Annotated in this window: 59 protein-coding genes (1 of these 59 running past the window's edge); 39 read left to right on the forward strand and 20 right to left on the reverse strand. The window is 43.5% G+C overall.

What is annotated here, in order from left to right; genetic code table 11:
* Positions 1-477: 477 nt before the first annotated feature.
* The 6 genes from ABES02_RS18150 to ABES02_RS18175 all read left to right on the forward strand — a co-directional run bounded on the left by ABES02_RS18150 (position 478) and on the right by ABES02_RS18175 (position 8,088).
* Positions 478-2,343: a GAF domain-containing sensor histidine kinase gene (locus ABES02_RS18150; RefSeq protein WP_430137889.1), complete on the forward strand. Its 1,866-nt coding sequence runs from the start codon at positions 478-480 to the stop codon at positions 2,341-2,343.
* Positions 2,318-2,968 (forward strand): response regulator, encoded by a 651-nt coding sequence (locus ABES02_RS18155; RefSeq protein WP_430137892.1) that lies wholly within the window; start codon positions 2,318-2,320, stop codon positions 2,966-2,968. Before ABES02_RS18150 ends, ABES02_RS18155 begins: the two co-directional genes overlap by 26 nt.
* 195 nt (positions 2,969-3,163) lie before the next feature.
* Positions 3,164-5,626, forward strand: a complete 2,463-nt coding sequence (locus ABES02_RS18160; protein WP_430137895.1) for a S8 family serine peptidase — start codon at positions 3,164-3,166, stop codon at positions 5,624-5,626.
* A gap of 88 nt (positions 5,627-5,714) precedes the next feature.
* Complete coding sequence (gene ybaK, locus ABES02_RS18165) at positions 5,715-6,191, forward strand: Cys-tRNA(Pro) deacylase (protein ID WP_430137897.1); 477 nt, start codon at positions 5,715-5,717, stop codon at positions 6,189-6,191.
* An 89-nt stretch (positions 6,192-6,280) separates the two neighbouring features.
* Positions 6,281-7,384, forward strand: coding sequence for a PRK06851 family protein (locus tag ABES02_RS18170; RefSeq protein WP_430137900.1), 1,104 nt, complete (start codon positions 6,281-6,283; stop codon positions 7,382-7,384).
* Positions 7,385-7,455: 71 nt separating this feature from the next.
* The gene (locus ABES02_RS18175) at positions 7,456-8,088 is read left to right on the forward strand and encodes a proline-rich domain-containing protein (protein WP_430137903.1); all 633 of its coding nucleotides are present in this window, start codon (positions 7,456-7,458) and stop codon (positions 8,086-8,088) included.
* 47 nt (positions 8,089-8,135) lie between these two features.
* Here ABES02_RS18175 and ABES02_RS18180 read toward each other — a convergent pair whose 3' ends face one another.
* The gene (locus ABES02_RS18180) at positions 8,136-8,291 is read right to left on the reverse strand and encodes a hypothetical protein (protein WP_430137906.1); all 156 of its coding nucleotides are present in this window, start codon (positions 8,289-8,291) and stop codon (positions 8,136-8,138) included.
* A 127-nt stretch (positions 8,292-8,418) separates the two neighbouring features.
* On the opposite strand from ABES02_RS18180, the gene ABES02_RS18185 reads away from it, so the two are divergent.
* On the forward strand, positions 8,419-9,081 hold the full coding sequence (locus ABES02_RS18185; RefSeq protein WP_430138352.1) for a DNA alkylation repair protein: 663 nt from the start codon (positions 8,419-8,421) through the stop codon (positions 9,079-9,081).
* 69 nt (positions 9,082-9,150) lie between these two features.
* Positions 9,151-10,005 (forward strand): Cof-type HAD-IIB family hydrolase, encoded by an 855-nt coding sequence (locus tag ABES02_RS18190; RefSeq protein ID WP_430137908.1) that lies wholly within the window; start codon positions 9,151-9,153, stop codon positions 10,003-10,005.
* Positions 10,006-10,231: 226 nt separating this feature from the next.
* Here ABES02_RS18190 and ABES02_RS18195 read toward each other — a convergent pair whose 3' ends face one another.
* The 7 genes from ABES02_RS18195 to ABES02_RS18225 form a co-directional block, all read right to left on the reverse strand.
* A complete protein-coding gene (locus ABES02_RS18195; protein WP_430137910.1) occupies positions 10,232-11,134 on the reverse strand; it encodes a FixH family protein in 903 nt (300 codons plus the stop codon).
* Positions 11,131-11,808 (reverse strand): ABC transporter ATP-binding protein, encoded by a 678-nt coding sequence (locus ABES02_RS18200; protein WP_430137913.1) that lies wholly within the window; start codon positions 11,806-11,808, stop codon positions 11,131-11,133. Before ABES02_RS18200 ends, ABES02_RS18195 begins: the two co-directional genes overlap by 4 nt.
* Entirely contained in the window at positions 11,805-12,602 is a 798-nt protein-coding gene (locus ABES02_RS18205) for an ABC transporter permease (protein WP_430137915.1), read from the reverse strand. The genes ABES02_RS18200 and ABES02_RS18205 overlap by 4 nt, the downstream gene beginning before the upstream one ends.
* Positions 12,566-13,906, reverse strand: a complete 1,341-nt coding sequence (nosD, locus tag ABES02_RS18210; protein WP_430137918.1) for a nitrous oxide reductase family maturation protein NosD — start codon at positions 13,904-13,906, stop codon at positions 12,566-12,568. The genes ABES02_RS18205 and nosD overlap by 37 nt, the downstream gene beginning before the upstream one ends.
* Position 13,907: 1 nt before the next feature.
* Positions 13,908-14,477, reverse strand: coding sequence for a hypothetical protein (locus ABES02_RS18215; RefSeq protein ID WP_430137921.1), 570 nt, complete (start codon positions 14,475-14,477; stop codon positions 13,908-13,910).
* Positions 14,478-14,685: 208 nt separating this feature from the next.
* Positions 14,686-16,554, reverse strand: a complete 1,869-nt coding sequence (gene nosZ, locus ABES02_RS18220; protein WP_430137924.1) for a Sec-dependent nitrous-oxide reductase — start codon at positions 16,552-16,554, stop codon at positions 14,686-14,688.
* A 14-nt stretch (positions 16,555-16,568) separates the two neighbouring features.
* The gene (locus ABES02_RS18225; RefSeq protein WP_430137927.1) at positions 16,569-17,009 is read right to left on the reverse strand and encodes a cytochrome C; all 441 of its coding nucleotides are present in this window, start codon (positions 17,007-17,009) and stop codon (positions 16,569-16,571) included.
* Positions 17,010-17,251: 242 nt separating this feature from the next.
* Between ABES02_RS18225 and ABES02_RS18230 the strand changes: the two genes are divergently transcribed.
* The 4 genes from ABES02_RS18230 to ABES02_RS18245 all read left to right on the forward strand — a co-directional run bounded on the left by ABES02_RS18230 (position 17,252) and on the right by ABES02_RS18245 (position 20,952).
* Positions 17,252-17,668, forward strand: a complete 417-nt coding sequence (locus tag ABES02_RS18230; RefSeq protein WP_430137929.1) for a Crp/Fnr family transcriptional regulator — start codon at positions 17,252-17,254, stop codon at positions 17,666-17,668.
* Between the two features lie 25 nt (positions 17,669-17,693).
* Positions 17,694-17,918: a helix-turn-helix domain-containing protein gene (locus ABES02_RS18235; protein WP_430137931.1), complete on the forward strand. Its 225-nt coding sequence runs from the start codon at positions 17,694-17,696 to the stop codon at positions 17,916-17,918.
* 510 nt (positions 17,919-18,428) lie between these two features.
* Positions 18,429-19,409, forward strand: a complete 981-nt coding sequence (locus ABES02_RS18240) for an L-threonine 3-dehydrogenase (protein WP_430137932.1) — start codon at positions 18,429-18,431, stop codon at positions 19,407-19,409.
* 145 nt (positions 19,410-19,554) lie between these two features.
* Positions 19,555-20,952: an amino acid permease gene (locus ABES02_RS18245; protein ID WP_430137934.1), complete on the forward strand. Its 1,398-nt coding sequence runs from the start codon at positions 19,555-19,557 to the stop codon at positions 20,950-20,952.
* A gap of 52 nt (positions 20,953-21,004) precedes the next feature.
* Here ABES02_RS18245 and bshB2 read toward each other — a convergent pair whose 3' ends face one another.
* The 3 genes from bshB2 to pdxK all read right to left on the reverse strand — a co-directional run bounded on the left by bshB2 (position 21,005) and on the right by pdxK (position 23,028).
* Entirely contained in the window at positions 21,005-21,676 is a 672-nt protein-coding gene (gene bshB2, locus ABES02_RS18250) for a bacillithiol biosynthesis deacetylase BshB2 (RefSeq protein ID WP_430138354.1), read from the reverse strand.
* Positions 21,677-21,699: 23 nt separating this feature from the next.
* Positions 21,700-22,047, reverse strand: coding sequence for a YojF family protein (locus ABES02_RS18255; protein WP_430137936.1), 348 nt, complete (start codon positions 22,045-22,047; stop codon positions 21,700-21,702).
* A gap of 135 nt (positions 22,048-22,182) precedes the next feature.
* Positions 22,183-23,028, reverse strand: coding sequence for a pyridoxine/pyridoxal/pyridoxamine kinase (gene pdxK / locus ABES02_RS18260; RefSeq protein ID WP_430137939.1), 846 nt, complete (start codon positions 23,026-23,028; stop codon positions 22,183-22,185).
* 271 nt (positions 23,029-23,299) lie between these two features.
* Between pdxK and fdhD the strand changes: the two genes are divergently transcribed.
* The 11 genes from fdhD to ABES02_RS18315 all read left to right on the forward strand — a co-directional run bounded on the left by fdhD (position 23,300) and on the right by ABES02_RS18315 (position 35,287).
* Positions 23,300-24,058, forward strand: a complete 759-nt coding sequence (gene fdhD, locus ABES02_RS18265; protein WP_430137942.1) for a formate dehydrogenase accessory sulfurtransferase FdhD — start codon at positions 23,300-23,302, stop codon at positions 24,056-24,058.
* A 91-nt stretch (positions 24,059-24,149) separates the two neighbouring features.
* A complete protein-coding gene (fdnG, locus tag ABES02_RS18270) occupies positions 24,150-27,128 on the forward strand; it encodes a formate dehydrogenase-N subunit alpha (protein ID WP_430138357.1) in 2,979 nt (992 codons plus the stop codon).
* Positions 27,128-27,955 carry a 4Fe-4S dicluster domain-containing protein gene (locus ABES02_RS18275; RefSeq protein WP_430137944.1) on the forward strand — a complete coding sequence of 276 codons (828 nt, stop codon included), beginning with the start codon at positions 27,128-27,130 and terminating at the stop codon, positions 27,953-27,955. The genes fdnG and ABES02_RS18275 overlap by 1 nt, the downstream gene beginning before the upstream one ends.
* On the forward strand, positions 27,948-28,661 hold the full coding sequence (locus ABES02_RS18280; RefSeq protein ID WP_430137946.1) for a formate dehydrogenase subunit gamma: 714 nt from the start codon (positions 27,948-27,950) through the stop codon (positions 28,659-28,661). Before ABES02_RS18275 ends, ABES02_RS18280 begins: the two co-directional genes overlap by 8 nt.
* A gap of 76 nt (positions 28,662-28,737) precedes the next feature.
* Positions 28,738-29,547, forward strand: a complete 810-nt coding sequence (locus ABES02_RS18285) for a formate dehydrogenase accessory protein FdhE (RefSeq protein WP_430137948.1) — start codon at positions 28,738-28,740, stop codon at positions 29,545-29,547.
* Positions 29,548-29,563: 16 nt separating this feature from the next.
* The gene (gene mobA, locus ABES02_RS18290; RefSeq protein WP_430137951.1) at positions 29,564-30,163 is read left to right on the forward strand and encodes a molybdenum cofactor guanylyltransferase; all 600 of its coding nucleotides are present in this window, start codon (positions 29,564-29,566) and stop codon (positions 30,161-30,163) included.
* 17 nt (positions 30,164-30,180) lie between these two features.
* Positions 30,181-31,413 carry a molybdopterin molybdotransferase MoeA gene (locus ABES02_RS18295; RefSeq protein WP_430137954.1) on the forward strand — a complete coding sequence of 411 codons (1,233 nt, stop codon included), beginning with the start codon at positions 30,181-30,183 and terminating at the stop codon, positions 31,411-31,413.
* Positions 31,414-31,426: 13 nt separating this feature from the next.
* The gene (locus ABES02_RS18300; RefSeq protein WP_430137957.1) at positions 31,427-33,352 is read left to right on the forward strand and encodes a molybdopterin biosynthesis protein; all 1,926 of its coding nucleotides are present in this window, start codon (positions 31,427-31,429) and stop codon (positions 33,350-33,352) included.
* A complete protein-coding gene (locus tag ABES02_RS18305; protein WP_430137960.1) occupies positions 33,349-33,816 on the forward strand; it encodes a molybdenum cofactor biosynthesis protein MoaE in 468 nt (155 codons plus the stop codon). Before ABES02_RS18300 ends, ABES02_RS18305 begins: the two co-directional genes overlap by 4 nt.
* Positions 33,809-34,042, forward strand: a complete 234-nt coding sequence (gene moaD, locus ABES02_RS18310; RefSeq protein ID WP_430137962.1) for a molybdopterin converting factor subunit 1 — start codon at positions 33,809-33,811, stop codon at positions 34,040-34,042. Before ABES02_RS18305 ends, moaD begins: the two co-directional genes overlap by 8 nt.
* Positions 34,043-34,267: 225 nt before the next feature.
* The gene (locus tag ABES02_RS18315; RefSeq protein WP_430137965.1) at positions 34,268-35,287 is read left to right on the forward strand and encodes a thiazole biosynthesis adenylyltransferase ThiF; all 1,020 of its coding nucleotides are present in this window, start codon (positions 34,268-34,270) and stop codon (positions 35,285-35,287) included.
* Between the two features lie 38 nt (positions 35,288-35,325).
* Here the strand turns inward: ABES02_RS18315 and modB are convergent, their stop codons facing one another.
* Together modB and modA are read right to left on the reverse strand one after the other, a co-directional pair.
* Entirely contained in the window at positions 35,326-35,988 is a 663-nt protein-coding gene (gene modB, locus ABES02_RS18320) for a molybdate ABC transporter permease subunit (protein WP_430137968.1), read from the reverse strand.
* A gap of 9 nt (positions 35,989-35,997) precedes the next feature.
* Positions 35,998-36,795 carry a molybdate ABC transporter substrate-binding protein gene (gene modA, locus ABES02_RS18325; protein ID WP_430137971.1) on the reverse strand — a complete coding sequence of 266 codons (798 nt, stop codon included), beginning with the start codon at positions 36,793-36,795 and terminating at the stop codon, positions 35,998-36,000.
* A gap of 145 nt (positions 36,796-36,940) precedes the next feature.
* Between modA and ABES02_RS18330 the strand changes: the two genes are divergently transcribed.
* From ABES02_RS18330 to ABES02_RS18340, 3 genes are all read left to right on the forward strand, one after another.
* On the forward strand, positions 36,941-37,876 hold the full coding sequence (locus tag ABES02_RS18330) for a substrate-binding domain-containing protein (protein WP_430137974.1): 936 nt from the start codon (positions 36,941-36,943) through the stop codon (positions 37,874-37,876).
* A 74-nt stretch (positions 37,877-37,950) separates the two neighbouring features.
* Positions 37,951-38,238, forward strand: a complete 288-nt coding sequence (locus ABES02_RS18335) for a YwdI family protein (RefSeq protein WP_430137976.1) — start codon at positions 37,951-37,953, stop codon at positions 38,236-38,238.
* A gap of 56 nt (positions 38,239-38,294) precedes the next feature.
* Positions 38,295-38,666: a DUF423 domain-containing protein gene (locus tag ABES02_RS18340; protein ID WP_430137978.1), complete on the forward strand. Its 372-nt coding sequence runs from the start codon at positions 38,295-38,297 to the stop codon at positions 38,664-38,666.
* A 191-nt stretch (positions 38,667-38,857) separates the two neighbouring features.
* On the opposite strand, the gene gerQ is transcribed toward ABES02_RS18340, so the two are convergent.
* Both gerQ and hemQ read right to left on the reverse strand, forming a co-directional pair.
* Positions 38,858-39,316: a spore coat protein GerQ gene (gerQ, locus tag ABES02_RS18345; protein WP_430137981.1), complete on the reverse strand. Its 459-nt coding sequence runs from the start codon at positions 39,314-39,316 to the stop codon at positions 38,858-38,860.
* 183 nt (positions 39,317-39,499) lie between these two features.
* The gene (hemQ, locus tag ABES02_RS18350) at positions 39,500-40,243 is read right to left on the reverse strand and encodes a hydrogen peroxide-dependent heme synthase (protein WP_430137983.1); all 744 of its coding nucleotides are present in this window, start codon (positions 40,241-40,243) and stop codon (positions 39,500-39,502) included.
* A gap of 236 nt (positions 40,244-40,479) precedes the next feature.
* Here hemQ and pta point away from each other — a divergent pair, with 236 nt between their 5' ends.
* Together pta and ABES02_RS18360 are read left to right on the forward strand one after the other, a co-directional pair.
* On the forward strand, positions 40,480-41,451 hold the full coding sequence (pta, locus tag ABES02_RS18355) for a phosphate acetyltransferase (RefSeq protein WP_430137986.1): 972 nt from the start codon (positions 40,480-40,482) through the stop codon (positions 41,449-41,451).
* Positions 41,452-41,695: 244 nt separating this feature from the next.
* Positions 41,696-42,526 (forward strand): lipoate--protein ligase family protein, encoded by an 831-nt coding sequence (locus ABES02_RS18360; RefSeq protein ID WP_430137989.1) that lies wholly within the window; start codon positions 41,696-41,698, stop codon positions 42,524-42,526.
* A gap of 219 nt (positions 42,527-42,745) precedes the next feature.
* Here the strand turns inward: ABES02_RS18360 and ABES02_RS18365 are convergent, their stop codons facing one another.
* A complete protein-coding gene (locus tag ABES02_RS18365; protein WP_430137992.1) occupies positions 42,746-43,486 on the reverse strand; it encodes an RsfA family transcriptional regulator in 741 nt (246 codons plus the stop codon).
* 282 nt (positions 43,487-43,768) lie between these two features.
* On the opposite strand from ABES02_RS18365, the gene ABES02_RS18370 reads away from it, so the two are divergent.
* From ABES02_RS18370 to ABES02_RS18380, 3 genes are all read left to right on the forward strand, one after another.
* Positions 43,769-43,990, forward strand: a complete 222-nt coding sequence (locus ABES02_RS18370; protein ID WP_430137995.1) for a DUF1450 domain-containing protein — start codon at positions 43,769-43,771, stop codon at positions 43,988-43,990.
* 133 nt (positions 43,991-44,123) lie between these two features.
* Positions 44,124-45,422 carry an HD domain-containing protein gene (locus ABES02_RS18375; protein WP_430137998.1) on the forward strand — a complete coding sequence of 433 codons (1,299 nt, stop codon included), beginning with the start codon at positions 44,124-44,126 and terminating at the stop codon, positions 45,420-45,422.
* A 48-nt stretch (positions 45,423-45,470) separates the two neighbouring features.
* Complete coding sequence (locus ABES02_RS18380; RefSeq protein ID WP_430138000.1) at positions 45,471-45,974, forward strand: YwgA family protein; 504 nt, start codon at positions 45,471-45,473, stop codon at positions 45,972-45,974.
* 108 nt (positions 45,975-46,082) lie between these two features.
* Here ABES02_RS18380 and ABES02_RS18385 read toward each other — a convergent pair whose 3' ends face one another.
* Complete coding sequence (locus tag ABES02_RS18385) at positions 46,083-46,268, reverse strand: 2-hydroxymuconate tautomerase (RefSeq protein ID WP_430138002.1); 186 nt, start codon at positions 46,266-46,268, stop codon at positions 46,083-46,085.
* A 320-nt stretch (positions 46,269-46,588) separates the two neighbouring features.
* Between ABES02_RS18385 and ABES02_RS18390 the strand changes: the two genes are divergently transcribed.
* Both ABES02_RS18390 and ABES02_RS18395 read left to right on the forward strand, forming a co-directional pair.
* Positions 46,589-47,239, forward strand: coding sequence for a site-2 protease family protein (locus tag ABES02_RS18390; protein WP_430138004.1), 651 nt, complete (start codon positions 46,589-46,591; stop codon positions 47,237-47,239).
* A 15-nt stretch (positions 47,240-47,254) separates the two neighbouring features.
* The gene (locus ABES02_RS18395; RefSeq protein WP_430138006.1) at positions 47,255-47,764 is read left to right on the forward strand and encodes a YwhD family protein; all 510 of its coding nucleotides are present in this window, start codon (positions 47,255-47,257) and stop codon (positions 47,762-47,764) included.
* 104 nt (positions 47,765-47,868) lie between these two features.
* Here the strand turns inward: ABES02_RS18395 and ABES02_RS18400 are convergent, their stop codons facing one another.
* Positions 47,869-49,926 (reverse strand): transglycosylase domain-containing protein, encoded by a 2,058-nt coding sequence (locus ABES02_RS18400; RefSeq protein WP_430138009.1) that lies wholly within the window; start codon positions 49,924-49,926, stop codon positions 47,869-47,871.
* Positions 49,927-50,250: 324 nt separating this feature from the next.
* Here ABES02_RS18400 and speE point away from each other — a divergent pair, with 324 nt between their 5' ends.
* From speE to ABES02_RS18425, 5 genes are all read left to right on the forward strand, one after another.
* Positions 50,251-51,078 carry a spermidine synthase gene (gene speE / locus ABES02_RS18405; protein WP_430138360.1) on the forward strand — a complete coding sequence of 276 codons (828 nt, stop codon included), beginning with the start codon at positions 50,251-50,253 and terminating at the stop codon, positions 51,076-51,078.
* A gap of 287 nt (positions 51,079-51,365) precedes the next feature.
* On the forward strand, positions 51,366-52,238 hold the full coding sequence (gene speB / locus ABES02_RS18410; protein WP_430138012.1) for an agmatinase: 873 nt from the start codon (positions 51,366-51,368) through the stop codon (positions 52,236-52,238).
* A gap of 221 nt (positions 52,239-52,459) precedes the next feature.
* Positions 52,460-52,867 (forward strand): DUF1934 domain-containing protein, encoded by a 408-nt coding sequence (locus tag ABES02_RS18415; protein WP_430138015.1) that lies wholly within the window; start codon positions 52,460-52,462, stop codon positions 52,865-52,867.
* Positions 52,864-54,534: an arginine--tRNA ligase gene (gene argS / locus ABES02_RS18420; protein WP_430138019.1), complete on the forward strand. Its 1,671-nt coding sequence runs from the start codon at positions 52,864-52,866 to the stop codon at positions 54,532-54,534. Before ABES02_RS18415 ends, argS begins: the two co-directional genes overlap by 4 nt.
* A 147-nt stretch (positions 54,535-54,681) precedes the next feature.
* Positions 54,682-54,861: an H-type small acid-soluble spore protein gene (locus ABES02_RS18425; protein ID WP_430138022.1), complete on the forward strand. Its 180-nt coding sequence runs from the start codon at positions 54,682-54,684 to the stop codon at positions 54,859-54,861.
* A gap of 27 nt (positions 54,862-54,888) precedes the next feature.
* Here the strand turns inward: ABES02_RS18425 and uvsE are convergent, their stop codons facing one another.
* Both uvsE and cls read right to left on the reverse strand, forming a co-directional pair.
* Entirely contained in the window at positions 54,889-55,845 is a 957-nt protein-coding gene (gene uvsE / locus ABES02_RS18430; protein WP_430138025.1) for a UV DNA damage repair endonuclease UvsE, read from the reverse strand.
* Between the two features lie 18 nt (positions 55,846-55,863).
* Entirely contained in the window at positions 55,864-57,066 is a 1,203-nt protein-coding gene (gene cls / locus ABES02_RS18435) for a cardiolipin synthase (RefSeq protein WP_430138027.1), read from the reverse strand.
* Positions 57,067-57,252: 186 nt separating this feature from the next.
* Here cls and ABES02_RS18440 point away from each other — a divergent pair, with 186 nt between their 5' ends.
* Positions 57,253-57,671: the start of a (Fe-S)-binding protein gene (locus ABES02_RS18440; protein ID WP_430138031.1), read on the forward strand. It continues 1,693 nt past the right edge of the window; 419 of the gene's 2,112 nt are visible here — the first part of the coding sequence; it begins with the start codon at positions 57,253-57,255; the stop codon falls past the right edge of the window.

The following is a 57,671-nucleotide window of genomic DNA, read 5'->3' on the forward strand; positions in this document are numbered from 1 at the left end:
CGCAAAAGCGCCGAGGAGGCTCCCCGGCACGCCCGCGGAAAGCGAGCGCCTGGAGCGGAAATCAACAGCCAAATTTAACAGAGCCTATAAATAAGAGAATTTTTCCAATTTACTTTAGTTTACTATACTTATGGTTTCATAGAGTGACAAACGAGTGACAAATTTTGGGTGATTCTGTTAAAAGAGAGAGTACTACCAAGGTTGTAGTAGAGAATAATCCTTTTGGCAAATAGAAAAAGAGAGTTACCTATGTGATAATATGGTTAACAAACCTCCACCAGGTTTGCGGGACCCAAGATCGGTTAGTGTGCTCATTGTGCCGGTCTGGGTTTTTTTGCGTGCTTAACGAGTTGGGGAAAATTTTCATCGTACTTAAGTTTGGTTGCATTTCGATAATTGTTTTTCTTATATCCTTCCAGTACAATAATAATTAACTGAAAATTACGTTATTTTTAATAATAGATTAGGAGGGGTTGCGTGAGTCATTCTGAGCTTTTGCAAAAAAAGGAACGCCTCTCAAGGCTTTTCCTGCTGCTCATTTCCATCATCGGAACGGTGATTTTTATTCAATTTGGACTCGTAAAATTAACTGCTCCGAATGAGCCGATGATTTTTGCCTTACTTGTGTTTTTCCTTTTTATCGTTGAGTTTTTCCCCCTTCCGATTTGGAAAGGAACCCTAACCATTTCTTTTCCGCTTGTTTACGCAATTTATGTCATAGATGGACTTCCCTATACGCTTGTTTTTTATGGAATCATTGTCGCCGCGATTAATCTCATCAAATGGCGGCCGCTAAGACTCGTTTTTTTTAACCCGGCTGTATTGATTGTAAGCCTTTATTGCGCCCATTTAATCAGTACGTCAGTGTATCCGGTGCTGCCAATCGAAGCCTATTCGAGAGTCATCCAGGAAATTATTCACTTTAGCATATTAATGCTTCCTTTTTACGTCCTTAATAACTTCATCGTTGACATCGTGTTGGCTGTCAGACCGCAAGTCTATAGCTTAAAAGTGTGGAAGCGGAAGATGCTGCAGGAAATGAATAGCTTTGTTATTTCGTACGGCTATCTTGTACTCTTTTATTTTTTAGGAAGTCAAAATAGAGGAACGATTGACGTGATTTCCTTTTTCTTCTTTTTTTCACCGTTGGTCTGTTTTGCTCTATTAAGCTCTATTATTGCTCATTTAAAAAAAGAAAAAGCCAAGCTAAAAGCGCTTTTCAGTATCTCTTCGGAATTAAATAAAAAAATTGCCGCCGCCGACTGGCTCACCTTTTTAACGGAAAATCTCCAAGAATTTATTGATGTCGATGCCTGGGTATTATGGAAAAGAGAAAGGGATATCTGGAAGCTAAAGACGGTATCCGGACTGCTCAAAGAAAAATGGGCTTTAACAGAGCAAATGGAGCATGGCTTGGATTCACTTGGGCAACTAACGGTTTATCACAATACGAAAAAGGCAGCTGGTCCCGTTGGTGAAATTTTTACAAGTGAAGTAGCTTCGTTATTATATGCCCCATTGATGCTCGAAAACGAACTAGTCGGCATGTTTGTGTTTGGCAGGATTCGCACGAAAAGCTTTGCGGAAGAGGATATGCAGTCGGCCGCCACACTTGCTAATCAGCTGGCTGTCTTAATCAAGACCAGATGGCTGTTTGCCGAACAGGAAAAACGGTTAATTTTAGAAGAAAGAAATCGGATTGCCCGTGAAATCCACGACGGAGTGGCCCAGTCGCTTGCTGGGGCGATTATGAATTTAGAAACCGCCCAGCGGAAATTTACCAAGATGCCCGAGGACTCGCTTCGCTTAATGAATGGAAGTACGGAAAAACTGAGGCTGAGCCTTAAGGAAGTCAGGGAATCAATCTATGCATTGCGGCCTTATCCAACCGAACGGGTCGGTTTGCTTTCGGCTATTTCCACTAAGATTAAAGCAGTGGAGTGGGAATCAAAAATCCCCATTTCCTTAGAAACCCGAGGTCCTGAGTTTCAGTTAAGTCCAATGGTTGAAAAAATTATGTTTGAGATTTGCCGGGAAAGTATACAAAATGCCATGAAGCATGCGGAAGCTTCTAAAATAGATATTCTCTTAAGCTATCAAAAAGAGCATGTTTTATTGAAGGTAAAGGATAATGGCAAAGGATTTTCGCTATTCCAGGCGATGATTAAGGCGCGCGAGCATCCACATTTTGGAATTTTGCATATGAATGAAGCGGCTGAAAAAATCCAAGCCACCCTCCAGGTTGACAGCAAGGAAGGGGCTGGAACAGAAATTACCTTAACGGTACCAAGGATGGGGATTGAAGGGAGTGAATTACGTGATCAAGCTTATGCTAGTCGATGATCATGCCGTCTTGCGGGATGGGTTAAAGAATATTTTAGATCTGGAATTAGATATTGAAGTGGTCGCAGAAGCCGTGAATGGAAATGACGCCATCGCCAAGGTGAAGGAGGAGCTGCCTGATGTTATCTTGATGGATATTAATATCCCGGAGAAGAATGGCATAGAAGCCACAAGTGTGATTAAGCAACTTTATCCATCAGTGAAAATTTTAATGCTGACGATGTATGACCATGATGAATACTTTATGTCCGCGATTCGTGAAGGGGCGGATGGCTATCTACTGAAGGATGCCCCCTCCCAGCATGTGGTTGATGCCATCCGGGCGGTTGCGAACGGGCAATCGGTGATTCATCCTTCGATGACGAAGAAATTTCTTGCCTTTCAGCAGCCAAAGGCAGCAGAGCCAGTTGAGGAGAAAGTAGATGGTGCTCTGACTGGAAGGGAAAGAGAGGTCCTTTTGTGCCTTGTAAGGGGAATGAATAATAAGGAAATCGCGGGTGCCCTATACATCAGCGACAAAACTGTCAAAATTCATGTGTCAAACATCTTCAAAAAACTAGGCGTCAAAAGCCGCTCCCAGGTCGTCATTTACGCCGTTCAACACCAACTTGTCCCATTGACATAAGGTGTCAGGCACCATGTGGAAATTTCACATAGTGCCTGACACCTTTTTTAGCCTAAAGGTCTAATGACTATTACTTTTGTACGAGTTGAAAATAGTACCTTTTCCATTTTTAATTACTTCCTTTGCTGAATAGTAAATCAGATCGAATTTTTAGACAATAATCCTATAAATGTAAAATGAAAAGAGGAATGTCATGTGAAAAGGCGGTTTTCAGGCTTACTTGCTTTCTTATTACTTTTTTCACTTGTACTGCCAAATCTATCAAAAGCTCATGCGGAGGTGACTTCTGCAGTTCTTGATAGTAGATTAGTAAAAGCCCTCGAAACAGCGGTACAACCCCTTCAGGTCATCGTAACTTTTGCAGGACAAGGTGCGCCATCGAAGTCTGACCTCGATTTATTGAAGGGCGTTGGTCTTACCGAAGGAACAACGATGAAGGCATTGCCGATAGCTGGCGTTGTCGCCACAAAAGATCAAATCAATAAACTGGCTGCTTCACCAGGTGTTAAATCCATCTATTTAAATCGTAAACTTGAATATTACAATGCTGATGCTACCAATATTACCGGCGTTGATAAGGCGCGCACAGACGCTGCGATGCAAAAGGCAAATGGCGGTCTGCCGCTGACAGGTAAAGGTGTCGGGGTTGTTATCAATGATAGCGGTGTCGATGGCACACATAAAGATTTGCAGTTTGGCAGCCATGTGGTTCAAAACGTAATGGCGAGCTTGAATTTAAATAGTCTGGAACCGGGATTACTTCCAATAACCTATGTTGAAAATGTTCCAAACACAGACACGAATTCAGGCCATGGTACACATGTTGCCGGGATTGTCGGCGGAACAGGTGCGGCCTCCAATGGAAAATATGAAGGGGTTGCCCCTGGTGCAAACTTAATCGGGTATGGGTCTGGTGCTGCCTTATTGGTCCTTGATGGAATTGGCGGCTTCGATTATGCGATTACCCATCAATCCCAATACAATATTCGTGTGATTACAAACTCATGGGGCTCTTCAGGCGATTTTGACCCAAATGACCCTATCAATCTAGCAAGTAAAGCGGCATATGATCACGGCATTACTGTCTTATTTGCGGCAGGAAATGAAGGGCCAGGCGAAAACACTCATAATCCATATGCCAAGGCACCATGGGTCATCTCCGTGGCAGCAGGTGAAAAGGATGGTTCATTGGCGGATTTTTCTTCGCGGGGAACAAAGGGTGTCGGCGGCACGTTTGAACTCGACGGCCGAACGTGGACATGGAGGGATGAACCGAGTGTTACAGCACCGGGTGTTGATATTATCTCGACAAGGGCACTTGGTCCGGTTTCTTCCTTAGCAGCTACTGATGATGCCGCAACGATTGAACCGGCCTATCTCCCATACTATACGGTCATGAGCGGTACTTCGATGGCAACCCCGCATGTTGCAGGAATAGTTGCTCTTCTACTCGAAGCGAAGCCGACCTTAACGCCAGATGAAATTAAGAAGGTCTTGCAGGATACCTCGACGAATATGCCTGGTTATGAAACCTGGGAAGTCGGAAGCGGATATGTCAATGCCTATGCGGCATTGGATGCTGTTCTTTTCGGCAGCACCTATGGCAAGACAGTGAATGCCAATCAAACCTTTAATAGCAATGCTGTCGCTTCTGTTGAACGATCCCCATTTCAAGTGGACTATAACCCCCTGCTGTCAACGTCAAATACCTACTCTTTTGATGTTCCGGCAGGTGTATCGCAATTATCCGCAAGAATTGATGCTTATGGGTTACTTGGTCAAACTGGGAATCCGGTCAACCTGATTTTAATTGCGCCGGATGGCATGGAATATAGCTCTGGGATCAGTTTATTGTTCACGCTTTACCCTGACCGTACGGCCACCGTCAATTCACCTAAGGCTGGGTCCTGGCAGGTAAAGATCGACGGCTTGCACTATGATTCAGCCAATCCAGTTGGTGTAGGCTTGCCTGAAACGATTCAGGGGACAATTTCTACATCGAAGGTAAGTGGTTTTTCCGGGCTAAATGATATCGCAGGCAATCCTGCTGCCTCTGCGATTCAAATGGCGGTAAGTGAAAGATTAGTAGATGGATATGCGGATGGTTCCTTCAAGCCGCAACAGAATCTGTTACGTAAAGATTTAGCTCGGTTTTTAGTGATGGGCGCTGGAATTCGCCAAAGTCAGACCCCAGCCTTGAAGGATGTCCTGTCCTCGGACCTGCCTTTTGCTAGAGCCGTTGCGGCTAAAGGAGCAGCAATCCGCGATGGAGTACAGACGCAGGGCGGCGTTATGCTTTTGGATGCTAACGGCAATTTTAATCCAAACGGTGAGGTCAGCCGCGCGGAACTCGCCTATTCCCTCGTTCAAGCACTTGGTTTAGAAAAGCAGGCCAAGGAGTTCAGCGGCGATACGATAACGGTTTTATATAAGGATGAACGAATTCCGGTTAAGGATAGTGTGTCCATTCCTGCGTCGCTTAGAGGATATGTCCAAACAGCGCTTGACCTCAATATTTTAAATGCCACCTTTGCCGTTAAGCAAGGCCCATATGATTTGGTGCCAACAGTGGAAGCGAGCTTTAATCCATCAGGAAAAATAACAAGGGGCGACTATGCTGTCGCCGTAACGCGTTATTTCCAGGCTTGGCTGCAATAATTTTTGGAAGGAGAGCCTTACACGGGGCTCTCCTTTTTCATGAAATTATTGATATACTACTAGTAGTTTACATTAAAGGATGATCAAAATGGCACAGTCAAAAACAAATGCAATGCGAATATTAGATGCAAAAAAAGTCCAATATGACATACTTACATACGACAACAAAGATGGGAAAATCGACGGAGTTTCCGTGGCTGAAAAAGTCGGCAAGAATCCGAATGAAGTCTATAAAACGCTTGTTGCACAAGGCGCGAGTAAAAATATTTATGTTTATGTCATTCCGGTGGCCGAAGAACTGGACTTGAAAAAAGCAGCGAAAGCGGCCGAAGAAAAGAATGTAGAAATGCTCCCCGTGAAGGATATTCAAAAATGGACGGGCTATATCCGCGGTGGCTGCTCCCCGATTGGCATGAAAAAAGAGTACAAAACCTTTATCGATGAAAGCTGCCTTGAAATCCAGACAATCGTCGTAAGTGCAGGGAAAATTGGTATGCAGATAGTGCTGGAACCAGAGAAACTGAAAGAGCTGACAAAGGCTAAAATTATCGATATTTCTAAATGAAATTTTTCTAGGCATTCACCTAATAATGACAAAAGCATAGGATATGGTGAAAAAACTTTGCGATTGTCATAAAGAGGGAGTGTTGAAGAGTGGCAGGTAAAATTAAGAATTATTTTGCCGGCGGTAATACAGCTAGGGGGTTCCACAATCTGTATGATTCAAATCTCCAAGGACTTGACCGGATATTTATTTTAAAAGGCGGACCTGGAACAGGTAAATCTTCACTGATGAAAAAAATCGGCAATGAATGGGTTGGAAAAGGCTTTGATATCGAACTTCTTCATTGTTCATCTGATAATAATTCGATTGATGGTGTGATTATCCCAGCGTTGAAGGTGGGAATTGTTGATGGAACCGCGCCACACGTGATTGAACCGAAAGCACCTGGTGCCGTTGAAGAATATATAAACCTTGGTGAGGCTTGGAATGCCAGGGCACTGGCTGTTCATAAAAATACGATCTTAAAATTAACCCAACAAATTAATAAGTCCTTTCATAAGGCCTATGATACGTTCAAGGAAGCACTGGATATCCACGATGATTGGGAAAAAATTTATATTAACAGTATGGATTTCAAAAAAGCCGATCAATTAACAAACAAATTAATTGATACGTTTTTTGGAAAAATGAAGCTAAGCAAGCAATCCGATATCCGCCACCGCTTTTTAGGGGCCGCAACGCCAAAAGGAGCGGTTGATTACGTTCCAAATCTCACCGAAGAGATTCCGAAGCGCTACTTCATCAAAGGACGGCCTGGATCCGGGAAATCAACGATGCTGAAAAAGCTGGCTGCAGCGGCTGAAGCAAGAGGTGTAGATTCAGAAATTTATCATTGCGGTTTTGATCCACATAGCTTAGATATGGTCATTTTCAGAGAACTTGGAATCGCAATTTTTGACAGTACTGCACCGCATGAATATTTCCCAAGCCGCGATGGTGATGAGATCATTGATATGTATGAATTATTGATTGCTCAAGGGACAGATGAAATTTTTGAAGATATCCTTAGTAAAATTTCGACCAATTATAAGAGCAAAATGGTGGAAGCCACTTCTTATTTGGCAAAGGCAAAAGAGCTCCATGATGAATTAGAGGATATTTACATTGCGGCCATGGATTTTTCTGTTGTGGAAGGAATTCAAGATAAAATTGCTGATGAAATAAGAAATGTCGCTGCAGCGAAAGTAGATTAAGTAGTAGATTTCACCAAATTAGGCGTAGTGCATACATTAGAGGGAAAACAAATAGAAGGGGGTTTTATGCCTTGAATTATTTGAATTACCCTTATGGTCACGGCCTAATCCATGGTGTGCCTCATGAAGATTTCTTGCGTCAGACACAAATGCCCGGTGGAGGCCAGCACCAACCGCCGCCTGGAGGAGGTCAGCACCAACCACCGTACGGGGGAGGCCAGCACCAACCACCGCACGGAGGAGGCCAGCACCAACCACCGCCTGGAGGAGGTCAGCACCAACCGCCGTACGGAGGAGGTCAGCACCAACCGCCGTACGGGGGAGGTCAGCATCAACCGCCGCACGGAGGAGGCCAGCACCAACCGCCGTACGGAGGAGGCCAGCATCAACCTCCGCACGGAGGATTCCCACAATATCCACCACCACTAGGAGGAGGGTATCATCCGCCACATGGCGGGGCACCGACCGCACCGCCGCCAGCCTATATTCCACAGGAGACTGCAGGCTTGTATGCAGTTGATCCTGGAGGTATCAGGCCATGCCTCTACCGTTACACTTATATTTGGTTAAGAAACGGCAGAAGTTTCTGGTACTATCCAACCTATGTGGGCAGAACCTCAATTGCAGGCTATCGCTGGAGAGGTTACCACTGGGAATACTATGGAATGGATCTAGACAGAATCCGCTCGTTTAGCTGTCACTAATCGATAAAAAAATCGGCTTTCAAATGTGAAAGTCGATTTTTTCTGTCTTATGCATGTGGATTTGTCTTGCTTTGCTGACCTTTATTGCGCTTGTTCCCTTTACTATTATCGCCGCTTACAAACTCACTCGCAAACTCAGCCTCTGCATGCCCGGCCTGAGGTGAATTTTGGTTGCCGCTGCCTTTGTTAACTTTCTTTGTCAACGAATTGACCTCCTTTCCTTATCCACTTTTAGTTTGGCATTGGTAAATTCGTTTATGCGGAGGTATTGAAATAAATAGAAAGGGAAAAAAGTAAGAAGGGAGAATAATCAAGGTGAGAGGAGTGATATTGTTGATCGCATTATTGACCAAGTTATTTGACGAAAACCGAAATCCAGCGGATGCCGGCCCAATGGAAAGCTATATGAAGGGCCATTTCCCCTTTCTAGGAATCAAGTCCCCAATACGAAAGGAACTAGAAAAACAATTTTTCAAAGAGACTGGGATTCTCAAAGAACCATTTGATCATGATTTTGTTACCGGGCTTTGGGACAAGCCTGAAAGAGAATTCCAATATACAGCATTAACTTATATTGAAAAATCGCTTAATAAGCTGGAAAAAAGTGATTTGGAGTTTATGGAAACGTTGATTACAACGAAATCGTGGTGGGATACCGTCGATGCCATTGCGCCAAAAGCGGTTGGAAAAATTGCTGATAAGTTTCCTGAAGTGATTGGAGAAACGATTGATGGCTGGGCCATCCATGACAATATGTGGCTCCGCCGAGCGGCGATACTTTTTCAATTAAAATATAAAGGGAACACGAATGAAGGGCTGCTCTATAAATATATCCTGGGAAATGCTGACAGCAAGGAGTTTTTTATCCAAAAAGCTATCGGCTGGGCTTTAAGAGAATATTCCAAGTCTAATCCCATGTCGGTAAAAAAGTTTATTGAAGGCAACCGCTTAGCCCCATTAAGTGTTCGTGAAGGCAGCAAGTATGTAGGCTGAGCCTTCTTGGGGGAATTATCCAGAAACTCATGTTAGAATGTCTTTAACAAAACAGAGGAGATGGACAACATGATTAAATGTATTGCATCAGACATGGATGGTACGTTATTAAATGCCTTACAGCAAGTGAGTCAGGAAAATAAAGAAGCGATTTTAAAAGCACAAGCAAAAGGAATTGAATTTGTGGTTGCGACAGGAAGATCGTATCAAGAAGCAACCTTTGCATTAGCTGAAACGGGACTGAAATGTCCGCTTATTTGTGTGAACGGAGCAGAAGTCCGGTCGAAGGACGGCGAGATCATCTCCGCAAACCCAATCAGCAAGGAATTGGCTAGAAAAGCCGCCTCCAAGCTGACGGAGCATGATATTTATTATGAGGTATACACAAACAAGGGGACTTTCACGGTAGATGCAGAAAAAGCGGTCTCGATACTGGTGGATATCGTAATGAGTGCGAATACGGATTTGAACAAGGAGGAAGTTGTTTATAAAGCAGGGGCCAGGGTTCGCAACGGCTTAGTCCATCAGCTAGACGATTATGAAATGCTTTTTGCAGATGAAGACCACCAGATTTATAAAATACTAGCATTCTCCTTTGATGCTGACAGATTAGATGCAGCTAACAAAGCGCTTGTGACAATCGATGAACTAGAAATTTCCTCATCAGGCCATGAAAACATTGAGATTACCCATAAAAATGCCCAAAAAGGAATTGCCCTTGAATCGTTTGTAAATGCAAATGGGATTGCGTTATCTGAGACGATGGCGATGGGTGATAATTTGAATGATGTTTCAATGTTTGAACGAGTGGGAAGATCGGTTGCCATGGGCAATGCCAGCTACTACATAAAATCACTGTGTGACGTTGTAACTGATACAAATGAAGAAAGCGGAGTAGCGAAGGCAATATTGGAAATTCTTTAGATAGAAAAGTGGAAACGCCGACCAGGGCCATCCGATTCTTAAATATGCTTTTCGCTGATAAAAGTGAATTATCCGCTGATTGGGTGGCGCTATCCGCTGTGGAGCACGCTATCCGCTGATTGGAGCACGCTATCCGATAATTAAGTCATGTAATCTGAAAATGATGTCTTCAGTATGTTAAAAAAGGTCACTTTTGGTTGTAAAAGTGACCTTAGACTCGTGATATTTAAAGAATTTCAATCTTTAACGAATTTACTTGTGAGACGAGCAAATCCTCGTATGCTTTTTGGGCTAGGAAGTAGACTTCTTGTTCCCCTACATTCGGATTCTCTTTTTTGACTTTTTCAATGACATCCTTTTGTACCTTTTGGGACATAACAATTAATAGATACTGCTGCTTTTCAGTAGCCCAAAACTTTTCTTCGCCATACTCTTTGATTAAGCCTTTGGCAGCCTCAAATTGGTTATATTGATCGCGGGATTTAGTGACGGCCTGTTCAACCTCTGCGTCCGTAGCCTTATGGCCTTTTTCATTAGCCAGCATCGCCATTGCGCGCAAGCGGATAATTTGCGTTAGTAATTGGTTTTTATCGTTGCTGATTTTTTCCTGCGAATCAAGATAGGCCAGTTCTTCCTCTAACTGCTTACCGATATATTTTTTCTTGGCAGCCTCGCGGTTAATTTCTAGCTGTAGCTGATTAATAAATTGATAAAAAGCGACATCATCATTTGTAATCCATTCGCCATTAATGGTCGCAACACCTTTAGGCTTTGTAACGTTAAGATCGATGACTTTTTCAGTCTTTTTCCCGTCCTTCTTCAATGTAAACGCAGCTTCATATTTGCCGCCCATTGGCAGCTTTACCGAACCAGAGTAAGTTCCAGTTTTGCCTTCCTTTAATTTCACGTCATATGTCCCGTGGTCCATATTCGTCATCGAAAGTTGAGCCGATACGTCTAATCCTTTAACCGCTTTTTTATTTTCAGTTACTTTAATCTCAAACGGCATTGCTGCATCCTTTTGAAAATAAAGATCTTTTGTGACTTCAATTTTATAATCAGGGCCCGAGCTGCAGCCGGTTAGCAACGCAATCAGCAGCAGAAAGGCGAAAATCGTCTTAATTCTCATGCGTCAATCCCTCCTAAATTGTGGGTTTGCAAAAATTCATCTACCGTATATTTTTCCATTTTTCCATTATTTAAATAAGCAACGTGTGTGCAGACCTGCCTAATCTCATCGAGATGGTGAGAGGAAAGCAAAATGGTCTTATCATTTAGAGACCCAAGTACGTCCAAAATTTCCTTTCTTCCCATCGGGTCGATGCCGCTTGTCGGCTCATCAAGAATTAAAATGCCAGAATCCTGATAAAGGGTGATTGCTAGGCCAAGACGCTGCAGCATCCCTTTAGAATAGGACTTCACTTGGACGTCGCGGTCGTCCCACAGGCTGACTGATTTCAACACCTGCTCCATTCTGCCCAAATTCGCTTTTTTAAAAACTGCTTCGGCAAAAAAGGTCAGATTCTCAAGTCCCGTCAGCATCGGATAGAGCATAAATTTTTCGGGCAAGTAGGCAATTGTCTTTTTCCAGACCTGATTTTTCTTCGTGACCTCGATGCCATTAATCTCGATCGTCCCTTGCTTCACGGGAAGCAAACCGAGCAGGCTGTTAATGAACGTGGATTTACCGGCCCCATTTCGACCGACAAGCGCACAGATTTCGTTGTTTCCAATCTCAATTGTAATCGAATCCAGCACCATTTTTTTCCCGAAGGATTGATTTAAATTGGTTACTTTAATCATTCATGGCCCTCCTTCCGGTTGAAGACAATAGCTGTACCGAAGGAAACGGCAAGCCAGACAAGCAGATTTCCAATTAAAAAGAATACAGGCTTCGTCCACATGAACGCTTGCAAGAGTCTCGACATATGGCCGAAGGAATAGACACCCATTCCGGTTTCAAGAAACATCCGTACTGACTGAAGCGGATTTAAAAAATATATAGACGAAAAGAATTTAACATTTTCATAGGTTACGTCCGGCAAAAACGAAAGCAGGATAAAGTCGTGCAAGAAGAAAAAGTAAAACCAGACAAAAATCGTAAACCCTAAAATTTGCATTCTTGATCGGCTAATGCTGCCAATTGCCGCACCCATTTGTAAAAACACAAGCGCCATGCAAACAACAGCCGTCACAAAAATCAAATAGCTTTTAATATCTAACTGAAAGTTAAATTTTAGGAATAATAGATAGACGAAAAACCAAGTGATTAGCGGAACAAGGACGCACGTGTATAGCCCTAGACTCTTTCTAAATAAAAAGCTGGTGTAGTTGTCCCTTTTCGTTAGCAGCATGATTAGCGTTTTTTGTTCTTTTTCCTGAAAAATAGAAAAGGCGCCGATAAACAAACACAAGATTGGTATAAAGTAAATGACTGTATCAAATAAATTGATTAGCAGAATATAAAAGCCTTTATCAAAGGAAAGACTAGTTGAGCGAAATAAAATGCTAATGCTTAGAAGAACGATAATGCTTAAAGAAAGCCACAGCCCTTTACCCCTTATATTTTCCTTCCATTCCTTCCAAATGTAATGCATAGCCTTTGTCTCCCCTTTAGTAAAATCAACACCACTAGCACACCTAAAACAACCAATAGAATCGTATGCGGCTTGCCCTTTGCAGCGGCTAATGGGTGTGGATCCTTAAACATGACGTCCTCATCCTTCAGCGTGGCATTAATTTTTTCATAGATTGAAATCGCTGGACTTTTTAAAAATAAATACGTTAATTCTTGATCCTCAATTAATTGATATAACGAGGAGCGGTAGGTAATTGGGAAATCGCCGATGCCGTTCTGGTTAAGGTCGGTAAGTGGGAAGGAACTTCCCCAATCATTTCCCATTCCTTTTTTACTCCAGGAATTATGCTCGCCCGTGCCGCCAAGCGTGACGGCTGGAATCGTATTGTCAGAAATATGGTTTAACGTAAAGGTTTGATCATTCGAGCTGGCCCATAGCTCAATGCCAATTTGGTTTTGAACGATTGTGTTGTCCTTAATCGTGTTTCGGGTTGCCTGGTCAATATAAAGGCCCCGCTGGTTCATATAAAACGTGTTTCCTGCTATATAATTATCATTGGCTTGAAGAATCATTAAGCCAAACGATTGATTTCCATAGTTAACGATAAATTGATTATCTTCTAATTTAAGATGGTTCGAGTTCATGATGGCAGCGCCACCGGTGTTCATCGTAAAGGTATTTTTCTTAAAAATATTTTCATCGGAATACATGTAATGTAAGCCATATCTTGTTTTTGAAATGTTATTTTCATAGCTTTTATTGTTGTTTGCATAATCGAAGAACATCCCGTCTCTTGTGCCTTCGACTGTATTGTGCTCAATTAGATTATCATTGGCATAATAAACGTGCAGTCCGTTCCCCTGGGCGGCTATTTCACCTTTGCCCATGCCCTTGATATTGTTATCACGGATGATATTATGATGCGCCTGGCTTAAATAAATTCCGTGAAAGGAATGGCGGATCTTGACATCTTCCACCACATTGTTGTTTGTATAGATCTTGATGCCGGCATATTCTTCAGCGGAATTGCGGTCCATACTGCTGTTAGTCACAGTTAGGTGGCTAAGCCTCACATTGGCTGCCTTAATGGAAATGACATTTCCCTTTCCGTCTCCCTTGATCACGGTATTACTTGAGCCAATAATCGTCATGCTTTTATGAATAACGATATTGCCCTCATACGTTTTATTTTCAAGTCTCAATACCGCCCCCTCTTTCATGGAGTCGATAATCGCTTGTAAGTTTTCGGCTGCCATATTTTTCTCAGGTTTCACAAATAAAAGGAGAGAAAAAACTAAAGAGATGAGCGTGAGCTTTTTCATGTTACTTTCGATCCTTCCATAACGGAATTAATAATAAAAGAAACGCAGCAATAACTAGATACATTCCAGTCCCAAACAAACTGGTGGTATGAAAATTAGCAATCGTATTATGCCCTAAGATTGGCGGTACGAATGGATCAATTTTAATTGGAGCATGCGGACTTAAATTGGTTCCGAATTTTTTCAAAGCAGAATGGAGGTCAAGAACACCGAGCAGTCCGCCAATGGCAAAAACACCAATCAATCCGTAAAGAATTGCTCTTCTACGAAGCAGCGCCGTTAATAGAGTGATAATGGCTAAGCCGACAATCAGATAAGGCAGGTACTTAAGTTCCGGGAAGTTTGCTTCACTGAAGTTTGCCATGCCGATATAATGGTTTAGCCCGTTGACAATATCTATTTGACCTTCAAGCTTGTTTGGATAAACAATGATATTTAATCCTTCTGGATATTGCGGAGCTATGAATACCATCTTCCACCAAGGGAAAAATAGAGAACCTCCAATTAAAATCGCAGATACCGCTAAAATTAAGGAAGAAACCACTGATAACTTTTTACTACTACCAATCAAGTTAACCACTCCTAATATAGTGAAAATTAGTTAAAAGGATAGGGGTATCAATTTTAGCAATTGATACCCACTCCTTACTTATAATGTCTAGCTACAGCGCCTAGGGGCTCTTTGGTCTAAGCCAATCTGTCGAGAAGGTTAAAAAGCAACCTTCCCGCCAGCTCGTCTTATGCTTGTCACCCCTGGTCAAGGCGCTTCCGCTTTTCTTCTAATTTTTCGGCTTTACAAGGAAGTATCCTGTCATTTCCTGGTGCAGCGCTGAACAGAAGTTTGAACAGTAAAGTGGATAAGTTCCAGCTTTTTTCGCGACAAATTCCATTGTATTCGTTTGGCCAGGCTGTACTTCCATGTTTAAGTTATAGCTGTTGATGGCAAAGCCGTGGGTAATATCTTCATCGAAATCAATGTTAGTTAAATGGATGGTGACATAATCGCCTTCGTTGACTTCAATGACATCAGGACGTTTTGCTTTCGCATCAAAGATAAACTTCGAGCGCATCGCAATTCCGTATACATCGACGTTATTGCCATTGCGGACAATTCTTGCGTCAGACTTTTTATAAACAGCGTCTTTGTTCTTTTCATCTTTAGGGTAAACGTTAATTGCCTTGATCTTATCTGCTTTAATCATTTGAGCGTAGTGAGGCTCTGGGTTAACCGGAGCAGATTGGATGACCTTCATTTTGCCACTGATGTCGATTAACTGCATGGACTCAGGGTGTGAAGGACCAACAGACAAGTAGCTGTCTTTCGCAATCTTATTAAGCGCTACAAGGTATTTTCCATCAGGTGAAACGGTATCGCCTTCAGCAGCAACAGAGTGACCTGGAGAGTATTGAACAGGTACACGGTCTAATGTTTTTCCAGTGTTTGGATCCCATTTTACAACCTCAGAAGAGATGAACATCGTTGTATAGGCCATGCCTTTGTCATCAAATTGAGTATGAAGCGGTCCAAGGGCGTTTTCTGGGTTTACTTCGCGTTCCATGACGGATTTGTAATTGATAATCGGAATCCCGTTTCTTTCACCGGCAAAGTCTTTGTTTTCGATCGCTTTAAAGGCTTTTTCAAACGAGAATACAGTCATCGTAGGTGCAAGCTTGCCTGAGGCGATGAATCGTTTGCCGTCTGGCGTAACGTCAACACCGTGCGGCGATTTCGCAACCGGAATTAAATAGATGCCGCCTTTTTGTTTTTCAGGGTAAATCATTTTTTGGCCGTTAACATCCTCATACTTGCCTTCCTTGACCATTTTCTCAAGCTCTTTCCAGTTAAAAAGAACAATATAGTCACGGTCTGCTTGTGACGCGTTAATTTCAAGGTTTGTGGTGGCTTCTTCCGTATTATAGGTCGTTAACACAGCCCAATCCTTGGAGATTTTTTTACCAGCATCAGAAAGGTCATAGGACCATGGCGGAAGCGCCACTTGATAAGCAACATTAAGCTTTTCTTTGTTTTGGTCAAATGTCACGGCGGACATTACGCCGCGGTATTTTGTGCTGTAGTCATCAAGTGATTCATACTTTTGACCAAGTGGTACGGCGAAACGAGTTGGCAGGAACATGTACTCGGTATTTTCGGTAACGAAGGCCGCACAGTGCGGGCCGCTTGTGTTTGGAACTTGAATAATGTCTTTCACGGTAAAGGTTTTTAAATCCATGGCGGCTGCACGGCTGTTACCAACGTCAGTCGCAAACATAAATTTACCGTCATAGTCACCGTTTGTTTCAGAGAAAGCAGGGTGGTGAAGGTCTCCCCATGTATAGTCACCCATTAATTTCTTAGAATGCTCATCAAAGCCATATCCTGTCGCCGAATCTGGTGAGAAAACAGGAACGGTACGGATCTGACGCATCGATGGAACACCGTAAATAAACATTTGTCCAGAGTGTCCGCCAGATGCGAATAAATAGTATTCATCTTTTTTACCAAATGGAACGTAAACTTTTTCTGCATCGCTCTTGTTGCTGCCGGATGCTGTTGCTGTTTTGTCATTGGACGAGAAGTCAGCGAATGATATTGTCGCTGCAACAAAACCGGCAAGTAATCCGGATGCGATTGGAATCCATTTTTTCATTCTTTTACACCACCTTATTTTGCTTCAGATGCTTGCTTCAGAAGGTCAAGGACCTGCTTGAGCTCATCATCTGTTAATGGATTTTTACCGATAACGCCAGACATGACAGCTGAAGTAGGCGCTTTCAAGAATTCCTCGATTGGCTTGCCGTGCTTGCCTTCCACATTAACAAACGCTTGGGAAAGATCCGGACCAACGGCCCCGCCTTTTAAATTTAGAGCCTCTACGCTGTGGCAGCCTAAGCAGCCTTTCTTATTAAGGATGGTATCCTCGTTTGCTGAAGAAGTTTTTGCGGGCTCTTCTTTTGTTGTTTCTGTCGTTGCTGTTTCCTTTGTATCAGCTTGTGCCACTTGCGGCTGTTTTTCGGAATCTCCCGTGATGACGCCAAAAACAAGATATCCTAAACCGAAGCCTAAGAGCGCGCAGATTACAAAGGTAATAATGGCTTTTTTCATACTTGCCCCCTCCTTTTATCTCTAATGAACAACTTTATCCTAATCTGGAAGGGCCGATAAAATAGTGACGTGCGTCACATCATTTGATTCGTTTTTGAACGTTTTGTGAAAGGGGGAGCAAACCCTTAGAAAATCGCTGTTTTAAAAAATTGAACGTTTTGTGAATCTCGTCACTACATCATCAAGAATAGAAGATTACAATAGATGTAAATATATCGAAATCTAGAAAAGGTGGTGGAAAAATGCAACGCGTTGATTACTTAGAGGATCTGCATTTTGCTGTTTATAAAGAGGTGAAATCGTCGGAGCTGCTTCGGAAAATTGTCATCTTCAAGAATTTATCGGAAAAGTCGCTTCGCGTCATCGAAAACCAAATCCAAACGCTTGAATTTAAAAAAGGCGAGCAAGTGATTTCGGAGGAACAGGTGGCAAAGGGTGTTTACTTCGTTCATTCCGGTGCCGTCAAGCTGTCGAAACAGGATGAAACCGGCAATGAAATCATTGTTTGTGTGAAACAAAATGGCGATGTCTTTGCAGAGGCATGCTTGTTTACGCAAAAGACAGAACGCTATCCAGCGACGGCAACGATGCTGCAGGACGGAAAGTTGCTCTTTTTGGAAAAGCAGGAATTGGAGCAGGAATTATACAAGTATCCTTAGCTCTCGAATGCAAATGATCCGCTATATGAGTGATTCACTTCGGGAAATGACGTCGCATATACGTGACGTTGCCTTGCTTGACGTTTATGCAAAAACAGTAAAAACAATGGAGCGGCTTGGGAAGAAGTTTAACACGGGGGTAAACCGGTGGAATATTGAAATTCCGTTAACGGTTCAGGAATTTGCGACCGTAGTGGGAACCTCACGGGAGAGTGTGAGTCGGGTATTTTCGCGGCTAAAAAAAGAGTAAATGATAGATTTGAAGTCGCGGAAAATCATCATTTTGGATTGGTGTCGTTTTTGTACGCTATTGCAGCGGGATTATTGATAGTTTTCGGCCGTTTTTAAGTTTTGTCTATTATTAGGGTGGTTTTGTCCATTTTTTTGAATGGATTGACTATTTTTCCAGAGGGTTTGTCTATTTTTTTAAGCACTTTGTCTATTTTTCAAAGGAGTTTGTCTATTTAGACATTATTTGGATAAAATATTTCCTAAAGATCATGAATTTGAACATTATAAATAAAAAGAAAAAGAGGGCTTCCCAGTAGTATTGGGAAGCCCTCTTTTGGCTTGTTTAAATTATTGTAAATATTTGAATGATTAGACTTATTTAAATTGTATTGACAATACTTCGATAGGATAATAGAATGTCATTGTTTATAGGAAACTGTATATGGTTTTAAACGATTTTTTTTTCCACTCACTTGAAATCGCTTTCAATATAAGAGATTTCAAAAAAATCCACAGGAGGTCCCATCATATGAAAAAAATTCTTATTACCGGCAGTCTCGGCCAAATCGGTTCTGAATTGACACATCGTTTAAGGAAAGTGTACGGAACAGAAAACGTTATTGCAACAGATATTCGTCATATGGAAGACAATCCAGTCATTGAAAACGGTATATTTGAAATCCTTGATGTTATGGATGACAAAGCTATGCTAGACCTTTGCAAAAAATATAAAGTTGACACTCTTATGCACTTGGCAGCCTTATTGTCAGCTGTCGGAGAAGCAAAGCCAAAATTTGCCTGGGACCTGAATATGGGGGGCCTAATGAACGCCCTTGAAGTATCCCGTGAGCTAAACCTGAAACTATTTACACCAAGCTCCATTGCTGCTTTCGGACCGGGAACACCGGCAGATATGACACCTCAGGATACGGTGCAACGGCCTGCCACTATGTATGGTGTTACTAAGGTAGCTGGAGAATTGCTTTGTGACTACTATTTCACTAAATTCGGTGTAGATGTACTCGGAGTAAGATTCCCTGGACTGATTTCGTACAAGACTCTTCCAGGCGGGGGAACGACCGACTACGCAGTAGATATATACTATGAAGCTCTTAAAAACAAGAAATACACATCTTTCATTGCTAAAGGAACCTATATGGACATGATGTATATGCCGGATGCTATCGATGCAATCATTCAATTGATGGAAGCAGATCCATCAAGATTGAAGCACCGCAATGCCTTTAACATCACTGCTATGAGCTTTGAGCCAGAACAAATTGCAGCATCCATTAAGAAGTTCATTCCTGAGTTTGAAATTTCATACAACGTTGACCCGGTGCGCCAAAGTATTGCTGACTCATGGCCAAATAGCATTGATGCATCTGCAGCATGCGTTGAATGGGATTTCAATCCTCACTACGACCTAGATCGGATGACTAAAGATATGCTTGAAAACTTATCCGAAAAATTAGGTATTCCTTTTCGGGAGCTTGCACTAACCTATTAAACTCTTATCTATTATAATTCATCCGTAATAAAAACACAAATGTGTTTTCCGTGTGGACATTATCGAAAAAAATTACTATACTTATATCTTCAGGACGGACTCTATCGGAATTGACTATTCTTGTTGTAACAGAGGGGGAAATAGAATGGCAAACAAGGAATTGAGCAGAGGTTTAAGTTCACGCCATATTCAGATGATTGCTTTGGGCGGAACGATTGGTGTGGGACTTTTTATGGGATCTTCCAGCACAATTGGCTGGACAGGTCCATCCGTTATGCTAGCTTATGGTATAACAGGAATATTTCTATATTTGATTATGCGTGCCATGGGGGAAATGCTCTATTTAGAACCAAGTACAGGTTCATTCGCAACATTTGGCTATAAGTATATCCATCCAATCGCAGGATATATGACGGCCTGGAGCAACTGGTTCCAGTGGGTAGTGGTCGGTATGGCGGAAGTTATCGCAATCGGCACCTACATGCAGTATTGGTATCCGGATCTTCCTGCATGGATTCCAGGTCTTATCGCTATGGTTATCCTTGGGACAGCAAACTTTATCTCAGTTAAATCCTTTGGTGAATTTGAATTTTGGTTTGCTTTGATTAAAGTCGTTACGATTGTATTGATGATTATTGCAGGTTTCGGCTTGATTTTCTTTGGCCTTGGCAACGGGGGAGAAGCAATTGGTCTATCCAACCTTTGGAAAAATGGCGGCTTCTTTACTGGCGGATTAAAAGGATTCCTCTTTGCCCTATCACTTGTTGTTGGTGCTTATCAAGGTGTAGAGCTTATCGGTATCACAGCTGGTGAAGCGAAAGATCCACAGAAAACATTAAGAAACGCGATTCAAAGTACCATTTGGCGTATCCTCGTTTTCTATATTGGCGCCATTTTTGTAATTGTTACTGTTTATCCTTGGGATAAATTGACTTCTTTAGGAAGCCCGTTCGTAGCCACTTTTGCAAAAATCGGTATTACTGCAGCTGCTGGAATTATTAACTTTGTTGTGATCACGGCTGCGATGTCTGGCTGTAACAGTGGTATCTACAGCGCAGGGCGTATGCTTTATACTCTTGGAGTCAATGGACAAGCTCCTAAAGTGTTTGCGAAGGTTTCAAATAGCGGTGTGCCTTTAGTTGGTACAATTGGCGTATTGATCGGTCTTGGTGTTGGCGTTATCTTAAGTTATCTTGCACCTGAAAAGCTGTTTGTGTACGTCTATGCGGCAAGTGTACTTCCTGGGATGGTTCCTTGGTTCGTCATCCTAATCAGCCAAATCAAATTTAGGAAGGTTAATGCGGCAAAAATGGCCAATCATCCATTTAAAATGCCTTTTGCGCCTGTCACGAACTATCTGACTATTGGTTATCTAATCGCGGTGCTTATCGGCATGTGGTTCAATGAGGATACTCGAGTATCATTGATTGCAGGTATGGTGTTCCTGGCAATTGTAGCCATCAGTTTTTATGCTTTCGGAATAAACAAGCGTGTACCTGCCGATCTTCAAGCAGAGGATCTGACAGAGAAGAAGGCAATGTAATTTTTAACTGCATGAAAAAGCTGCCGGTTATTGCCGGCAGCTTCATTTTTTATTAGTTCGCAAACTTATACGTCCAAAACCGCTCATTGTTGATCCACACCATAATTTGCGGGTCTTGGTTTTTCAACTTCTTTTCTACATCTTTAAACATCTGCTCAGTCTGGGAGCGATGTGCCTGTATAGCGGCGAGCTTTTGCTTCGCGACAGGGGTAATGTTATTGATAATGTCGGCCTCGCCAAGCTCCTCGACGCAATTATTAGAAAAAGCGACGCAGTGTAATTTTGGCCGCGCGGCGGCAGGCAGTTTTTCAACAGCCCTCACGACGGCCGCACCGGTGGCGTCATGGTCAGGGTGAACCGAGTAGCCTGGATAAAACGTAATGATAAGGGATGGATTTAATTCCGCAATCAAATTAGACATGTTTTGGGTCAGCTTCTCTTCATCCTCAAATTCAATGGTTTTATCGCGGTATCCGAGCATGCGGAGATCCTGAATACCCAGCACGCGGGCAGCCTCCTGCAGTTCTGTTTTTCTGATTTTCGGCAGGTTTTCCCGATTGGTAAAAGGGGGATTGCCCATGTTTCGACCCATTTCTCCTAAGGTTAGGCAAGCATACGTAACCGGAGTTCCATTTTGCACATGGGTAGCAATCGTCCCAGATACACCAAAAGCCTCATCATCTGGGTGAGGGAAAACGACCAAGACGTGGCGTTCTTTTTCCATCTTCATTCTCCTTTCCACCTTTCTTAAGCAAACGGGGTAGTGCTGATTTCTAAGGCAACGGCTAGCCTTCCTTCATTGTCATGGCCTGCCAATAAGAGATGGTTTTCTTCATCTATTTCAAAATGAGTAATGCCTTCAGCATAGATCCAGCCGAGGTTTATTTTTAAGCCCACTCGGTAGGGTCCATTGCCGGTAATTTTCCCTAATTCATAACGGACAAGGGCATTGCGGATATAGGCGCCGGCATTAAAAAACGATTGATCCTTATGGGAGGCATACGCCCCGTTTGTCGTTTCAAGGTGTATGTAGACATCTTTATTTGCAAAACGATGAATTGCTTCTTGGACTCTTTTGATATCAACTACTTCCAAAAAAATGACCCCTTTCCCTTCCACACCTACTGACTATTTTTCATTAATAATGTATCCATCATACTAAAATTTGTTAAAAAATGCGAAATCCATGCTTAATAAAAAAAGCCGGGCGATTAGCGCCGGCTTTCAACCTTACAATTCCTCACAATCCTCGCAATACTCCGTAACCGCCCCCTCACTGCGGTAGGCACCGTGCCAGGTTGGACCAACGTATTCATTTAAGCGGAAGCCTTGCTCGATCGCTGCCGAAACAAACTGCTTCGCCACATCCACGGCATCATAAACCGATTGCCCTTTTGCCAAACCTGCCGTAACGGCTGAGGAATTCGTACAGCCTGCCCCATGAGTAAAGGTCGTTTCAATCTTTGCCGACTCGTAAATCATGAATTCTTTTCCATCATATAAAAGGTCTAGGGATTTTTCCGCTGTTTGAAGCTTGCTGCCGCCTTTAATCAGGACATGTTTGGCGCCTAACTCGTGAATTTTCACAGCGGCGTTTTTCATGTCATCCAAAGTGCGTGGTGTACCTGTCCGGGCAAGCTGTCCTGCTTCAAATAGATTCGGTGTTACCACAAAGGCTCGCGGCAGAAGAAGTTCGCGCATCGCATCCGCTGTTTCCGGATTTAACACCTCATCTTCGCCTTTACAAACCATAACCGGGTCAATCACGACCCGCTCTAACTTGTGTTCATCCATTTTTCGTGCAGCAAGCTCAATGATTTCAACCGTCCCGAGCATGCCTGTTTTCATCGCGTCAATCCCCACCGAAAGAATCGTATCCAGCTGTTTTTCGAGAATCTTCACATCAATCGGAAACACCTCGTGATGCCAATGGTTCTTTGGATCCATCGTGACGATACAGGTGAGGGCTGTCATCCCATAAACGCCCAGCTCCTGGAATGTTTTCAAGTCCGCTTGAATCCCTGCTCCTCCACTAGTATCAGAGCCAGCAATTGTTAATACTTTTTTTATTGCCATTATGTACTCAACCTCCTCAATCTAAATCTCCTTTATATTATAAATCACTTCTAAAAATTTAACAGAAATCGGCAATAGTTGACAGAAAAATGACAATTGGACCATTTGTACTATTTACACGTGCGTAGCGTGATAAATATTACTTTCAATCCAGTCATGGAAAAGTACGATAAAGGTAAAAAGATAGAGTGCTTTTTTACTGTGATAAAAATCGTTGATAGCTTAATTTCAAAAAGGCTAAATTTAAGTAATCCGCATAGGAGGGAAAACAATGAATCGAAAAGGCTGCCCAGATGAATATCCCATTTCCTTGACCATTAACGGCTATGAAATCGCCGTTTTTCAGCTAACAAAATTCGACCTTGAAGATTGGGCATATGGGTATTTGTATTCTGAAGGCTTTATTCAGGATGCTAATGATATTGAAGCCATCCTAGTTGATGAAGAGATGGGAAGCATCAGCGTTTCACTCCGAACAGATTTTGACGGAGAACAGGTTTTCTCGAAAAAGAAGCATTACACGGCGGGCTGTGGCCGAGGAGTCACGTTTTTCTCGATGACAGATGTGAAAAGCTTTGAAAAAATAACCGCTGAAAAAACCTATTCACTTAGTTATCTCTTAAAAAAGAGAAGTGAATTTGCTCAGAAGTCAGAGCTTTATCTTGAGACTGGCGGCATGCATGGAGCCTGTATTATCAAGGAAGACGGCAGCATGGTCATTCGTGAAGATATCGGCCGGCACAATGCGGTCGATAAAATTATTGGTCACGCTATTCGAAAGCGTTTACAACCTGAACAGTTACTTTTACTAACAACTGGAAGGGTTTCATATGAAATGATCTCAAAGGCAGCGAAATTTGGCTTTCCTGTTATCGGTTCGCGTACAGCCGCCACCAAGCAGGCCGTACAGCTGGCCAAATATTTAAATATTGAGGTAATCGGCTATTTACGAGGGAAAATGGCAACGATTTATACTTCAGCAGGCAGAGTTGAAAACGATGTATCGTCTGAGTTGGCATTAGAAATTTGAAGGGGGGAATAAATAGCTTTTTAGACTTAGAGAGAAAGATAAATGGGATGATTCTAATCAAATCTTGGGAAGGAGATTCGAAATGGTTGAAATGAACCTAAATCGCCGGCAATTTTTAAAGCTGTCAGGCGCAACCGCTGCAACACTTGCTGTTGTCGAACTGGGCTTTAACGAAAATAAGGCTTATGCGAAAACAAAAGAATTTAAAATTGCCAAAGCTACTGTAACACCAACCATTTGCTGCTTTTGCGGTGTCGGATGCGGAATTCTCGTCCACACCAAAAACAACACTGTGGTCTATACGGAAGGGGATCCGGATAACCCGATTAATGAAGGTAAGTTGTGCAGCAAGGGAACAACTTTAAGACAACTTTATACATCTGAAAAACGATTAACAAAGCCGCTTTATCGTGCTCCTGGCAGCAGTAAGTGGGAAGAAAAAGATTGGGCATGGATGCTTGACACCATTGCCAAACGCGCAAAAGAAACACGCGACAGTTCGTTTGTTGAAGTTGAAAACGGTATCACGGTAAATAAAACCGAAAAGATTGCCAGCCTTGGAGGCGCGGCACTTGATAATGAAGAAACGTATTTAGTTTCAAAATTAATGAGAGGGCTTGGTGTTACCTACTTAGAGCACCAGGCACGAATATGACATAGTTCTACGGTTGCCGGTCTGGCACCTACATTTGGTCGTGGAGCAATGACAAACCACTGGAATGATTTACAGAATACAGATTGTGCCTTGATTATGGGAGCAAACCCTGCTGAAAATCATCCTATCAGCTTTAGATGGCTGACAAAAGCGAAAGAAAAAGGCGGGAAAATTATCAGCGTGGATCCGCGTTTTACACGGACATCTGCAGTGTCTGATATTTATGCGCCGCTTCGTTCTGGCACTGATATTCCATTTATCGGCGGAATGATTAAATATGCGATCGAAAACAATCTCATTCATAAAGAGTATGTTGCAAAATATACGAATGCTTCCTTTATCGTAAAAGAAGGATATGACTTCAAAGATGGTTTATTCTCCGGATATGACGAAGCAAAACGAGTTTATGATAAAACGAAATGGGCAATTGAAGCAACTCCAGATGGAAAACCAGTGAAGGATGAAACGCTGGAAAATCCGCGTACGGTTTTCCAATTAATGAAAAACCATTATTCCCGTTATGATGTGGATACAGTTGCATCTGTAACAGGCACACCAAAAGAGGATTTATTAAAAGTTTATAAAACTTTCTGTGAAACCAGCAAGGTGGGTAAATCCGGAACGATTTTATATGCAATGGGTACTACCCAGCATACGGTCGGTTCTCAAAACGTTCGTGCGTTTGCCATAATCCAGCTCCTTTTGGGCAACATCGGTCTTCCAGGCGGAGGAATCAACGCGATGCGCGGCGAATCCAACGTTCAAGGCTCAACTGACTTTGGTTTATTATGGGATAACTTAACAGGTTATCTTGCTATTCCAAAAGCAAATGTTCCTGAGCATGCTACACTTGAAGGCTATTTGAAAAAAGAAACACCTCCAACAGGTTACTGGAGCAACAAACCGAAATTTGTTGTCAGTTTGTTAAAAGCTTGGTACGGTGCTAACGCAACAAAAGATAACGAATTTGGTTATCAGTTCTTACCTAAACCAAATAAAAACAGCTCACATATTAACTTGTTCAAAGCGATGTACAACAAGGAGATTGAAGGTGCGTTCCTTTGGGGAACAAACCCTGTTGTCGGAGGACCTAATGCCGGCAAGGAAAGAGATGCGCTTGGAAACTTGAAATGGCTGGTAGCAGTTGATTTATGGGAAACTGAAACATCTGCATTCTGGCAAAAAGAAGCCGGCAGCGACCCAGCAAAAATTAATACAGAAGTATTCTTGCTTCCAGCTAGTGCCTCTTTTGAAAAAGAAGGTAGTATTTCCAACAGCTCACGCTGGATGCAATACCGCTGGAAAGCAATTGATTCAAGGGGCGAAGCAAGACCAGACCTTGATATCATCCATGAACTTGCACTTAAGCTTAAACAGCTTTATGCCAACAGTCCGAAATCAGCAGATAAGCCATTACTGGCTCTCGATTGGAATTACGGTACGGGCGAAGCGCCAGATTTGGATCTTGTCGCAAAAGAAATCAACGGCTATAATCTCACAACTGGCAAGTTGATGGCAACCTTCGGCGACCTGAAAGATGATGGAACAACTTCGAGTGGAAACTGGATTTATTCTGGCTTCTATCCTGAAGATGGAAAAAATAGATCGAAAAACCGCGATAGCAAAGATACAGGCGGCGGAAACTTCTTGAACTGGTCCTTCGCTTGGCCGGCAAACCGTCGTATTCTTTATAACCGCGCTGCTGCTGACCCAAGCGGTCAACCATGGAGCAAGGAAAAGGCAGTTATCTGGTGGGATGCCGTTCAGAAGAAATGGGTCGGAAACGATGTTCCTGACTTTAAAGCCGTTACAGCTCCAACAGAGCCGGGCGGAACAGGCGCGTTCATGATGAACAAAGATGGCGTAGCATTATTGTTTGCCCCAACCATGAATGAAGGTCCATTCCCTGAACATTATGAGCCATTTGAAAGTCCTGTGCCAAACGCATTCTCATCAGTGGATTTAAACCCTGCTGTTGTCATCAATGACGGCGACTTTAACAAAAAGGGCAGCAAGGGAGACTTCCCGATTGTAGCTACCACCTATCGTGTTGAAGCTCACTGGCAATCAGGATCGATGACCCGTAACCAAGAGTGGCTCTCAGAGATTGCTAGATACATGTTTGTGGAAATAAGCGAAGAGCTAGCAAAAGAAAAGGGCATCAAAAATAAAGACAAAATAATTGTTACCTCTGCCCGCGGCGAAATTAAAGCCTATGCTATGGTAACGAAACGCTATAAACCATTTACAGTCAGAGGCAAAAAGGTCCATCAAATCGGAATGCCTTGGAACTTTGGATTTAAAGGATATGCGACAGGAGATATTGCGAACCGCCTGACTCCACATATTGGGGATGCCAACACCATGATTCCGGAATATAAAGCATTCCTTTGCAACATAAGGAGGGCTGACTAATGGCTGAATTTGTAAAATATGTTGACGTAACCAAATGTGACGGATGTAAGGCATGTATGGTGGCATGTAAAAACTGGAATGACCTACCTGCAGAAACAACAGCATTCCAAGGAAGCGTTCAATCACACTCAAAAACTAGCGCTGATACATGGAATGTCCTTCAGTACATTGAACACGAGAATGGCAAAGGCGATTTAGAATATCTTTTCCGCCATTCTTCCTGCTTCCATTGTAAGGATGCCGCCTGTGAAAAGGTTTGCCCAGAAAATGCGATCAGATATACGAAATATGGCTCTGTTATCATCGACCAAGACAAGTGCGTCGGCTGTGGCTACTGCGTGCAAAACTGTCCGTTTGAAGTGATTTCGTTAAAGACCTATAAAGATAAAAATGGCAAAGAGTACAGAAAATCGCAAAAATGCACGATGTGTACCGATCGTTTGGATGAAGGCTTACAGCCTGCCTGCGTCACTACCTGCCATACAGGGGCGATGGAATTTGGCAACAAGGCTGCCATGCTGCAAAAGGCAGAGAAGCGCTTAAGTGAAATTAAAGATCGATATCCGAATGCACAGATTTATAACCCGCAAGGAGTCGGTGGTACACACACTATTTATGTATTAGCAGAAAAACCATCCGTTTATGGATTACCAGAAAATCCAAAGGTGCCAACATCAGCGGTTGCTTGGAAGGATTATGCCCAGCCAATTGGTAAGATGATGCTTGGAGCCACAACGATGGCGCTTGTCGGTGCATTTGTCACGAACAAGCTATTCAATAAAGAAGGCAAAGGCGAGAACCAAGATGGAGGTGGCAGCCATGAGTAAACAACAGGTAAATTCTACTGTTCAAGTAAAGCGTTTTTCAAAAGCGTTTGTCTGGGCTCATGCCATTAATGCGATATCTTTCTTTGCGCTTTATATTACTGCGCTGCCAATGCATACCGAGTTTTTTGATTGGCTTTATCCTGTTCTTGGCGGCCCGGCGAATGCCCGTTTGCTTCATCGCATTTTTGCAGTTACGTTCGTGTCACCGACGATTATCTATTTGATTTTTGATCGTCAAGGTTTTTTCCGTTGGATGAAAGAGCTTGTGACCTGGAAAAAGAGAGACATCGAGTTTTTTACAGAGTTTGTGAAAGAATTGTTCGGCTTTAAATTCAAGCATGTAAAGCAAACTTTCTTTAATGCTGGTGAAAAAATTAACTCCATCCTGCAAATCTTGTGTGCGGTGATCATTTTTGGTTCAGGAATTCCAATGTGGTTCTCTGAATACTTCCCAAGAGCTGTTGTTCAGTGGGGCTACTTTTTCCATAACGTCGGTTTCGGTTTAGCGATTGCTGTTATTGTCGGACACATCTATCTTAGTGTCATCCACAAAAACTCAAGACCAGGCTATTCCGGCGTGGTGACTGGCAAGGTTCCGGCGTGGTGGGCAAAGGACCACTACACAGAATGGTATGAAGAAGAAGTAAAAAAAGGTAACTTCCCTAAACTAGATGATCCATCCAATAAAAAGAAAAAAGGCGCTTAAATTTAATTCCGGGGGATGGCTGTCGAAAAATAGACAGCCATTTCCTTTAAAAATATGAAATCGAGGTGCGACAACGATGATTAAATCTGTTGTTTCAAAAGAATACCAGAGTCTGCAAAAAGAAATCGTCAAGCTTCAGGAACAGTGGAAGCAATCGATCGACCCGGAAACGATTCGACCCAACTTAGATAAAGCTGCGATGGCAGCAGGAGTGCCAGCTGCGGCATTAACGGCTATTGATTTTCAAATATCACTATTCTTACAGTGGATAGGGGAAATAAATGCCACTCTCATAAAGAGCAATCCTGAATTAGAAACAAAGCTTGCCAGTATTAGCAATCTATTAAATGAAGAAACGGCGTCCCGCTGGATTGAAGAGGCGTTTGCATTTAACCATGAGTATTTTTCCAGCTTTGCTGAAGAAAATGGCTTGGACGCATGGATTCCGCATTTTCTCGCAGAAACAGTACTTCGCCCTTATTTGCAGGTAATCGCGGAAAAAGTTCAGCCTGAGGTCAGCAGTGCGGTGCCAGGATCGGGTTGCCCAGTTTGCGGTGAACCCGTAAGGTTAGCCGCACTTGAAGAAGAAGGGAAAAAAGTCATGCATTGCCCCCGCTGCTTAGCCCATTGGAACGCGAAACGTTTGGAATGCTCCCACTGCGGCAACGAAGACCATAAAACGATTCAATTTCTACAAATTGAAGGGGACGCAGTCTCGCAAATCCAAGTTTGCGATGAGTGTAACGGCTATATTAAACTGATTGATACAAGACAATATATTGAAAAGCCATCTGCAGCCTTACAGGATTTGAACTCGATTCATCTAGATTTTGTAGCTCAAGAAAATGGGTATAAGGCAGTTGGCGAAAAAAAACTGATCCACTAAGAGGGGCTAAAAAACAATGAATGCGGCGGCAATAATTTTATCAGGCGGGAAATCCAGCAGAATGGGTACAAATAAAGCGCTTCTCATAATAAATGAGCAAACCAACCTGGAAAGAATGAGCGAATCGCTTAAAACCGTTTTTGAAGATATTATTCTCGTGACAAATGAGCCAAAGGAATATGAATTTTTAGAAGTAAAAATGACGTCTGATCAATATCCAGGCATGGGGCCGCTGGCCGGACTTCATGCTGGTCTCTTGGCCAGCAAATATGATGTAAATTTCATGGTCGCCTGTGATATGCCATTTGTATCCGCAGAGCTGGCTGCCGTCCTAGTCGAGCTGTGCGGCGATTATGATGCGGTCATTCCTGTCATTAATGGCACGCAGCATCCGTTATTTGCTGTTTTTAAAAAAATAGCTGCCGAGAAAGCAGCAAACTGCATTGAAGCAGGAAATCTCCGCATGAAACAGCTGCTCGAGCAATTAAATGTCCGATACGTAACCGAAAATGATTTGAAGAATTTTACCCAGATGGACATCGAGCGCGTTTTTTTCAATATGAATCATCCAAATGAATATGAAGCTGCCAAAAAGTGGGCTGAAGCAGAACAGTAAGGGGGAACTGGGGAACCATGCAATTTTTCAAAGTAAAAACAGTTGAAGAGACCTTTACCTTAATCAAGGAAAAAATAACAGCAATTGTAGAGACAGAGGTTAGGGGGCTTGACCGTGCCCTTCACTATATATTGGCCGAGCCGGTCACAGCAAAGGAAAATGTACCTGGCTTTGACCGTTCAACTGTGGATGGCTATGCCGTCCGCGCAAAAGATACGTATGGTTCATCCGAATCGATGCCCGGCTTCCTCACCCTAGCAGGTGAAGTGAAGATGGGCGAGGTCCCAACGGCTGTAGTCAGCCCCGGAAAAGCCGTTTACGTGCCAACCGGCGGCATGCTGCCAGTTGGCAGCGACAGCGTCATCATGATTGAACATTGTGAAGACGTAGATGGTCTATTGAATACCTACAAGCAGGCAGCACCTGGAGAAAACATCATTCGTGCCGGCGAAGATATTCGTGAAGGTGAGGTTCTGCTTGAAAAGGGTGTGAAGCTCCGCCCACAGGAATTGGGGGCACTTGCTTCTTTGGGGATTACCCATGTCATGGTATACCGGAAATTGACGGTTGGCTATCTATCATCTGGGGATGAAATTGTTCCCTATCAAACAGCGAATCTTTTAGAAGGGCAGATCCGCGACATTAACCACCTGACAATAGCCGGACTTGCCAGAGAATGGAATGTCGACTTCGTTTACGGCGGGATTGTCAAAGATGATTTCGAAGAATTTCTGGCCAGGGCTCGTGAACTCTATGAGCAGACCGATTGTTTAATCCTGTCGGGGGGCAGCTCGGTCGGCGCGAAGGATTATACAACCGAAGTAATTCAATCGTTAGGCGAACCAGGGGTATTTGTTCACGGTATTTCCATTAAGCCTGGCAAACCCACGATTCTAGCAATGGCAGACGGAAAGCCGGTCATTGGACTTCCAGGTCACCCAGCGTCCGCAATGATTATTTTCAGATTGTTTGGTGAGCGCATATTACGACAGCTTTCTGGTGAAAGGATCGAACGAAAGCCTGAGCGTATTTTTGCAAGAATCACCAAAAACATCCCATCCTCACCAGGACGTTCCGATTATATTCGTGTCCGCTTGATTGAAAATAACGGGGATTGGTGGGCTGAGCCGATTATTGGCAAATCCGGTTTGATTACGACACTCGTAAAAAGCGACGGCATTGTTGAGATTAGTTCAGAAAAAGAGGGTATTTCAGAGGGTGAATATGTGCCTGTGATTGCAACACGGTAAGGGGGAAGAACAGATGTATAAACGTAAAATTTATTTAGAAGACAAGCCCCGTTCGAAAGCGAGGGAAGAAATTCTGTCGGCATCACGATTCGCCCCTGAAACGGAATATCTCGCTACAGCGGATGCTCTTGGCCGCGTGACAGCCGGGCCGATTTTTGCAAGAGTGTCAATGCCGCACTACCACGCCTCTGCGATGGACGGGATTGCCGTTGTCGCCGAAAGCACCTATCAGGCCCATGAACAAAATCCACTTCATCTTAAAAGAGGCACGGGGTTTTGCTACGTAGATACCGGAAATGCCATTCCTGCTCCGTTCAATGCCGTCATTATGATTGAGCATGTTCAGGTGATCGATGACGATACAATTGAGATTATCGAACCGGCTACTCCTTGGCAGCATATCCGCCCGATTGGTGAGGATATTGTTCAGGAGGAAATGCTGTTTCCGCAAGGTCATGTCCTGCGCCCGGCTGATTTAGGCGTGTTGCTGGCGGCACAGCAGACGGTGATTCCAGTTGTAAAAAAGCCGGTGGTCACGATTATTCCAACCGGAAATGAATTGGTTGAGGCACATTCAGAGCTTTCTTCCGGAAAAATTATTGAATTTAATGGGACGGTTTTCTCTGGTTTTATTAAAGAATGGGGCGGCGAACCGAAGCTGCAGACAATCGTTAAAGATGAGCCTGGTCGAATTAAAGAGGTGCTGTTAGGAGCGGCTGATACCTCCGATATTATCGTCATCAATGCTGGCTCATCGGCAGGCTCTAAGGACTACACGGTCCACATTATTGGCGAAATCGGCGAAGTTTTTACCCATGGGGTCGCCGCACGGCCTGGAAAGCCAGTGATTTTAGGGGAAATTAACGGAAAAATAGTCGTCGGAGTCCCGGGCTATCCAGTATCCGCCTATTTAGCATTGGAATGGTTTGTCCGCCCGCTTGTCTGCCAGTATTTGGGTATTCCCGTACCGGAGCGGCAAAAAGTAACGGTCAAACTGGGCCGCCGTATCGTCTCATCGATGGGGGCCGAAGACTTTGTACGAATGAATATCGGCTATGTGAATGGACAATTCGTCGCCAATCCGCTGACCCGGGCGGCCGGCGTCACGATGTCCTATGTGAGAGCAGATGGCCTGTTAATCGTCCCGCCGAACATCATTGGCTACGAACAAGGGGATTTAGCAGAGGTCGAACTTTTGCGTCCGCTTGAAGAAATTAGTAAGGCAATTGTGTTCAGCGGCAGCCATGACTTGACGATCGACCTGCTGTCATCGGAATTGAAGCGAGTGCGAAATGACATGAAAATTGTCTCCTCGCATGTTGGCAGCATGGCAGGAATCATGGCAATTCGAAAAGGAGAGGCCCATGTAGCGGGCATTCATTTGCTAGACCCGAGTACAAAGCAATATAATATTTCATATGTACGAAAAATGCTAGTTGGCCAGGACATTATTCTCTATCCCTTTTTAAAAAGGAAGCAAGGCTGGATTTTACCAAAAGGCAACCCGCTAGAAATTGAAACGGCTTCGGATTTAGTCCGAACGGGTGCGAACTTCGTCAACCGTCAAAAAGGAGCGGGCACTCGCATCCTCTTCGATTTGCTGCTCGAGGAAGCCGGTTTAGAGCCAGACAAGATTACCGGCTATGACCGCGAAATGTTCTCCCATTTAGCGGTTGCAGCCGAAGTCAAGGGTGACGCGAAGGGGGCCGGCCTTGGGATTTATCCGGCAGCGAAGGCAATGGACTTAGAGTTTGTCCCTGTTGCCGATGAAGAATATGATTTACTGATGACCAGAAGTTTTTATGAGAGTGAAAGCGGCCGTCAGCTCATCGCGATGATTCAGTCTGCCAGGTTTAAAGAGCAGGTCGCAAAAATTGGCGGTTATCAGGTGGTCGAAAAAGCAGAGTTGAAGAGCTTGGCTGAAGAGGTGAAAGAATGAAAATGTACGAGATTTCAAAGGAACCGATTGATATACAATCCGTGATTGATAAGGTGGTCCAGCGTGAGGCCGGCGCTATCACCACCTTTATCGGCACTGTCCGGGAATTAACGCATGGCAAGAAAACCTTATTTTTAATCTATGAGGCATACGAAGCGATGGCGGTCAAAAAGCTCTCGCAAATTGGTTCGGAAATTGAAGAGCGGTGGCAAGGCTCGCGTGTTGCGATTACACATAGGGTTGGTCGACTAGATATTACCGATGTCGCGGTCGTGATCGCTGTATCGACGCCGCACCGCGCCGATGCTTACGAAGCGAATCGTTACGCGATCGAACGCATTAAAGAAATCGTTCCGATTTGGAAAAAAGAGCATTGGGAAGAAGGCGAAGCATGGATGGGCAATCAACTCGAAACTGTTGCCTACCCGAGCGGTAAGCCTGAGGAGAGTGACTTGAATGAATAAAGTCTTGTTTTTTGCACACTTACGGGATGCCATCGGCGAGGAGTATTTGAAGGTCGATGCGAGCGGGAAAACCGTCGCTGAGTTGAAGGCAGACTTGGCCTTACAGTACGACTTACCGAAGATGGATACCGTCATGACGGCAATCAATGAAGAGTTTGCTTCCAATGATGAAGTCATCCATGACGGCGATGAAATTGCCTTTATCCCGCCTGTGAGCGGCGGTTGATTGAGTTTCGCAGATAAAGTGGGATTTTTCGCAGATAAACGGGTTATTTTCGCAGATAAATAGCAAACTTTCGCAGATAAATCATTCAGAATCGCAGATAAATGCCATTTATTGTGTCTGAACTACACTTTATAATGCGAAACCTCCTAATAACTAACGTTTTTTTCTAAAAGGTGCTTGATTTAACTCGCCAACTGGCGAGTTTTCTATCGAAAGGGGAAAAAAATGAACGAACGGTATTCACGGCAGGTCCTCTTTCCCGGCATCGGCAAAGAAGGACAAGCAAAGATTAACAGTAAACACGTCTTGATTATTGGCGCCGGTGCGCTGGGATCAGGCAATGCAGAGATACTGGCCCGAGCCGGAGTGGGCAAGATCACCATTATCGACCGCGATTATGTAGAAGCCAGCAACCTCCAGCGTCAGCAGCTTTATACGGAAGAGGACGTAGCCGAGAAGCTTCCAAAAGCGGCCGCCGCGGAAAAACGTTTGCGGGCGATAAATTCCGATGTCGAGGTAAGGGCGATTATCGGTGACGCGACACCTGAATTACTGGAAGAGCTGATCGCCGGCGTTGATGTAATGATTGACGCCACTGATAATTTTGAAACACGGATGGCGATGAATGATGTGTCGCAAAAATACAACGTACCTTGGATTTACGGTGCCTGTGTCGGCAGCTTTGGGATGAGTTTTTCCATTATTCCCGGGAAAACGCCTTGTTTGAACTGTTTGCTGCGTTCGATTCCTTTGCAGGGCATGACCTGTGATACAGGCGGGATTATCTCTCCTGCTGTACAAATGGTGATTGCCCATCAGACTACGGAAGCCTTGAAAATGTTAGTCGAGGATTGGGATGCGGTCCGCACCTCGTTTGTCAGCTTTGACCTTTGGAGAAACCAATATACCAATTTAAAAATGTCGAAGGCGAAGTTTGCCGGCTGCTTGTCTTGCGGCGAGGAGCGGACCTATCCGTACCTCGATCATGAAAACATGACGAAAACGACCGTGCTGTGCGGCCGCGATACGGTGCAAATTCGTCCCTCCACATCGGGGGAAATTTCACTTGAACGGCTTGCGGGCCAACTTAGTGCCCTCGGATACTCGGTTAAAGGCAATCCCTATTTAGTGTCAGTGGAAATGGGCGATGAACGGATGGTTATTTTTCAAGACGGCCGTGCCCTCATCCATGGCACCAAGGATTTAACACACGCGAAGGCAATTTATCAGCGGATATTAGGATAAAAATAAACCCGTACCTACTTAGTTAGGTGCGGGTTGTTTCACTTTGAAGTATTGGCCAATTGAACACATACTAACATGAAAAATGAAATCCCAATCATGCAGAGAACCCATAACCATGCCATATGCATATTGCCGGAGTCAATCGCGACATATATAGCTGTCGGGGTTGTTTGCGTTTTTCCAGGGATATTCCCGGCAAACATAAGTGTGGCCCCGAACTCGCCTAACGCCCGAGCAAAACTTAAGATGCCGCCAGAAACAATGGATTTCCACGCAAGCGGGACAGCCACAAACAGGAATACCTGGAATCGATTCGCCCCGTCAACACGGGCAGCATCCTCGACCTCTCCATCAACCCCGTCAAATCCTGTCTTCGCAGATTGATACATGAGGGGAAAAGCAACAATCACAGCCGCAATGACCGCCGCCCACCAGGTGAAAACGACAGGCTGCTTAAATACCCATTCGATGAATTGACCCACAGGACTCTGTTTTCCAAAAACTACAAGCAGCAAAAAACCGACAACCGTTGGCGGAAGCACTAGCGGCAAGAGGAAAATGGTCTCCAGCACCGTCTTTCCTTTGAAACGTATCTTCGCCATGAAATGTCCTAAAAATAACCCTAAAACCAAAACAATGAATCCTGAAACAACAGCAATCTCGATTGATAGTTTTACAGGATCCCAAAAGTGGTCAGTCATCTTTGTATTTTACAGTCCTTTAAATCCGTATTTTTCAAAAACCTTCATGGCTTCTTTCGTTTGCAGATAATCATAGAATAGCATATCTTCCTTTTGATGGGTACTAGCTTTGATGACCCCAACTGGATAAATGATTGGTGTATGGGTCTTTTCATCAGCCGTGGCAGCTATCTTCACCTTTGATGAAGTCAGGGCATCGGTTTTATAAACCATTCCGGCGTCGACATTCCCGGTTTCCACATATGTAAGCACTTGACGGACATCTTTGGCATAGACGATTTTTCCTTCAACGATGCTCCAAATATTTAATTTCCCCAGCACCTCTTTCGCATAAGCGCCTGCAGGTACCGATTCAGGGGTTCCAAGAGAAATTTTATCAGCTTTCTTCATGTCTTCAATTGTATGAATGCCTTTAGCAGATTCCTTTGGGACGACTAGCACAAGCTCATTTCCAACAAGGTCAATCCCATTTTTCTTGTCAATCAGACCATCATTCACAAGTGTATCGAATTTATCTTCTGCAGCAGAAAAGAAAAGATCGACAGGTGCACCTTGTGAGATTTGCTGCTGAAGTGCGCCGGAAGCACCGAAGTTATAGTTGATTTTAATATTTCCATGTTTTTTGTTAAAGTTGCTTGTTATTTCTGTCAAGGCGTCCTGCAGGCTCGCAGCTGCTGAAACTGTCAATTCAACCTTCTTTTCAGGTGCTGTTTGTTTTTTTTCTGTTGGCTGTTTACCTTGCTCGTTTGAAGAACATCCAGCCAAGGTAAGGAACAGCAGTAAAAATAGGGGGTAAACTTTTTTCAAATGATTCACTCCTTATAACTAGTTATAACTAATTATAATTAAATATAATGAGGGAAGGAATGAAAAACATCACAAATGGGCAATTTTTTTTCGAATTATGCTTAAATAAATAGAATGAGATACAATAGAAGGAGGAGTGATGAACATGTCCAAGGAAATCTCTTATACAATAGAAGAAGTGGCCCAGCTATTAAAAGTCTCGAAATTAACCGTATATGATTTAATAAAAAAGGGCGAACTTCCAGTGTTCCGAGTTGGCAGACAAATGCGGATGGATGCCCAGGATTTAGACGATTACATCAAAAATCAGAAATCCACGAAAATGAACACCTTCACACTTCCAGCTGTCGATTCTCACAAAAACAGACCAATAGAATCTCACAATATTGTGATTAGCGGACAAGATATGGTACTGGATCTACTAGGGAAACAAATTGAAAAATATTCAAACTTTAAGACATTGCGATCCTTCACAGGCAGTCTGAACAGTCTTATTTCCTTATATAATGGTCAATGTGATATTGTTAGTTTACATATGTTTGATGGGGATACGGGAGAATATAATCTTCCCTATGTAAAAAGAATTTTAACAGGGTATCCATATATATTAATCAATCTTGTTTCAAGAAAAGCAGGTTTGTATGTACAAAAAGGAAACCCGTTGAACATCACCAGCTGGACGGACCTTAATCAGCCCCACGTTCACATCATTAACAGAGAGAAGGGGTCAGGAGCCAGAATCCTGCTTGATGAACAGCTTAGGATCCGGCAAATTTCCTCACGGACGATTAATGGGTATGAACAAGAAGAGACGAATCATTTAAGTGTTGCTTCAGCGGTATCAATGGGGAAAGCAGATGTGGGAATAGGAATTGAAAAAGCAGCAAAAATGGTGGAAGTAGACTTTATTCCGTTAATAACAGAAAGATACGACCTTGTTCTGTTAAAAACACCCGAAAACGAGACACTCATCCGAATTGTGAAGGAGATTTTATCTTCACCTGCATTTCAGTCAGAAATAAACTCATTTGGTGATTACGATTCTTCACAGACTGGTTCCATTATGTATGAGACCTTTTGACAAAATCCTACTTGTTTCACGTGGAACAATAGAATATTGTCGAAGTAGTTTTTGAAAAGAAAGGAAATGTCGAAGTGAGTATATCGATGCAAACATTGTTAGCAAAAATAGAAGCGGAATTGAAGCTGGCGCAATCGTCACAGAAGCAAGAAACCTTGCGAGAAAAGATTTACTCTATTAAAATATTATGCGAATTGATATTAGACGAAAAGCCGGGAAAAAGTGAAGTGGTCGTGAATCCAGCGCCAATGGTTCAGCCTGTCCTCACGCAGCCAGTTTTTCAACAGCCGGTATCATTGCCACAGTCAAAAAAATTAGAATTAGGTGACGAAGCGAACGGGGATTCGTTGTTTGATTTTTAAATGAAAAGCGGAAGCGCCTAGGCGCTGAAGCTGGACAAGAAGGGGAGAAAAAGAAAATGAAAACTTTTATTATAATCGGTGCAATCAACGCCTTTTTGGCCGTAGCGCTGGGTGCCTTTGGGGCACATGGATTAAAAGACAGACTGGACGCCCACTATTTAGAAATTTGGAAAACAGGTGTAACCTATCAAATGTTTCATGCAACAGGCTTGTTAATCATTGGCTTTCTCCTTGGCAAGGTTCCGGCCAGCTCCTTGTTTAGCTGGTCAGGATGGTTAATGCTCGCGGGGATCATCTTCTTTAGCGGCAGCCTTTATCTGTTAAGCTTAACGAAAGTAGGCGTTTTGGGGGCTATCACGCCGATTGGCGGTGTCTGCTTCTTGGCAGCGTGGATTTTGATCATTGTTGGAGCGGTTAAACATTTATAAAGTGAAACTTCAATCAGTGGGGCGTTCCATCCCCCACTGATTGTTAGTTGAACCAATCGGGCATTTACGGGCAGTTGATCCCCCACTTATCCTTTTTTCCTTCTATAAAGTCTTGAAGTGGGGATCTTACTGCCAGTTAATGCGGAATAAACAAAAAAGGCATTGGACTCGAGTCCTAATGCCTTTTTTATTTACCTTGGCGAATAAGTACCTAATGCAGGGCCGCCGCCTGCAAATGGATATTGATACTCGATTTCCTCGGAGAATTGGATATAGTCGACAGCAACCATTGGAATGAGGTAACGTGTACCGACTTGCGGGTCACTTAAAATGACATGGTCTCTTCCGGCTGCTTCGATGATTCCTTTAAATTCCTTGGAATTCCATTGCGTGCTGCCTTCAAAAGTGGCAAACACACTGACAAGCTTTCCTTTGTTCAAACGTAAAATATTCTCGATGTATGATTGTTCAATTGGCAGCATTCCTGCCGAAACGGATGCCGCTGCTGCAGCTTGTGAAGGCGTTGGTGTGGCCCCCGCGCCAGCTGGCGGAAATTGCTGTGCCCCAGGATAAAAAGGCTGCCCAGCAGCCCCGGTCTGTGCTGGTCCGGTATAAGGCTGAAATCCTTGTGGATTGTAGTATTGACTCATCTTTTTCCCTCCTAAAAATGACTAGACGAATGATTCAACATTCTATTCATACTCGCATTAGCCCAAAAGGGTTCCTGCTTCTTTTTACTAAGACTCGCTGTTTTATAAATATGAGGGAAAGGCCAGAGATATGACTTCAGGAAAAGTAAAAAAACTCCCAGCAGAAGCTGGAAGCTTTAAGGATTAAACATGAAGGAATGTTGGTACGCGTTCTTCCTCTAAAAGGTTCCCAACGAAGAAGGCACCAAATTCGCCGTAGCGGGCGCTTACTTCATCAAAACGCATTTCATAGACAAGCTTTTTGAACTGAAGCACATCGTCGGCGAACAAAGTTACGCCCCATTCGTAATCGTCAAAACCAACAGAGCCGGTAATAATTTGCTTTACCTTACCAGCATATGTACGACCAATCATGCCATGGCTGCGCATCATATTGCGGCGCTCCTCCATCGGCAGCATATACCAGTTGTCCTGGCCTTGGCGGCGCTTATCCATTGGATAGAAGCAAACATGCTTCGTTTTTGGAAGAGTCGGATACAGTCGCGCAAGGATTTGCGGATTTTGATATGGATCCTCCCCAGCCGGAAGATAGTTGCTAAGCTCCACAACAGAAACATAAGAATGGGCAGGAATAGTGAATTCTGCCAATTTAGTTTTATTAAATTCGGTTTCAATTTGATTTAATTCTTCCATCGTAGGACGAAGGATCATCATCATAAAATCAGCCTTTTGGCCAACGACTGTATATAGGGCATGGCTGCCTTCTTTGCGCTCCTGAGTGGTATTCCACTTTTCAACTAGACTTAAAAACTCGTGGATTGCCGACTGACGTTCATCGCTAGAAAGCATCTTCCAAGTCGTCCAGTCAACTGTACGAAAATCATGCAGGCAGTACCAGCCATCAAGCGTTTGTGCTGCTTCACTCATTACAATCACTCCTTATTCATCATTCACACATAACTATAACATAGTTTGACCAACAGACGCTTTAATAAAACCTTTAAGGATATTTTTATAAAAAATAGTAAATAGTAAAAGGTAGAGTGTAATTTTTTTGAAAACTTAAACATTTAGGTTGAAAACGTTATCTGTGAGTAAAATCATTGAAATTTTAGCTATGTAAAGTATGCTTGTTAGGTAGTTTTGTAAGGGAGGAACATTTTGTGAGTGATTTATTTGAAGGTTTAAAGCAAAAAATTTCCGGACGTGATATAAAAATCGTTTTTCCAGAAGGTTTGGACGAGCGGGTAGTTCGGGCGGCCGGCCGCCTGGCAGAGGAAAAACTGCTGACGCCGATTTTGGTCGGTAACATTGAACAGGTACAGGCAAAAGCGCAAGAGGTCGGTGTTTCATTGGAAGCAGCGGAAATCTATGACCCTGCGAACTATGCAGGTATGGACGAGCTTGTGGCAGCATTTGTCGAGCGCCGCAAAGGAAAAGCAACCGAAGAGGATGCACGCAAAATCTTGCTTGATGAAAACTATTTCGGCACGATGCTTGTGTATTTAAATAAAGCAAACGGTTTGGTCAGCGGTGCAGCTCACTCTACGGCAGATACAGTCCGTCCAGCGTTACAAATTATTAAAACGAAAGAGGGCGTACGGAAAACCTCCGGTGTATTCATTATGGTGCGCGGTGAGGAGAAATATGTGTTTGCCGATTGTGCCATCAATATTGCCCCGGACAGCCTCGATTTAGCGGAAATTGCTATTGAAAGTGCAAAAACAGCTAAGATGTTTGATATTGAGCCGCGTATTGCAATGCTTTCGTTTTCAACAAAGGGTTCGGCGAAGTCGCCTGAAACGGAAAAGGTTTCTGAAGCAGTGGCTGAGGCGAAGCGCCGCGATCCATCACTTGTGCTTGATGGCGAATTTCAGTTTGATGCTGCATTTGTTCCGTCTGTGGCTAAAAGTAAGGCGCCGGACTCCGTGCTCCAAGGGGATGCGAACGTGTTTATTTTCCCAAGCCTAGAAGCAGGAAACATCGGCTATAAAATTGCCCAGCGTTTGGGTGGATTTGAAGCAGTTGGTCCGATTTTACAAGGCTTAAAGAAGCCAGTCAACGATCTTTCTCGTGGATGTAATGAAGAAGATGTCTATAAGCTTGCATTAATTACGGCAGGGCAAGGATTATAAGAGTTTTTAGGGGAGCTGGTCCGGGTGGGCTGGCTCTTTTTTAGAGATTGTCTATTTTTGGATTGGTTTTGTCTACTTTTTTGATGGTTTTGACTTTTTTTAAAGGTGTATTGTCTATTTTTAGAGCCAATTTGTCTAATTTTCCTGGCGTTTTGTTTAATTAGACATTTCTTGGGAATAAGCAGGACAAGGCACCTGTTATTTTGATAAAATACCCCTATCAAACATGCAAGGAGTTACCATTATGGAAGCTTTACTGTGCCAACCTCAGTGGCGGATTATTGATCAGTCTGCCATTGGCAGTCATTTTCACGCGTTACAGTCATTTGGAACGGATGATACTCTCTGTGCCTCAGTAGGAGCTGGAAAAGCGCCGGCCACTGCCAGGACATGGGTTCATCACAATACCATCGTTCTCGGCATTCAAGATACAAAACTGCCATTCTTACAAGAAGGCATTGATTTTTTAAAACATCAGGGCTATCAGTATATCGTCAGAAATTCGGGCGGCCTCGCTGTTGTTCTCGATGAAGGTGTCCTTAATATTTCACTAATATTTCCCGAGGCGGAAAAAGGGATTGATATCAATCGCGGATATGACGCGATGTGGCAGCTAGTTCAACAAATGTTTGCAGAGTTTCCGCAACAGATTGAGGCAAGGGAAATAGTGGGCTCTTATTGCCCGGGAAGTTATGACCTTAGTATCGGCGGAAAAAAATTTGCGGGCATTTCCCAGCGTCGCCTCAAAAGAGGAGTCGCCGTGCAGATTTATCTTTGTGTGGATGGCAGCGGCAGTCAGCGCGCCGAACTGATAAGGGAGTTTTACAAAAGGGCCAAACAATCGGAAACGACCAAATTCGCCTATCCGGAAATTGTCCCCAATGTGATGGCCTCGCTTTCGGAGCTTTACCAAACTAATTTCACAATCGCGGATGTCATGCTTCGACTATTAAACCAGCTAAAACTGAACAGCGATTTTCTCTATGCCGGCCAGCTCAATGAATTCGAGCTCGAGCTCTTGCCAGGATACTATCAACGAGTCGTGGAGCGGAACGAAAAACTTGAGGAAATGTAAAAAAGCCGTAAACGATTTACGGCTTTTTCAAATGGATGCTGCCATCCAACCTCTTCTCCCCAAACTACTGTCTAGCTGCAGCGCCTAGGGGCTCGGGGTCATAAGCCAATCCGTCAAGAAGGCTAAAAAGCAGCCTTCTCGCCAGCTCGTCTTATGCCTGTCGCCCCTAGGAAAAAGTGAACCATTTTTTCCCTGGTCAAGGCGCTTCCGCTTTTTTAGTTACTCGGCTACTTTTTCTAAGTTGCCATTACGGTCCATTTTGAATTTAGTAGCAGGTCTTTCTTCTTCTTCAAATAACACAAGCTTTCTGGCGCGGTTCATGATTTTCATTAAGGTCTCGTAATCTTCTTGAATCGTTTCCGTATTCTGCTCGAGATCCTCAATTTTTGCACGCATTTCTTCATTTTGCTTTCGTAACTCGGCCAGTTCTCGCTTCAATCTTTCATTCTCACTTTTTAATGCATCATTTTGCAGATTGGAATGATTGAAGTTTTGTAAGTAATCGATGATGGAATCAAGGTTAAGTCCTGCTCCTGATGGCCGATAGGTTTGAACGGAAGCGGCTGGTTTTACATAGGTTTCTACGGCCATTTCTGCTGTCATATCAGGCATTTCAACCATCGTTTCGACCGGCATTTCAACGGACATCGGCATTGCTTCCATTTCATCTGAAACCGAAACTGGCGGACTGTAAAGCAGCTTTTTCTTGCCACCTTGATCTTTTCCTAAAACTCTTGATCTTTGTTTACGTTGCTTTTTGGCTAGTTGTAAGGCTTTTTCATAGCGGTGGCGAACGACGGCATTCCATCTGAAACCACAGGCTGCTGACGTCCGATTCAGCTTGTCGCCCACCTCTTCAAAGGCGTTCAGCTGGGTGCTGCCTTCTCTCACATGCCTAAGGACAGTTTCGGCTAAAAGCAGATCGTTCTCATCTGTCCACGCGTCTTGACGAACTTTCATATGTTTCAACTCCTTAAAATGATTTACAAATAAATTTGTCAAGTAATTCCTGACGATATTTAAAAAGTTCTAGTCTTAGGATGGACAAGTTTTCTAGCCTTTATACCAAATTGGTTAAAAGTGTAATAGATTTTTTTAAAAGTTTAATTAATTGATTGCTAAAGATTGCACCTTGCAATGCTTGCCAAGAAAATGTAAAATACGTAATTGAGTTTAATTACAGAACATATAGGGATAAAATAATAGATATCATGAGATTGACCGAAGAAAGGGTTGTAAAAGATGTCCAATGAATTTCGAGTTTGCGACGATTGCCAGGCCGTGAATTTAAAGACATTGATCCCTCGCTTGAAAGAAATCGATCCGAATGCCGAAATCAAAATTGGCTGCCAGTCCTACTGCGGACCCGGCCGGAAAAAGACCTTTGCCTTCGTTAATAACCGCCCTGTTGCAGCATTAACGGAAGAGGAATTAATGGAGAAAGTGAATAAAAAGATCAAATAATCACCTTTCACTCGCAAGTTGAAGGTGATTTTTCTTTCGCTATTTGTCGAAAAATCCTGTAGAAATTTGCTGAAAGATAGGCTGTTTTTGGGATATAATAGAAAAAAGTGTATTTAGTGAAGGGGGGAAATCCATGTCATATTCCACGGAAAAACTGACGGAAGAAAAAGTGTTTAAAGATCCGGTTCATCGCTATGTTCACGTCCGCGACCAGGCGATTTGGGATTTAATCGGAACAAAGGAGTTTCAACGTCTTCGGAGAATTAAACAGCTCGGAACAACGTTTTTGACATTTCACGGCGCGGAGCATAGCCGCTTTAATCATTCTCTCGGTGTCTATGAAATTGTCCGCCGCATCATCGATGATGTGTTTGCCGGCAGGCCGGAGTGGAACGATGATGAACGCTTGCTGACGCTTGCTGCTGCCCTTCTCCACGACCTCGGACATGGTCCGTTTTCCCATTCCTTTGAAAAAGTGTTTGATTTTGACCATGAAGATTTTACCCGAGCGATTATACTCGGGAATACTGAAGTGAACAAGGTTCTTGTTAAAGTGGGGCCTGACTTTCCTGGACAAGTGGCCGAAGTCATTGCCAAGACCTCTGATAAAAAACTGGTAATTAGCCTTATTTCCAGCCAAATTGACGCCGACCGGATGGATTACCTGCAGCGGGATGCTTATTTTACCGGTGTCAGTTACGGTCAATTTGATATGGAACGAATCTTGCGCGTAATGCGGCCGCGCGAAGACCAAGTGGTCATTAAAAAAAGTGGTATGCATGCTGTTGAGGATTATATTATGAGCCGCTATCAAATGTACTGGCAAGTTTATTTTCATCCTGTCTCTCGTAGTGCAGAGGTGATTTTGACGAAAATCCTTCACCGCGCCAAGCATTTGTTTGAAGAAAACTATTCATTTAAACATGAACCGATTCACTTTACATCCTTCTTTCATGAGCAAGTGACATTAGAAGACTATTTAAAATTAGATGAATCGGTTATTTTATATTATTTTCAAATCTGGCAGGAAGAAGACGACCCGATTTTGCGCGACTTGTGCCGCCGATTTGTCAATCGCAATCTGTTCAAATATACGGAATTTGATCCGGCAAAGGAATACAAAAAGCTCGCCGAATTGACGCGTCTTTTTGAAAAAGCTGGCATCGACCCTGACTATTATTTGGTCGTCGATTCATCGTCTGACCTGCCTTATGATTTTTATCGTCCTGGAGAGGAAGAAGAGCGGCTGCCGATTCATTTGCTGATGCGGGGCGGCGAATTAAAGGAGCTTTCCAGAGAATCAGAGATCGTCGATGCGATTTCTGGAAAAAGAAGAACAGACCATAAGCTCTATTATCCTGCCGATTTCCTCGAGGATGACTCAGGTGACGTGAATATCAAAAAGCAAATTCGTGGCCTTTTAGAAATATAAGACTTTTTTTGGTGCCTGACACCCAAATGGAGTAGGAGTTGACGAACGTTGTTAAAAGATCATGCTAAGCTGATGCAGGCGTTTATGGTATCCGGTGAAATTGTCGGAAGAAAAAAGCTGCAGAAGATGATATATATTGCCAAAAAGGTTGCCTTTCCGTTTCAAGAACGGTTCCAGTTTCATTTTTACGGGCCTTATTCCGAGGAATTGACGACACGAGTGGAAGAGCTTTGTAATATGGGCTTTTTAAACGAAGTGAAGGAGAAAAAAGGCGGCTACTTCCAATATCGCTACACTCTGACTGATACGGGCAAAGAGTTTTTGAGCTTGAATGATGTGGACATGCCCTGTTTGGCCGATTGTTTATGCGATATGAACGGCCAGAATGCTAGATTCCTTGAACTGGTTTCAACGGTTTTATATTTTGATAATCTTCCAAAAGAAGAAGTGGCGAACAAGGTGTTTACCTTAAAAAGCAGCCAGCGCTATACCGAAGCGGAGATTGATGAGGCCTATCAATACATCGAAGCGTTGAAGGGAAAAATACAATAAATTCAAAAAAAGCTTGGACATTCTGAAATGTCCAAGCTTTTTTTGGGTTGTACACACAGAAAGGACAAATGTCCATGAATGGTGCCTGTCACCATTTATAACATCATTTTATTTGTCGCTGGCACGGACGCCGCCGACACCGTAGTGGTTTTTGCTCATTTCTTCGATGAAGACGGTGATGTTTTCTTTTGGCGCGCCGGTTGTTTCGCTGACAGCGACGGTCACCTTTTCTACTAGTGCTCTCTTTTGATCTTCGGTGCGGCCTTCAAGCATTTTTACTGTAACGTATGGCATATGTATATCCCTCCTTTACGTTCATTTAATTCGAGAACTGTCCAGCTCCAGCGCCTAGGGGCTCTTTGGTCTAAGCCAATCCGTCAAAAAGGTTAAAAGGGAACCTTTCTGCCGGCTTGTCTTATGCTTGTCGCCCCTAGGAAAAAATGAACTGCTTTTTTCCCTGATCAAGGCGCTTCCGCTTTTCTATTGTAGTGTTCCACATTTGCTTAAAAAGTGCAATAATTGTAGTCACATTAGGTTTTCTTTTTCGAAGGGGTTTCATGTATACTTAAATGAATAGACAGAGATTTCGGTATTCAGAAGGAGGAGAGACATGAATGGAAGGATTTCTTGCCTATCCGCTTCAGATGATTCCCTATGTAGCGATTACGTTGGCACTTGCATTTACGTTTCATGAATTTGCTCATGCATATGTAGCCTATAAATTCGGTGATCACACAGCTAAAGACCAAGGACGGCTTACGTTAAATCCGCTCAAGCATCTGGATCCAATCGGGACATTACTTATCTTTATCGCCGGCTTTGGCTGGGCGCGCCCGGTACCGGTTAATCGTTTTTTCTTTAAAAAACCGCGCTTAGCGGGAATTCTTGTTTCCGTTGCTGGTCCGCTAAGTAATTTAATTTTGACTTTGATTGGTTTTATCATCCTCTATGGTTTATCAGGGTTTGGGGTTGAGGTATCGGGGAAATTTTATGATTTCCTAGAAATATTCATAAGTTTAAATACCGTACTGTTCATTTTTAACCTGCTTCCGTTTCCGCCTCTTGACGGCTACCGGATTGTAGAGGATTTAGCGCCTAATGATGTCCGCGCTAAAATGACACAATACGAACAGTATGGATCCCTTATCTTTTTGATATTGGTGATCACTCCGCTTGATCAATATACGATTCAACCGATATTTAATTTCATTATCCCTTGGGTTTTAGGAGGGTTAGATAGTTTCTTTTATTCATTGTTTTTATAGGAGGGTTCCGTTTCAATGGAAGAAAATAAGAAAAAACTTGGCTTTAATATAATTAAAAATGACCCGTTAGATGGGCATAAAGGCTTTGGGAAGGGTGCCCTAACGCTTGATAATGTTTCGCCGGTCATCATTGACGTCGAGGCAGGCGAAGCAGAGATTGATGTCGGAGCCATGCATGCCCGCAGCGTCGTTGAAAAAGGGATTAAATTTTTGAAGAATCAAGAAGAAGTCCCAAACGGCAAGCCCTATTGGCTTGTCTGGGTAACAATTGACCGCAATGAGGAAGGACCATACTATGCCGGCGTTACTGCTTGTTATATGACGGTGGATCGGGAAATCCGCCGCGGCTATAAATCCTTGCCTGAACATGTGAACCGCATGGATAAATCGTTGAAACGCCATATTATCGTCGAAGATATGGATGCGAATTCGAAGAAAGTCTTAGCGGATTTCCTCCGTGCCCATAATGAGGTCTTGTGGAACAATTCAACAGAAGAACTGAAAAAAGGTTTATTAACAGAATAAAAAATCTTGTAGTTTTTTTTTAAAATGGGTAGTATTATAAACAGTGTGAAAGCACTGTAAAACTAGGACAAGAAAAGCTCCGGAGCGATCCGGAGCTTTTCTATTTAATGTCCCCACGGCATAATCTTCTTGTACCACGGAATTTGTTTAGTCTTCTTCTTGGCAGCTGAGCCTTTATCGGAATGGCTTAAATGATCGGTGCAATATTCGGTCGGCTCTGTTCCTTCAACAAAATAAGTAAAGCGGCGGATTGGGCAATCATCTGTCGCCAGCTTGCCGTTTTCAGGGTCGATGTATACGCCAATAACGCCCTCTTTTGGCGGGTTAAAGGCTTTAACGGGCTTGCCGGATAAGGCTTCCTCCATAAAATTTGCCCAAATATTTTTCGCGTACGTTTTTTCTGCGGTAAGCTCGAGGGGCTTGCCGACATCATAGCCCGCCCATACAGCAGTGACGAGCTGCGGTGAGTAGCCAATCATCCAGCTGTCTGTTTCGGTAGAGCCGGATTTTCCCGCATATGGCCGGGTCAAATCATTTACAATCGTGCTGCCAGTGACCTTGGCGTAGCCGTTCAGCTTCGGATCGAAAATTCCGGTTAACATTTGTGTCATCACAAACGCTTTCGCGGCGTCTAATACCTTTTCTTTCTGATTATCTTTTTCAAAAATAACATTTCCATTATAGTCTTCTACTCGCGTAATCAGGGTCGGCTGAACCTTTTTGCCGCCATTGGCAAACATGCTGTAGGCATTAGCCATTTCAATCACACGTACCCCTGAAGTTCCTAATGCCAGCGAAGGAACCTGGTTCATTTTTGTGGAAAGACCAAATTTTCGCGCCGTTTCAATTAATGTCCCTTCTCCTAAAAATAAATGCGTTTTAACGGCAAAAATATTATCGGAAACAGCAAGCGCCTGCGCAAGCGTAATCTCACCGTCTGCATATTTATTGTTAAAATTATGCGGCGTATAATCTGGTGTCCCGTCATCAAAATGGAAGGTCGTAAACTCGCTTCGCATCGTTGAGGATGGAGTAAAGCCATTTTCAAGTGCTGCATAATAGAGCAGCGGCTTGATGGTCGAGCCTGGCTGCCGGACGGCCTGAACTGCGCGATTAAAAGGACTTTTTTCATAATCCCTGCCGCCAACCATCGCTTTGACGTACCCGTTTTTCGGATCCATCGCAACTAAGCCGACTTGTATTTCCGAGGTGTTAGATACATATTGGTTGACCTGGCTTTCAGCTGCTTTCTGATCCTTTAGGTTAAGGGTCGTAAATACTTTTAAGCCGCCAAGAGCAATCGTGCGTTCATCCAAATGGAGCTGGTTCTTTAATGCATTTTTAACGGCGTCCTGAAAATAAGGAGCTACCTTCACTTTTTGGGTCGTGTGAACGCCTACTAAGTTTAGTGGTTGTTGAGCAGCTTTTTTCGTGATGTAATGATTGTTCACCATGCTTTGTAAAATAATTTTTTGCCGGTTTTTCGCATTTTCCATTGAGCTAAGCGGCGAGTAATAGCTTGGCCCCTTTGGAATTCCGGCAAGCATGCTGGCCTCCGCCAAGGTTAAGTCAGATGCTTTTTTGCCAAAATAATATTGGCTGGCCGCTTCGACACCGTAAGCACCGTTGCCATAATAGATAGTATTTAAATAGCCTTCGAGAATATCTTTTTTCGAATAATTCATTTCAAGGCGGATGGTATAGAACGCTTCATGCATTTTCCGCTTCCATGTTTTGTCGTGTTCGAGAAAAAGGTTCCTTGCGTATTGCTGGGTGATCGTGCTCGCACCTTGCACCTTGGAAAACGCTTGAACATCGGCAATCACGGCACCGGCAATTCTCTTAAAATCAAAGCCATGATGCTCGTAAAAATTTTTATCCTCAATTGATATGGTCGCATGGACAAGGTCAGGCGAAATGTCTTTCATGCCAACCCAGTACCGTTTTTGACCGTTATTACTCTCACCTATGAGTGTGCCGTTATCGGCGAAGAATAACGTCGATTGCGGGACAGCCAGCGGCGGCGCCCCCAAAATTTTTGCATAGCCAAGGATGCCGAGGAAGAGAACGAGCATACAAATCATGCCGATCAAACTGATGAAGATGAGTGCACGCAAATATTTAATAGTTTTTCGAAACCCGTGATTCGTCATGATTTCCATTTAGTTCACTCTCCTATAAAGCGGAAGCGCCTTGACCAGCCTAAGGCAAGCTGGAGATCCTGACAGTGAAGTCGTCCTTTGACTTCATTGGCAGGACCGAAGCGACCTCGAGGGGTTAGGCGCTGCAGCTAGATTCACTTCCAATTTTTGAAAAAATAGATAGTACTAGTATTGAAAAAATAGAGTCGTTTTAAACATTTCCCACAAAAAAATGAAATATTTCTTTAAATTTTGCTAGACTTTTTTTTCTGGTTGTATTTCAATAGGTTGGGTAGTATAAAAAATACAGGCATTTGTATGAAAATGAATGGAAGGAAGATGAACATGTCAATTTGGTTCACAGAGAAACAAACTGAAAACTTTGGTATCACCATGAAAGTAAATAAAACCTTACATACAGAGCAAACTGAATTTCAAAAGCTGGATATGATTGAAACAGAAGAGTGGGGCAACATGCTTCTATTAGATGACATGGTTATGACGTCTGTTAAAGATGAATTCGTCTACCATGAAATGGTCGCGCATATTCCGTTATTCACTCATCCAAATCCAGAAAACGTGCTGGTTGTTGGCGGCGGCGATGGCGGGGTTATCCGTGAAGTGTTGAAGCACCCAAGCGTGAAGAAAGCGACGCTTGTTGATATTGATGGAAAAGTAATTGAGTATTCTAAGAAGTTTTTGCCAGAGATTGCTGGTATGCTTGAGGACGCTCGTGTGGATGTACAGGTGGGCGATGGCTTTATGCATATCGCGGAGAGCGACAATCAATATGATGTCATTATGGTTGACTCTACTGAACCAGTTGGTCCTGCGGTAAACTTATTTACAAAAGGATTTTACGCTGGCATCGCTAAGGCGTTGAAAGAAGACGGTATTTTTGTGGCGCAGTCTGATAATCCTTGGTTCAAAGCTGATCTAATCCGCAACGTGCAGCGCGATGTGCGTGAAATCTTCCCAATTACTCGTTTGTATGTCGCGAATATTCCTACTTACCCAAGCGGCTTATGGGCATTCACGATCGGTTCTAAGAAGTATGATCCATTAGCGGTTGAGGAAGACCGTTTCCATGAAATTGAAACCAAATACTACACAAAAGAGCTTCACAAAGCTGCGTTTGTGCTGCCTAAGTTTGTTGGGGATTTGTTGAAATAAAATCATAGAGTGACAAGACATTCTTGTAAAAGTTTTATGGGACAGAATCGGTTGAAAAAAAACAAGAGAAATGTCCCATAGAGAAGTTCTATGGGACAAAATCGGTTAAAAAAACAAGAGAATGTCACATAGAGAGGTTCTATGGGACAAAATCGAGTGAAAAAATAAGAGAAATGTCCTATAGAGAGGTTCTATGGGACAAAATCGAGTGAAAAAACAAGAGAAATGTCCCGTAGAGAAGGTTAAAGACCATGTGTGTGTTGTTCTATAGAAAGTGAGGGTAAAAAATGCGTTTTGATGAGGCTTACTCAGGTAATGTGTTTATAAAAAGCCATCCGAGTTTTGAAGAGAGCCAGGTTGTTTTGTACGGGATGCCGATGGATTGGACAGTTAGCTACCGCCCAGGTTCCCGTTTTGGCCCGGCGCGTATTCGCGAGGTGTCGATTGGTCTTGAGGAGTACAGCGCCTACCTTGACCGCGAGCTTGAAGAAGTAAAATATTTTGATGCAGGCGATATTCCGCTTCCGTTTGGAAATCCGCAGCGCAGCATTGATATGATTGAGGAATATGTGGATCAGCTTTTGGCAGCCGGCAAGTTCCCGCTTGGTATGGGCGGCGAGCATTTAGTATCTTGGCCTGTTATGAAAGCTGTTTATAAGAAATACCCAGATTTAGCGATCATCCACTTTGATGCACATACGGACCTGCGTGAGCATTATGAAGGTGAACCGCTATCCCACTCGACTCCAATCCGTAAAATTGCAGAACATATCGGACCGCAAAATGTCTATTCATTTGGAATTCGCTCTGGCATGAAGGAAGAGTTTGAGTGGGCGAAGCAAAATGGCATGCATATTTCAAAATTTGAAGTACTTGAGCCGTTAAAAGAAATCCTGCCAACGCTTGCTGGTCGTCCTGTTTATGTAACAATCGATATCGATGTCTTGGACCCAGCGCATGCGCCTGGAACAGGTACAGTGGATTGCGGCGGTATCACTTCAAAAGAACTGCTTGCTTCGATTCATGCGATTGCCCGTTCTGAAGTGAAGGTTGTCGGCGGTGACCTGGTTGAGGTTGCGCCTATTTACGATCCGTCCGAACAAACCGCCAATACGGCGAGTAAATTAATCCGCGAAATGATTCTCGGCTGGGTGAAATAATAATTATTCTAATGTGGTGCCTGTCACCATTCGAGAATGATTCTAATCTAATGTTTGTTTAGGTGCCTGTCCCGATGGGGGCGGGCATCTTTTGATTTGTACGGTATCAATGTTTATAATAGAAAAAGTATGCGATAAAAGAGCACGGTCAATGATGAAGACTATAACAATGAAAAAGAGCTTTACAGAGTTCCTTTTTTAAAAAATAGGAGTGTAATTGGTTGGATAACACTGAAATTCCCGTGAAGATTAAGGTGAAGACGACGATTGATCGGCAGGAGAGCTTTGAGCTTATTACTTTTGGCCGATACTTTCAAAAGGGGGAGGCCTCCTTTTTAAAGTATGAGGAAGTGCAGGAAGAGGGCACGGTAAGGACGATTGTGAAGCTGGCAGGCAATGAAGCGCTGATTTTGCGCGGCGGTGCGGTCAAGATGAGGCTGCCGTTTGAATTAAACAGGGTTCTGCGCGGCAGCTATGAGATGCCGTTTGGTGTGTTTGAAACGATGACGCTGGCGAAGCGAATCGAGCATACGGAGGGGCGAATTGATATCCTGTATGATTTTACGTTGCAGGGCGAGCCAGCCGGTACATATCATTTAGAAATAACGTTTCAGGAGGAGCGGAAATGAATATAGTTGAACAGGTACAAAGTAAGTTAAAAGATGAGATTCGCGCCGCAGTGCTAAAGGCGGGGCTGGCCACAGAGGAGCAGATCCCAGATGTGATTCTTGAGACACCGAAGGAAAAAGCGCACGGTGATTACTCGACGAACATGGCGATGCAGCTGGCAAGGGTAGCGAAAAAGGCGCCGCGGATGATTGCGGAAAGCTTGATTGAGCATTTCGACCGCTCGAAGGCTTCGATTGAAAAAATTGAACTGGCGGGACCGGGTTTTATTAATTTTTACATGAATAATGGCTATTTAACGGATTTGATTCCTGCCGTGCTAGAGGCGGGGGACAAGTACGGCGAAACGACGGTTGGCGGCGGCCAAAAAGTTCAGATTGAGTTTGTTTCCGCGAATCCGACGGGTGACCTGCACCTAGGACATGCCCGCGGTGCGGCAGTCGGCGATTCGCTGTGCAATATTTTAGACAAGGCCGGGTATGATGTTTCACGTGAATACTATATTAATGATGCCGGCAACCAGATTAATAATCTGGCATTGTCTGTTGAGGCTCGCTATTTCCAAGCGCTTGGTATGGAAAGGGCGATGCCGGAGGACGGCTACCATGGCGCTGACATTATCGGCATCGGTCAGCGTTTGGCGGATGAGTTTGGCGATAAGTATGTTGGGGTTCCTGATGAGGAGCGGTTTGAGTTTTTCCGTGAGTATGGGTTGAAATATGAAATGGCGAAGTTGCAGAAGGACCTTGAGGATTTCCGCGTCCGCTTTGATGTGTGGTACTCGGAAACGTCTCTTTATAAAAATGGGAAAATTGATGAGGCTCTGACGGCACTGCGCGCGAGTGGCTATATTTATGAGCAGGACGGTGCGACATGGCTGCGTTCAACAGATTTAGGAGATGATAAGGACCGCGTGTTAATTAAGCAGGATGGTTCATATACCTACTTGACGCCGGATATTGCCTATCACAAGGACAAGCTGGAGCGCGGCTTTGAAAAATTGATCAACATTTGGGGTGCGGACCATCATGGCTATATTCCACGGATGAAAGCGGCGATTCAGGCGCTTGGGTATGACCGCGAGGCGTTAGAGGTGGAAATCATTCAGCTTGTTCACCTTTATAAAAATGGCGAGAAAATGAAGATGAGTAAACGGACTGGAAAAGCGGTAACGATGCGTGATTTGGTTGATGAGGTCGGCCTCGATGCGACGCGTTATTTCTTTGCGATGCGCAGTTCAGATACGCATTTGGATTTTGATTTGGATTTGGCAGTGTCGCAGTCCAACGAAAATCCGGTTTATTATGCACAGTACGCTCATGCGCGGATTTGCTCGATCTTGCGTGCAGGTGAAGAGCAGGGTGTGACTGTTGGTTCCGAGGCGGATTTTTCTTTGGTTGGGTCTGAAAAGGAAATTGACCTTTTGAAAAAGCTTGGCGAGTTCCCGGCAGCTGTAGGGGAGGCCGCATTGAAGCGTGTACCGCACCGAATCACGAATTATATCTTTGAGTTGGCGTCTACGTTCCACAGCTTTTACAATGCTGATAAGGTGCTGGATAACGAGCAGCCAGAACGCAGTAAGGCACGCCTCGCGCTTGTGAAGTCAGTGCAGATTACTTTGAAAAATGCATTGGCGTTGATCGGGGTATCAGCCCCTGAAAAAATGTAAATGGTTTTGGGCTCCCTTTTGGGGGCCTGTTTTTATTTGAGATTTTTGGTTCCCGTAAACCCATTCGATTTTTCCAAAAAAAATGAATATCCTCCCAAAAAATACAAATATTAATAGAGAATTTTGAGTGAGGAGTGAACCGAAAGCATGAATGTTGGTAGAGCAAAGGAAATTGCGGAATCAGCCGATATTATTAATGTGTCCTATGAGGGGGCGCCGGTCATTATTCAGCATGTGGATGAGGCCACAAAAATGGCGCGGATTTATTCGCGGCAGGATCCGGAAAATGAACGAGAAGTTCCTGTATTAAACTTGATTGAAGAGTAAAGTCTCCGCTGCGACCCGGAGACTTTTTTATTTCACTTCAATCGTCCCGCCGCTTATCCTTTTAAAGCCCCGCCATTTACCTAGGTTCTCCACCAATTTCAAGGCGGCTTGGTCCTTGCTTTTTGCCTCAATCATAAAATCAATATCCTGGCCAAACTCTTTCAATAGCTTCAAAAAGGGAGCCACAAATTCAGGGTCAACGAAATCAGCATGGGAGCGGAATTCTTTCTCGGATTTTGGGGAGGAAATATGAACTTTCGGCAGGTACGGCGCATTGGACCACGTTTGGAAAATTCGCGGCAGTAATTCCTCAAGCGGTGCCTGGCAAAGGTTTGCCATGTGATGATGATAATCAAACACGAACGGAATCCCCTCTTTTTCACAAACGGCCAGCGTCTCTTCAGCCGTATACGTTTTATCATCATTTTCTAACGTCATCACTTTTTTAATAGGAGTGGGCAGCGTCGTTAAATTCTCATGAAAGCGAGCCAGTGCCTGCTGTTTATCCCCATAAGCACCGCCAATATGAATATTAATCAGACCGTATTGCTCGATCCCCATGGCTTCAAACATTTGATAATGATAGGTCATATCCACAACGGCATTTTCAGTAATCTCCGTTTTCGGCGAAGTAAACAGAGTAAATTGATTGGGATGAAAGCTGACCCGGAGCTGTTTTTTTCTAACAAGCGAGCCAATCTCCTGCCACTCGCTTCTAAATGGGGTAATAAAGTCCCAGCGCACCTCGGGATGAGTGGCAAGCGGCACAATCGAACTCGAAAAACGGTACAGCTCCAGTTCATGAGAAAGATTATAGTAGAGCATCCTTAGGGTGTGGTCCAGATTTTGCTTCGTGACCTCGAGCAACTTTTTTTCGCGTTCCTGAACGCTAAGCTGCTGATACCTTGTATAGGTTAGCGTCTTAGCAGGGGAAGCATCCCACAAGCTAATCGCATGGGATACATAGCCGAAACGAATTTTCATGTATTGCACTCCATTCAGTTATAAAAAATAAGCAACCGCCCCGGCAATTCCTTCTTTTACCGACCTGAAAAAACTGCCTTTATTAAGACTAGCCAGCGACAAAGGTTCGGAATCGGCGATGTCTTTTTGCAAAACCTCACGCAAGCGCGCAATAAATGCTGGATCATACAAATAGCAATTGATTTCCTTATTTAAAAACAGGCTGCGTTTATCAAAGTTGGCGGTGCCGATGTCACAGACTTTGTCATCGATGACGATTGTTTTGGCATGATAAAAACCATTTTTATATTGAAAAACCTCCGCACCTTCGCTAAGAAGTCTTCGTAAAAATCGATATGAAGCTTCTTGGACAAGGATATGGTCCGATGTATATGGAACCAAGATGGTTATGCTGACTCCTCGGCGGGCAGCCTCAAGAAGTTCTGAAAAAATCCTCCTACTCGGAATAAAATAGGGCGCGCCAATCGTGATGGAAATTGCGGCCTTATTGAGCAATCGAATAAACAGATCTTCAAGCTGCCCTGCTTCTGTCGGCACAAACTGGTGGCGAACCGCACCCTTCGGCAGCTCCGGGAAAAACATGTGCGAGCCCTGTAAATCCTCACCGGCGTACTCTTTCCAATCGATGAAAAACTCACTTTGCAAAAAATCGACACTCTCGCCGGTTATTTTTAAATGATAATCTCGCCACGGGCTCAGTTTCGGATCTTGATCAATATATTCCTTGCCAATGTTGAACCCGCCAAGATAGCCAATTTTTCCATCAATAATCGAAATCTTGCGGTGATTGCGGACCTGCGATGAATAAAAAAGGTAGGGAAGCTTAATGTGGTTGCTGAAGGCAAAGTGGATGCCTGCTTCTCGCAGCCCTTTTATCATCGCCTTTTTAATCTTCCAGCTGCCGAGGCGGTCGACAAGCAGCCGGATTTCGACTCCTTGGCGGGCTTTTTCTTTTAAAAGAGAGAGGAATTCCTGGCCAAACTCATCGTTCTTCACAATATAAAACAGGACATGAATATGCTTTTTCGCCTGGCGAATTTCGTTGAAATAGTCGAGGAACAGTTCCTTGCCGTGTGTGAAAATGTCAAAGTTCCCATGAAGAATGGCCGTTTCCGTTTGGCGGGCAATCGAAAGATGCTTCCTCCGGCCTAATCGAAAATCTACTACAAGCCAAACCAGGATGAGAAGAATAAGTCCAATCAATATAAGGGCAAATTTCATCTGGAATACTTCCTCCAATCGGTTTTGTTAGTTTCTCCGACAGCCTTGATTTCTATAAGTCGAACGAATCTTACAAAAAATTGGTTGACTGAATGCTCATTCATAATATAATAGAATTAAAGACGATTCAGAAAATTATTTATTTTCTACAACTTACAAAAACATACGACGAAAGGGGCGTTTTATGTGAATGGTTTATTATGGCTTAACCTGATTGCGTTCTTGGCTGTAACCGCTTACGCGATCAGCTTGTTCGTTTACGTTGTCAAAACGCGGATTGAATTCATCAAGCTTGGCAAAAAAGTCGAGTTTGACAACAATGTCAAAGAACGTCTGCAAAAAATTTGGGTTAACGTATTTGGACAGAAAAAGCTTTTGAAGGACAAAAAGAGTGGTGCGATCCACGTCATGTTCTTTTATGGCTTCATTCTTGTTCAATTCGGGGCAATTGATTTCATTTGGAAAGGACTGGCCCCAGGCTCACACCTGCCGCTTGGACCGCTTTATGCAGGATTTACGTTTTTCCAAGAAATCGTTACGTTAATGATTTTAGTAGCGGTTATCTGGGCTTTCCACCGCCGCTATGTTGAAAAATTAGTCCGCCT

This window comes from Neobacillus pocheonensis (genome assembly GCF_050477905.1).
GTDB lineage: Bacteria > Bacillota > Bacilli > Bacillales > Cytobacillaceae > Neobacillus > Neobacillus pocheonensis_A.

Bases quoted from the DNA above. Each gene is read 5' to 3' on its own strand.
- moaD (WP_430137962.1), top strand. From the start codon at position 33,809: ATGAATAAAGTCTTGTTTTTTGCACACTTACGGGATGCCATCGGCGAG.
- speE (WP_430138360.1), top strand. From the start codon at position 50,251: ATGTCAATTTGGTTCACAGAGAAACAAACTGAAAACTTTGGTATCACC.
- ABES02_RS18425 (WP_430138022.1), top strand. From the start codon at position 54,682: ATGAATGTTGGTAGAGCAAAGGAAATTGCGGAATCAGCCGATATTATT.
- ABES02_RS18245 (WP_430137934.1), top strand. From the start codon at position 19,555: ATGGCAAACAAGGAATTGAGCAGAGGTTTAAGTTCACGCCATATTCAG.
- ABES02_RS18275 (WP_430137944.1), top strand. From the start codon at position 27,128: ATGGCTGAATTTGTAAAATATGTTGACGTAACCAAATGTGACGGATGT.
- ABES02_RS18300 (WP_430137957.1), top strand. From the start codon at position 31,427: ATGTATAAACGTAAAATTTATTTAGAAGACAAGCCCCGTTCGAAAGCG.
- fdhD (WP_430137942.1), top strand. From the start codon at position 23,300: ATGAATCGAAAAGGCTGCCCAGATGAATATCCCATTTCCTTGACCATT.
- ABES02_RS18200 (WP_430137913.1), bottom strand. From the start codon at position 11,808: ATGATTAAAGTAACCAATTTAAATCAATCCTTCGGGAAAAAAATGGTG.
- gerQ (WP_430137981.1), bottom strand. From the start codon at position 39,316: ATGAGTCAATACTACAATCCACAAGGATTTCAGCCTTATACCGGACCA.
- ABES02_RS18375 (WP_430137998.1), top strand. From the start codon at position 44,124: ATGTCATATTCCACGGAAAAACTGACGGAAGAAAAAGTGTTTAAAGAT.
- ABES02_RS18400 (WP_430138009.1), bottom strand. From the start codon at position 49,926: ATGGAAATCATGACGAATCACGGGTTTCGAAAAACTATTAAATATTTG.
- ABES02_RS18240 (WP_430137932.1), top strand. From the start codon at position 18,429: ATGAAAAAAATTCTTATTACCGGCAGTCTCGGCCAAATCGGTTCTGAA.
- ABES02_RS18230 (WP_430137929.1), top strand. From the start codon at position 17,252: ATGCAACGCGTTGATTACTTAGAGGATCTGCATTTTGCTGTTTATAAA.
- ABES02_RS18370 (WP_430137995.1), top strand. From the start codon at position 43,769: ATGTCCAATGAATTTCGAGTTTGCGACGATTGCCAGGCCGTGAATTTA.
- cls (WP_430138027.1), bottom strand. From the start codon at position 57,066: ATGAAATTTGCCCTTATATTGATTGGACTTATTCTTCTCATCCTGGTT.
- ABES02_RS18195 (WP_430137910.1), bottom strand. From the start codon at position 11,134: ATGAGAATTAAGACGATTTTCGCCTTTCTGCTGCTGATTGCGTTGCTA.
- argS (WP_430138019.1), top strand. From the start codon at position 52,864: ATGAATATAGTTGAACAGGTACAAAGTAAGTTAAAAGATGAGATTCGC.
- ABES02_RS18295 (WP_430137954.1), top strand. From the start codon at position 30,181: ATGCAATTTTTCAAAGTAAAAACAGTTGAAGAGACCTTTACCTTAATC.
- ABES02_RS18285 (WP_430137948.1), top strand. From the start codon at position 28,738: ATGATTAAATCTGTTGTTTCAAAAGAATACCAGAGTCTGCAAAAAGAA.
- speB (WP_430138012.1), top strand. From the start codon at position 51,366: ATGCGTTTTGATGAGGCTTACTCAGGTAATGTGTTTATAAAAAGCCAT.
- ybaK (WP_430137897.1), top strand. From the start codon at position 5,715: ATGGCACAGTCAAAAACAAATGCAATGCGAATATTAGATGCAAAAAAA.
- ABES02_RS18305 (WP_430137960.1), top strand. From the start codon at position 33,349: ATGAAAATGTACGAGATTTCAAAGGAACCGATTGATATACAATCCGTG.
- ABES02_RS18390 (WP_430138004.1), top strand. From the start codon at position 46,589: ATGGAAGGATTTCTTGCCTATCCGCTTCAGATGATTCCCTATGTAGCG.
- ABES02_RS18315 (WP_430137965.1), top strand. From the start codon at position 34,268: ATGAACGAACGGTATTCACGGCAGGTCCTCTTTCCCGGCATCGGCAAA.
- ABES02_RS18190 (WP_430137908.1), top strand. From the start codon at position 9,151: ATGATTAAATGTATTGCATCAGACATGGATGGTACGTTATTAAATGCC.
- ABES02_RS18330 (WP_430137974.1), top strand. From the start codon at position 36,941: ATGTCCAAGGAAATCTCTTATACAATAGAAGAAGTGGCCCAGCTATTA.
- ABES02_RS18205 (WP_430137915.1), bottom strand. From the start codon at position 12,602: ATGCATTACATTTGGAAGGAATGGAAGGAAAATATAAGGGGTAAAGGG.
- modB (WP_430137968.1), bottom strand. From the start codon at position 35,988: ATGACTGACCACTTTTGGGATCCTGTAAAACTATCAATCGAGATTGCT.
- ABES02_RS18395 (WP_430138006.1), top strand. From the start codon at position 47,255: ATGGAAGAAAATAAGAAAAAACTTGGCTTTAATATAATTAAAAATGAC.
- nosZ (WP_430137924.1), bottom strand. From the start codon at position 16,554: ATGAAAAAATGGATTCCAATCGCATCCGGATTACTTGCCGGTTTTGTT.
- bshB2 (WP_430138354.1), bottom strand. From the start codon at position 21,676: ATGGAAAAAGAACGCCACGTCTTGGTCGTTTTCCCTCACCCAGATGAT.
- mobA (WP_430137951.1), top strand. From the start codon at position 29,564: ATGAATGCGGCGGCAATAATTTTATCAGGCGGGAAATCCAGCAGAATG.
- uvsE (WP_430138025.1), bottom strand. From the start codon at position 55,845: ATGAAAATTCGTTTCGGCTATGTATCCCATGCGATTAGCTTGTGGGAT.
- ABES02_RS18385 (WP_430138002.1), bottom strand. From the start codon at position 46,268: ATGCCATACGTTACAGTAAAAATGCTTGAAGGCCGCACCGAAGATCAA.
- hemQ (WP_430137983.1), bottom strand. From the start codon at position 40,243: ATGAGTGAAGCAGCACAAACGCTTGATGGCTGGTACTGCCTGCATGAT.
- ABES02_RS18280 (WP_430137946.1), top strand. From the start codon at position 27,948: ATGAGTAAACAACAGGTAAATTCTACTGTTCAAGTAAAGCGTTTTTCA.
- nosD (WP_430137918.1), bottom strand. From the start codon at position 13,906: ATGAAAAAGCTCACGCTCATCTCTTTAGTTTTTTCTCTCCTTTTATTT.
- ABES02_RS18225 (WP_430137927.1), bottom strand. From the start codon at position 17,009: ATGAAAAAAGCCATTATTACCTTTGTAATCTGCGCGCTCTTAGGCTTC.
- ABES02_RS18360 (WP_430137989.1), top strand. From the start codon at position 41,696: ATGGAAGCTTTACTGTGCCAACCTCAGTGGCGGATTATTGATCAGTCT.
- ABES02_RS18340 (WP_430137978.1), top strand. From the start codon at position 38,295: ATGAAAACTTTTATTATAATCGGTGCAATCAACGCCTTTTTGGCCGTA.
- ABES02_RS18235 (WP_430137931.1), top strand. From the start codon at position 17,694: ATGAGTGATTCACTTCGGGAAATGACGTCGCATATACGTGACGTTGCC.
- ABES02_RS18365 (WP_430137992.1), bottom strand. From the start codon at position 43,486: ATGAAAGTTCGTCAAGACGCGTGGACAGATGAGAACGATCTGCTTTTA.
- pdxK (WP_430137939.1), bottom strand. From the start codon at position 23,028: ATGGCAATAAAAAAAGTATTAACAATTGCTGGCTCTGATACTAGTGGA.